The 56,926-nt window shown below is 70.1% G+C and carries 49 protein-coding genes and 2 pseudogenes (1 of these 51 only partly in view); 35 read left to right on the forward strand and 16 right to left on the reverse strand.

Annotation, left to right across the window (positions count from 1 at the left end):
- Positions 1–80: 80 nt before the first annotated feature.
- Positions 81–797, reverse strand: a complete 717-nt coding sequence (locus tag J7E87_RS06920; protein ID WP_215090982.1) for a Crp/Fnr family transcriptional regulator — start codon at positions 795–797, stop codon at positions 81–83.
- Positions 798–1,142: 345 nt separating this feature from the next.
- Between J7E87_RS06920 and J7E87_RS06925 the strand changes: the two are divergent.
- Positions 1,143–1,423: pseudogene (locus J7E87_RS06925) on the forward strand (GTPase RsgA); the annotation flags it as partial.
- A 2-nt stretch (positions 1,424–1,425) separates the two neighbouring features.
- Here the strand turns inward: J7E87_RS06925 and J7E87_RS34890 are convergent.
- From J7E87_RS34890 to J7E87_RS06935, 3 genes and pseudogenes are all read right to left on the reverse strand, one after another.
- Positions 1,426–1,615, reverse strand: a pseudogene (locus J7E87_RS34890) (IS5/IS1182 family transposase); the annotation flags it as partial.
- A 16-nt stretch (positions 1,616–1,631) separates the two neighbouring features.
- Entirely contained in the window at positions 1,632–2,054 is a 423-nt protein-coding gene (locus J7E87_RS06930; protein ID WP_215091293.1) for a hypothetical protein, read from the reverse strand.
- Positions 2,055–2,296: 242 nt separating this feature from the next.
- Positions 2,297–3,460 (reverse strand): NAD-dependent formate dehydrogenase, encoded by a 1,164-nt coding sequence (locus J7E87_RS06935; RefSeq protein ID WP_215090984.1) that lies wholly within the window; start codon positions 3,458–3,460, stop codon positions 2,297–2,299.
- A 277-nt stretch (positions 3,461–3,737) separates the two neighbouring features.
- On the opposite strand from J7E87_RS06935, the gene J7E87_RS06940 reads away from it, so the two are divergent.
- The 6 genes from J7E87_RS06940 to rsgA all read left to right on the forward strand — a co-directional run bounded on the left by J7E87_RS06940 (position 3,738) and on the right by rsgA (position 8,908).
- Positions 3,738–4,340 carry a CrcB family protein gene (locus J7E87_RS06940; RefSeq protein WP_251017026.1) on the forward strand — a complete coding sequence of 201 codons (603 nt, stop codon included), beginning with the start codon at positions 3,738–3,740 and terminating at the stop codon, positions 4,338–4,340.
- Positions 4,337–4,705, forward strand: a complete 369-nt coding sequence (gene crcB / locus J7E87_RS06945; RefSeq protein ID WP_215090985.1) for a fluoride efflux transporter CrcB — start codon at positions 4,337–4,339, stop codon at positions 4,703–4,705. Before J7E87_RS06940 ends, crcB begins: the two co-directional genes overlap by 4 nt.
- A 177-nt stretch (positions 4,706–4,882) precedes the next feature.
- Complete coding sequence (locus tag J7E87_RS36400; RefSeq protein WP_215090987.1) at positions 4,883–5,161, forward strand: FmdB family zinc ribbon protein; 279 nt, start codon at positions 4,883–4,885, stop codon at positions 5,159–5,161.
- A 188-nt stretch (positions 5,162–5,349) separates the two neighbouring features.
- Positions 5,350–5,991: an AmiS/UreI family transporter gene (locus J7E87_RS06955; protein ID WP_215090989.1), complete on the forward strand. Its 642-nt coding sequence runs from the start codon at positions 5,350–5,352 to the stop codon at positions 5,989–5,991.
- Positions 5,992–6,015: 24 nt separating this feature from the next.
- Positions 6,016–7,266, forward strand: coding sequence for a formamidase (fmdA, locus tag J7E87_RS06960; protein ID WP_215090991.1), 1,251 nt, complete (start codon positions 6,016–6,018; stop codon positions 7,264–7,266).
- A gap of 478 nt (positions 7,267–7,744) precedes the next feature.
- A complete protein-coding gene (gene rsgA, locus J7E87_RS06965) occupies positions 7,745–8,908 on the forward strand; it encodes a ribosome small subunit-dependent GTPase A (RefSeq protein ID WP_215090993.1) in 1,164 nt (387 codons plus the stop codon).
- A gap of 670 nt (positions 8,909–9,578) precedes the next feature.
- Here the strand turns inward: rsgA and J7E87_RS06970 are convergent.
- The 3 genes from J7E87_RS06970 to J7E87_RS06980 all read right to left on the reverse strand — a co-directional run bounded on the left by J7E87_RS06970 (position 9,579) and on the right by J7E87_RS06980 (position 11,902).
- Complete coding sequence (locus tag J7E87_RS06970; protein ID WP_215090994.1) at positions 9,579–9,947, reverse strand: PPOX class F420-dependent oxidoreductase; 369 nt, start codon at positions 9,945–9,947, stop codon at positions 9,579–9,581.
- Positions 9,948–10,403: 456 nt separating this feature from the next.
- Entirely contained in the window at positions 10,404–10,886 is a 483-nt protein-coding gene (locus tag J7E87_RS06975) for a DUF456 domain-containing protein (protein WP_215090996.1), read from the reverse strand.
- Positions 10,887–10,909: 23 nt separating this feature from the next.
- Positions 10,910–11,902 (reverse strand): LuxR family transcriptional regulator, encoded by a 993-nt coding sequence (locus J7E87_RS06980; RefSeq protein WP_215090998.1) that lies wholly within the window; start codon positions 11,900–11,902, stop codon positions 10,910–10,912.
- Positions 11,903–12,186: 284 nt separating this feature from the next.
- Between J7E87_RS06980 and J7E87_RS06985 the strand changes: the two genes are divergently transcribed.
- The 3 genes from J7E87_RS06985 (at position 12,187) to J7E87_RS06995 (ending at position 16,099) form a co-directional block, all read left to right on the forward strand.
- The gene (locus J7E87_RS06985) at positions 12,187–13,713 is read left to right on the forward strand and encodes a protein phosphatase 2C domain-containing protein (protein WP_215091000.1); all 1,527 of its coding nucleotides are present in this window, start codon (positions 12,187–12,189) and stop codon (positions 13,711–13,713) included.
- Between the two features lie 60 nt (positions 13,714–13,773).
- Positions 13,774–15,516: a pyruvate dehydrogenase gene (locus J7E87_RS06990; protein WP_215091002.1), complete on the forward strand. Its 1,743-nt coding sequence runs from the start codon at positions 13,774–13,776 to the stop codon at positions 15,514–15,516.
- A 124-nt stretch (positions 15,517–15,640) separates the two neighbouring features.
- The gene (locus J7E87_RS06995; RefSeq protein WP_215091004.1) at positions 15,641–16,099 is read left to right on the forward strand and encodes an ATP-binding protein; all 459 of its coding nucleotides are present in this window, start codon (positions 15,641–15,643) and stop codon (positions 16,097–16,099) included.
- Positions 16,100–16,160: 61 nt separating this feature from the next.
- Here J7E87_RS06995 and J7E87_RS07000 read toward each other — a convergent pair whose 3' ends face one another.
- A complete protein-coding gene (locus tag J7E87_RS07000; RefSeq protein WP_215091006.1) occupies positions 16,161–17,231 on the reverse strand; it encodes a DUF2637 domain-containing protein in 1,071 nt (356 codons plus the stop codon).
- Positions 17,232–17,441: 210 nt separating this feature from the next.
- Positions 17,442–18,287 carry a (2Fe-2S)-binding protein gene (locus J7E87_RS07005; protein WP_215091008.1) on the reverse strand — a complete coding sequence of 282 codons (846 nt, stop codon included), beginning with the start codon at positions 18,285–18,287 and terminating at the stop codon, positions 17,442–17,444.
- 150 nt (positions 18,288–18,437) lie between these two features.
- On the opposite strand from J7E87_RS07005, the gene J7E87_RS07010 reads away from it, so the two are divergent.
- Positions 18,438–19,253 carry a GntR family transcriptional regulator gene (locus tag J7E87_RS07010; RefSeq protein WP_215091010.1) on the forward strand — a complete coding sequence of 272 codons (816 nt, stop codon included), beginning with the start codon at positions 18,438–18,440 and terminating at the stop codon, positions 19,251–19,253.
- 324 nt (positions 19,254–19,577) lie between these two features.
- The gene (locus J7E87_RS07015) at positions 19,578–21,203 is read left to right on the forward strand and encodes an alpha/beta hydrolase (protein ID WP_215091012.1); all 1,626 of its coding nucleotides are present in this window, start codon (positions 19,578–19,580) and stop codon (positions 21,201–21,203) included.
- A gap of 32 nt (positions 21,204–21,235) precedes the next feature.
- Here J7E87_RS07015 and J7E87_RS07020 read toward each other — a convergent pair whose 3' ends face one another.
- Positions 21,236–21,487, reverse strand: a complete 252-nt coding sequence (locus J7E87_RS07020) for a DUF397 domain-containing protein (protein WP_215091013.1) — start codon at positions 21,485–21,487, stop codon at positions 21,236–21,238.
- Positions 21,484–22,305, reverse strand: coding sequence for a helix-turn-helix transcriptional regulator (locus J7E87_RS07025; RefSeq protein ID WP_215091015.1), 822 nt, complete (start codon positions 22,303–22,305; stop codon positions 21,484–21,486). The genes J7E87_RS07020 and J7E87_RS07025 overlap by 4 nt, the downstream gene beginning before the upstream one ends.
- A gap of 151 nt (positions 22,306–22,456) precedes the next feature.
- On the opposite strand from J7E87_RS07025, the gene J7E87_RS07030 reads away from it, so the two are divergent.
- The 3 genes from J7E87_RS07030 to J7E87_RS07040 all read left to right on the forward strand — a co-directional run bounded on the left by J7E87_RS07030 (position 22,457) and on the right by J7E87_RS07040 (position 23,799).
- Positions 22,457–22,897 (forward strand): ATP-binding protein, encoded by a 441-nt coding sequence (locus J7E87_RS07030; RefSeq protein ID WP_251017027.1) that lies wholly within the window; start codon positions 22,457–22,459, stop codon positions 22,895–22,897.
- Positions 22,898–22,942: 45 nt separating this feature from the next.
- Positions 22,943–23,302, forward strand: a complete 360-nt coding sequence (locus tag J7E87_RS07035) for a hypothetical protein (RefSeq protein ID WP_215091017.1) — start codon at positions 22,943–22,945, stop codon at positions 23,300–23,302.
- 68 nt (positions 23,303–23,370) lie between these two features.
- Complete coding sequence (locus J7E87_RS07040; protein ID WP_215091019.1) at positions 23,371–23,799, forward strand: pyridoxamine 5'-phosphate oxidase family protein; 429 nt, start codon at positions 23,371–23,373, stop codon at positions 23,797–23,799.
- A 15-nt stretch (positions 23,800–23,814) separates the two neighbouring features.
- Here the strand turns inward: J7E87_RS07040 and J7E87_RS07045 are convergent, their stop codons facing one another.
- Together J7E87_RS07045 and J7E87_RS07050 are read right to left on the reverse strand one after the other, a co-directional pair.
- Positions 23,815–24,609, reverse strand: a complete 795-nt coding sequence (locus J7E87_RS07045) for a hypothetical protein (protein ID WP_215091021.1) — start codon at positions 24,607–24,609, stop codon at positions 23,815–23,817.
- 382 nt (positions 24,610–24,991) lie between these two features.
- Positions 24,992–26,725, reverse strand: coding sequence for a PucR family transcriptional regulator ligand-binding domain-containing protein (locus J7E87_RS07050; RefSeq protein ID WP_215091023.1), 1,734 nt, complete (start codon positions 26,723–26,725; stop codon positions 24,992–24,994).
- Positions 26,726–27,004: 279 nt separating this feature from the next.
- On the opposite strand from J7E87_RS07050, the gene J7E87_RS07055 reads away from it, so the two are divergent.
- The 6 genes from J7E87_RS07055 to J7E87_RS07080 all read left to right on the forward strand — a co-directional run bounded on the left by J7E87_RS07055 (position 27,005) and on the right by J7E87_RS07080 (position 35,446).
- On the forward strand, positions 27,005–27,904 hold the full coding sequence (locus J7E87_RS07055; protein WP_215091025.1) for a xanthine dehydrogenase family protein subunit M: 900 nt from the start codon (positions 27,005–27,007) through the stop codon (positions 27,902–27,904).
- Positions 27,895–28,476, forward strand: a complete 582-nt coding sequence (locus tag J7E87_RS07060) for a (2Fe-2S)-binding protein (protein ID WP_215091027.1) — start codon at positions 27,895–27,897, stop codon at positions 28,474–28,476. Before J7E87_RS07055 ends, J7E87_RS07060 begins: the two co-directional genes overlap by 10 nt.
- A gap of 2 nt (positions 28,477–28,478) precedes the next feature.
- Positions 28,479–30,887 carry a xanthine dehydrogenase family protein molybdopterin-binding subunit gene (locus tag J7E87_RS07065; RefSeq protein WP_215091029.1) on the forward strand — a complete coding sequence of 803 codons (2,409 nt, stop codon included), beginning with the start codon at positions 28,479–28,481 and terminating at the stop codon, positions 30,885–30,887.
- Positions 30,888–31,135: 248 nt separating this feature from the next.
- Entirely contained in the window at positions 31,136–32,617 is a 1,482-nt protein-coding gene (locus J7E87_RS07070) for an NCS2 family permease (protein WP_215091031.1), read from the forward strand.
- A gap of 61 nt (positions 32,618–32,678) precedes the next feature.
- Positions 32,679–33,830, forward strand: a complete 1,152-nt coding sequence (locus J7E87_RS07075) for an XdhC/CoxI family protein (protein WP_215091033.1) — start codon at positions 32,679–32,681, stop codon at positions 33,828–33,830.
- Positions 33,831–34,237: 407 nt separating this feature from the next.
- Entirely contained in the window at positions 34,238–35,446 is a 1,209-nt protein-coding gene (locus J7E87_RS07080) for a glycoside hydrolase family 6 protein (RefSeq protein WP_251017028.1), read from the forward strand.
- 153 nt (positions 35,447–35,599) lie between these two features.
- On the opposite strand, the gene J7E87_RS07085 is transcribed toward J7E87_RS07080, so the two are convergent.
- A complete protein-coding gene (locus J7E87_RS07085; RefSeq protein WP_215091035.1) occupies positions 35,600–36,337 on the reverse strand; it encodes a class I SAM-dependent methyltransferase in 738 nt (245 codons plus the stop codon).
- A 77-nt stretch (positions 36,338–36,414) separates the two neighbouring features.
- Between J7E87_RS07085 and J7E87_RS07090 the strand changes: the two genes are divergently transcribed.
- The 11 genes from J7E87_RS07090 (at position 36,415) to J7E87_RS07140 (ending at position 48,664) form a co-directional block, all read left to right on the forward strand.
- Positions 36,415–37,761, forward strand: a complete 1,347-nt coding sequence (locus J7E87_RS07090; protein WP_215091037.1) for a histidinol-phosphate transaminase — start codon at positions 36,415–36,417, stop codon at positions 37,759–37,761.
- A gap of 165 nt (positions 37,762–37,926) precedes the next feature.
- Complete coding sequence (locus J7E87_RS07095; protein WP_215091039.1) at positions 37,927–38,385, forward strand: DUF6325 family protein; 459 nt, start codon at positions 37,927–37,929, stop codon at positions 38,383–38,385.
- Positions 38,386–38,451: 66 nt separating this feature from the next.
- Positions 38,452–38,730, forward strand: a complete 279-nt coding sequence (locus J7E87_RS07100) for an SHOCT domain-containing protein (RefSeq protein ID WP_215091041.1) — start codon at positions 38,452–38,454, stop codon at positions 38,728–38,730.
- A gap of 35 nt (positions 38,731–38,765) precedes the next feature.
- Positions 38,766–40,148, forward strand: a complete 1,383-nt coding sequence (locus J7E87_RS07105; protein ID WP_215091042.1) for a chloride channel protein — start codon at positions 38,766–38,768, stop codon at positions 40,146–40,148.
- A 129-nt stretch (positions 40,149–40,277) separates the two neighbouring features.
- The gene (locus tag J7E87_RS07110) at positions 40,278–40,712 is read left to right on the forward strand and encodes a hypothetical protein (protein ID WP_215091044.1); all 435 of its coding nucleotides are present in this window, start codon (positions 40,278–40,280) and stop codon (positions 40,710–40,712) included.
- Positions 40,682–42,316: a gluconokinase, GntK/IdnK-type gene (locus J7E87_RS07115; protein WP_308312870.1), complete on the forward strand. Its 1,635-nt coding sequence runs from the start codon at positions 40,682–40,684 to the stop codon at positions 42,314–42,316. Before J7E87_RS07110 ends, J7E87_RS07115 begins: the two co-directional genes overlap by 31 nt.
- A 78-nt stretch (positions 42,317–42,394) precedes the next feature.
- Entirely contained in the window at positions 42,395–43,309 is a 915-nt protein-coding gene (locus tag J7E87_RS07120) for a cyclase family protein (protein ID WP_215091303.1), read from the forward strand.
- A gap of 152 nt (positions 43,310–43,461) precedes the next feature.
- The gene (locus tag J7E87_RS07125) at positions 43,462–45,042 is read left to right on the forward strand and encodes a GMC oxidoreductase (RefSeq protein WP_215091046.1); all 1,581 of its coding nucleotides are present in this window, start codon (positions 43,462–43,464) and stop codon (positions 45,040–45,042) included.
- A 209-nt stretch (positions 45,043–45,251) separates the two neighbouring features.
- Positions 45,252–46,091 (forward strand): SDR family oxidoreductase, encoded by an 840-nt coding sequence (locus tag J7E87_RS07130; RefSeq protein ID WP_215091048.1) that lies wholly within the window; start codon positions 45,252–45,254, stop codon positions 46,089–46,091.
- 36 nt (positions 46,092–46,127) lie between these two features.
- Positions 46,128–47,612: a cytochrome ubiquinol oxidase subunit I gene (locus J7E87_RS07135; protein ID WP_215091051.1), complete on the forward strand. Its 1,485-nt coding sequence runs from the start codon at positions 46,128–46,130 to the stop codon at positions 47,610–47,612.
- Positions 47,609–48,664 carry a cytochrome d ubiquinol oxidase subunit II gene (locus J7E87_RS07140; RefSeq protein ID WP_215091053.1) on the forward strand — a complete coding sequence of 352 codons (1,056 nt, stop codon included), beginning with the start codon at positions 47,609–47,611 and terminating at the stop codon, positions 48,662–48,664. The genes J7E87_RS07135 and J7E87_RS07140 overlap by 4 nt, the downstream gene beginning before the upstream one ends.
- Before the next feature lie 58 nt (positions 48,665–48,722).
- Here J7E87_RS07140 and J7E87_RS07145 read toward each other — a convergent pair whose 3' ends face one another.
- Positions 48,723–50,141 carry a DUF2252 domain-containing protein gene (locus tag J7E87_RS07145; RefSeq protein ID WP_215091055.1) on the reverse strand — a complete coding sequence of 473 codons (1,419 nt, stop codon included), beginning with the start codon at positions 50,139–50,141 and terminating at the stop codon, positions 48,723–48,725.
- A 239-nt stretch (positions 50,142–50,380) separates the two neighbouring features.
- Here J7E87_RS07145 and J7E87_RS07150 point away from each other — a divergent pair, with 239 nt between their 5' ends.
- On the forward strand, positions 50,381–52,147 hold the full coding sequence (locus J7E87_RS07150; RefSeq protein WP_215091305.1) for a sodium:proton antiporter: 1,767 nt from the start codon (positions 50,381–50,383) through the stop codon (positions 52,145–52,147).
- 70 nt (positions 52,148–52,217) lie between these two features.
- Here J7E87_RS07150 and J7E87_RS07155 read toward each other — a convergent pair whose 3' ends face one another.
- Positions 52,218–54,065: a glycoside hydrolase family 15 protein gene (locus J7E87_RS07155; RefSeq protein ID WP_215091057.1), complete on the reverse strand. Its 1,848-nt coding sequence runs from the start codon at positions 54,063–54,065 to the stop codon at positions 52,218–52,220.
- Positions 54,066–54,342: 277 nt separating this feature from the next.
- Here J7E87_RS07155 and J7E87_RS07160 point away from each other — a divergent pair, with 277 nt between their 5' ends.
- On the forward strand, positions 54,343–55,635 hold the full coding sequence (locus J7E87_RS07160) for a DUF2254 domain-containing protein (protein ID WP_251017091.1): 1,293 nt from the start codon (positions 54,343–54,345) through the stop codon (positions 55,633–55,635).
- Positions 55,636–55,811: 176 nt separating this feature from the next.
- A protein-coding gene (locus tag J7E87_RS07165; protein ID WP_374195145.1) for a hypothetical protein crosses the window boundary here: on the forward strand, positions 55,812–56,926 show its 5' portion. 250 nt of this gene lie beyond the right edge of the window; only the first 1,115 of its 1,365 coding nucleotides appear in the window; it begins with the start codon at positions 55,812–55,814; the stop codon falls past the right edge of the window.

The raw sequence follows: 56,926 nt of genomic DNA on the forward strand, positions 1-56,926 counted from the left end.
CACCACGATCCGGGCCACCACGTCCAGGATTTCCCTCACGGCGGGCACTGAGCTGTGAACGGCTGCACGGCCCGCCGCCGTCAGGTGGGTCGCCGCGATGGTCGTGGCAGCGGCGGTATGGCTGGTGTTGGCTGGGGCAGCGCGATGAGCGGCGCAGTGCCCCAGTCCGTACCGGCGATCCGGCTGAGTCCGGGAACGTCCCGGACCAGGATCCGCCGGTACCCGGTCTCAATGACCTGCTGCTCGCGGAGCGACCGCAACACCCTGTGTACGCTCGGCTCGGAGGCCCCGACCAGCGCCGCCAGCTCCGGTTGGGTGAGCGACACCCCGATCGAGACCCCGATCTCGCAGGGCCGTCCGTACACCCGGGTCAGCTCCCCCAGCACCCGAGCCACCCGGGTCGCCACCGCGCAACTCCCGAACTCCTGTCGCCGCCGTGTCGCCCAGCGCAGCTTGCCCGCCACCGCGCGCATCACCGCCTGCGCGGCGTCGTCGTACAACGCGAGAGATGCGAGGAAGTCCTGGCGGCTTATCAGCTTCGCCATGCCGGCCCCGGCCGCCACGACCGTGGCAACACGAGGCTGCGCGTCAAAGCAGGCCAGCTCACCGACGATGTCACCACCGGCTCGGACCGCCATCAACGCCTCTCGGTCGTCCTCCGTTGTGGCCAGCACCTTGAACCAGCCGCTCAGCAGCAGGAAGACGTGGGAGCCGTGCTCGCCCTCGCGCAGTAATCGTTCACCGCCGTCGAAGCGCATCGGCCGCCCGAGTCCGATCATCTGGTCGCGCGTTTCCACTGAGAGCCCACCCAGAAGGCTGGCTGCCGGCCAGCGTGCATCCCCCGGCCGCGGAGCGGGTCCATTGCGTGCAGCGGTTGACGTCATGAATGGGCCCTTCGAATCGCCGTTCGTTTCGGCCAAGATGCCGCCTGTCGCCCATTATGTGAGCGCCTATTGGTCCCCCACCCAGAGGTTGGGCGATTTGGTGTGACTTTTCGGTCGGGGATGAACGCGGCGCACATGACGTGGTAAAGGCTGCCGGCTGCCATTGTTGTCTGGCGTGGCCGCTCGCTGTAGCGCCAGGTTTCTACTGGTCGGCGAGGTACGGCGGCGTGGACAACAGGGTGCCGGGGTCGTTTCAGGCTGCCTCGTACCCTCGCGCTGTACGGCTGGGACGAGGGCTGGGCCGCCGAGTCGCTCCCTACGCCGAGCAGGGGCTGCTGCCCGGCCGGGTCGTACGGGTCGACCGCGGCCAGTGCGATGTCGTCACCGAGGGCGCGGTCCGCGCCGACACCGCGTTCGTGACGCCGCACGATCCGCTGCGGGTCATCTGCACCGGCGACTGCGGCGCCGTCGACCGGGACGGCGATCCCCGTTTCGTACGGACGTATCTGCCGCCTCGTACCGCCTTCGTACGTTCCACCTGACCGCGCTCGGCGAACTGTGAGCCGTGCATGTCGCGTGGCCGTCCCTGCCGACCGCTGTTCACGGCGGGGACGGCATCGACCAGCGGCAGGAGTCGGGTGACGTCGTTCGGTTACAGCCAGTCCCGATCACCGCGGGTGGGGGCCATGACCGTCGGTGATCAGGCGGTGTTTCGATCCGGCTCGGCCACGGGAGCGCCGGGGCTCGTCAGAGCTTCCCACCGATTTCACACGCCCGGCACGGGGGTCGGCCGCAGGTGCACTGCATAATCGCGGCCAGGACTTCGCGATCGTGGTAGAGGCACTCGTCCTTGCAGGTGTGACGCGGGATGAATCCTGCCGGGATCTCACCGGGCCACGGCTCGTGGCCATCGCGGCAGCGGACAAACCGCTCGGGGTCGGCGGAGTGCAGTTCGTGCATGCTCGACCGCGCTTCGTCCTCCAGCTCCCGCACTCGCTCCACCAGAGCCCTGAGCTCAGTGGCGATGCCGGAGTATCGGTCGGCGCCAGTCCGCACGTGGGCAGCCCGCAGTGCCATCGCTGCGTTGCCCAAAAACCTGCCGGCATCCTGGAGGTCGGTCACGTGATGCAGCTGAATGCCGGTCACGCCCCGGACCCACACGGCGTCCATGCTCACTGATCCACCTTCCCGGTGTTCTTCACCTTTGTTTTCTCGCGAGAGATTGCGCGCGGCGCGAGTACCTCCGCATAACAAAAAATCAATCTAATTTCGGACACTAAGGCTCTCGGTCGCACCCGTCCAGTAAATTCTGAGTGAGGCGGCTCACAGAAGGCATGGCGATGCGTGCGGGGGCCATTGCCCGCTCACCTGGTGGATCTTCTGGTGATTTCCTATTCGCAGGCTGTTATGCGTTATCCGGCGACCGTGTAAGAGCGCGCTCCCGTCCCGGCCAGCCCGCCACCGTCGACGATCAGGTACTCCGGGCGGATGGGGCGTCCGTCGAGCCAGGACTCCAGGATCTCCCGGACGCCGGCCGCATAACGGGCCTGCGCGGAGAGGGTCGAGCCGGACACATGAGGCGTCATCGCCTCCCACGGCATGGTGCGCCAGGGGTGGTCGGGCGGTGGCGGCTGCGGATACCAGACGTCACCGGCGTAACCGGCCAGTTGGCCGCTGTTCAGGGCCCGCACCACGGCGTCCCGGTTCACGATGAGCGCGCGTGCGGTGTTGACGATGTACGAACCACGCTTCATGACCGCGATGAGTTCTTCATCGAAGAGGTTCTGCGTCTGCGGATGCAGGGGAGCGTGGATCGACAGCACATCGACCGAGGAGGCCAGAGAGCGGGCGTCGGGGTGATAGGTCACCCCCAGCTCCTCCTCGACCTCCGAAGTCAGTCGGTGCGGGTCGCTGTAGTGCAGGGTGACGTCGAACGGCTTGAGGCGGCGCAGCACGGCCTGGCCGATGCGGCCGGAGCCGAGGATGCCGACGTGCATGCCCTCCAGGTCATAGGCGCGCGAGACGCTGTCGGCGATGTTCCAGCCCTGCTTGGCGGTGACCCAGTCGTGGGCGGGCATGTAGTTGTGCACCAGGGTGAGGATTTGCATGACGGTGTGCTCCGACACGCTGATGCTGTTGCTGTAGGTCACCTCGGCCACCGTCAGGCCGTGGGCGATGGCGCTCGGGAGGTCGACGTGGTCCGATCCGATCCCCGCGGTGATCGCCAGCTTGAGCTGGGGAGCCCCGGCGATCCGCTCGGGAGTCAGATAGGCGGGCCAGAAGGGCTGCGAGATCACGACGTCGGCGTCGGGCAGCTCGCGGTCCAGGGTGGAGCCCGGTCCCTCCTTGTCGCTGGTGACGACATAGGTGTGGCCCCGGTCCTCCAGGAACCGGCGCAGGCCGAGCTCTCCTGAGACGCTTCCGAGCAGCTGGCCCGGGGTGAAGTCGACCGACTCGGGGGTCGGCGCGGTCTGTCCCCCCGGGTAGCCGGTGATGGCCGGAATCTCGTCGCGGGCGTAGGCGGGAGGGTAGCCGCCCACGGGATCGGGATAGAGCACCGAAAGAATCTTTGCCATGGCCGTCCTCCATCGATGGGGCAGCCGCTCCGGCAAACCGGGCGGGGCCTTCCGTCGAGACGCGAGCCACTGGGTTCGGGCTCGCGAGAGCCGGGCGCTGCCGGCAATCAAACTGACCTACCCACCGACGATCTTGAGTCTAAATTTTAGTCGAGCATGCGTCGGCGCTGCAATCCCCGAGCATAATGGGTGAGGTATGCCAAGCAGATAGAGATGCCGCTATTTAGTTGAGGCCTGCGGCAGCCATTCGGGCGATCAGTGTGTACGGAGACTTCTGATGCGGGCGGACGAATCCGGGCCCGAGAGGGATTCCCGAGGGCCCGCGTACATCCCCGGTGCCGAGCCCGAGCCCCTGCCGATCGACCCGGACGCGGACGAGGGGGTGCGAGCGGGTTCAGCCGTCCCCACGGCGGCTGGTGAGGGGTTCGGCTCGCGTCTGCGCAAGGGCGTCCTGGCGGCGGTCGCGCTCGGCGGCCTCCTGGGCGGGACGGCCCGTTACGCACTGGGGCTGGCCTTTCCCACACCTGAGGCCACGTTTCCGTTGACGACGTTCGCCATCAACGTCTCCGGGTCGTTCCTGCTGGCGCTGCTGCTGGTGTACGTGCTGGAGATTTGGCCGCCGACCCGGTACGTGCAGCCGTTCGCCGCCATCGGGTTTCTCGGCTCCTTCACCACCTTCTCGACCTGGATGGTCGACACCGATCGCCTTCTGGTCGACGGACACTACGCTGCCGCGGCATTCAACGTCTTCGGCAGTCTGTTCGCGGGTCTGGCCGCCACCGGTCTGGGCCTGGCCATCGGCCGGATCGCGCTGGCCAGGCGGGCACGGCTCGCCGCGCTGCGCGGCCACGCCCGCCGGTACGGCTGGTGGGTACGGTGATCACCGTGCTCGCCGTCGGCGTGGCGGCCGCGCTTGGGGCAGTGGCGCGCTACGTACTCAACCAATACGTGCAGTACCAAAGCCCAGGCACATTCCCGCGCGGGACATGGCTGATCAACATCACCGGCTCGTTCGTGCTGGGACTGATGGTGGGCCTCGGCGCACGGCACGGGCTGCCGGAGCAGGTCTTGACGGTCGTCGGCGTCGGTTTTTGCGGCGCCTACACGACGTTCTCCACATTCAGTTACGACGTGGTCCGCCTGTGCAAGGAAAGGCGGGTCGGGAAATCCGTGCTGTACGGCGCGTCAAGCCTTACGGCGGGTCTGCTCACAGCCGCGGCTGGGCTCGTCATCGGGTCGCTCTGAGAGCGGAGAAACCTCACGATGGGCTGCCGCGCGCAAACGGGAGGTCCAGTCGTCCAGGGCTTGACACATGGATTTACGAGACGTCTCCTTGAAGGGAGGAAATTTTGTGGCGTGCGTCATCGGGGGCCGCACAAGCTCGGGTTGGGCTGACGTCCACCGGCAATCCGGAGTCGACTGATGGCCACCTATGAATATCTATGCAGCCGCTGTGGGCCTTTCGACGTGAAGTTGGCAATGGGAACGGCTCCCGAAGTTTACGGCTGCCCTGTTTGCGCAGGCTCCGCGAGACGTGTGTACTCGTCGCCCGGTCTCTTGCCGACCTCGAACGTGGCCGCCGCACTCCATGACCAGGAGGAGCAGGCCCGTGAGGCCCCGGCAGTAGTCTCCGAAGTGCCGCCACGCAGTGGGGTGCGACAGCAACCGCACCCCGCTCTCTCGCGGTTGCCGCGTCCCTGAGGGCGGTGGTCGACAAGTCAGAACGTCTCATGCGGGTTTCGACGTCGAAACGCGGACGCCGTTCCCGTAGCGGTACGCGGAATGCGGAGTTACGCCACGCCGGCCGGAAGACGAGCCGTCTCCTCGGCAGCTCATCCCTGGCGCGACGCGATTCCGTCCCCCCACGCGGACTTAGGAGGTGTGTCCCCGTGGGAAACGTGGGACTGCTCTTTGTCGGTGCCGTGCTCTTCATCAACGGGATGTTGCTTCTCGGAAAGGTCGACGCCCGATCCGGGGCGGTGTTCAACCTGTTCATAGGCGCACTACAGGTACTGACACCGACTTACCTCATCTTCACCGCCGACGGCGACCCCCTGAAAATCCTGGCGGCATCCGGCATCTACCTGTTCGGCTTCACCTACCTCTATGTAGGTATCGGCCTGCTTGCCGGTCTCGACAGCACCGGCGTCGGCTATTACTCGCTGTTTGTGGCAATTGCGGCCCTGGGATACTCGTTCGCCAGTTTCCGGCTCCTCAAGGACTACCCCTTCGGGGTCATCTGGCTCTACTGGGCGTTCCTGTGGTTCCTGTTCTTCCTGCTGCTCGGTCTCAAGATGGACAGCCTCACCACCTATACGGGCTGGGTCACGGCGATCCAAGGCTGGGTCACCGGCGTGATTCCCGCGGCGCTGTTGATCTCCGGCTACTGGAAGCACCCCACCGAGATCGCCATCGCACTCGGGGTCTTCGGCGTGGTGGTGTTCGCGGCGCTGTGGCCGCTCACCCGGAAACCGCAGCAGGCCACCCGCGCCGCCCCGGAGGCCAGAAGTGCGGGCAGCGCACCATCCTGACCGGATCAGAAATGAGGAGCTGTCATGCCCGAAATTCTCTTCAATGTGGACCACAGTAAGTCGATGCGTGACCAGGCTGTTCCGGGACACAACCGGTGGCACCCGGACGTCCCCACCGTCGCCATGGTGCGGCCAGGCGCGGAGTTTCGCGTGGAGTGCCGCGACTGGACCGACTGCCAGGTCGGCAACAACGACACCGCCAACGACGTACGCGACATCGACCTGACCATCCCTCACATGCTCAGCGGCCCGATAGGCGTGGAGGGCGCCGAACCCGGCGACCTGCTCGTCGTCGACATCCTCGACCTCGGCCCCGTGCCGCAGCAGACCGGGGTCGCGGCGGGCCAGGGCTGGGGCTACACCGGCATCTTCGCCAAGGCCAACGGCGGCGGCTTCCTGACCGACTATTTCCCGGACGCCTACAAGGCGATCTGGGACTTCCACGGACAGCAGGCGGTCTCCCGGCACCTTCCCGGGATCAGCTTCACCGGAATCACCCACCCCGGGCTGTTCGGAACCGCGCCGTCCGCCGAGATGCTCGCCCGCTGGAACGCCCGCGAAAAGGCACTGATCGACACCGATCCGAACCGGGTTCCCCCTCTCGCCGTACCGCCGGACGGCACCAACGCGCTCGCCGGCACGGCCACCGGAGACCTCGCGCGGCGCATCGGGGAGGAAGGCGCACGCACGGTGCCGGCCCGCGAGAACGGAGGCAACCACGACATCAAGAACTTCACCCGGGGTTCGAGGGTCTTCTACCCCGTACACGTCAAGGACGCCAAGCTCTCCGGAGGCGACCTGCACTTCAGCCAGGGCGACGGAGAGATCACTTTCTGCGGCGCCATCGAGATGGGCGGCTTCATCGACTTCCACGTCGACCTGATCAAGGGCGGCATGGAGACGTACGGCATCTCCACCAATCCCGTGTTCATTCCGGGCAACGTCGAGCCAAGGTACACGGAGTTCATGACCTTCATCGGGATCTCCGTCGACCACGACACGGACACGAACTACTACCTCGACGCCACGCTGGCCTACCGCCGGGCCTGCCTCAACGCCGTCGAGTACTTCAAGAAGTTCGGCTACAGCGGAGAGCAGGCCTACCTGCTGCTCGGCTCCGCCCCCATAGAGGGACGCATCAGCGGCATCGTCGACATCCCCAACGCCTGCTGCTCGCTGTACGTACCCACCGCCATGTTCGACTTCGACGTCCGGCCCACCGCCGCAGGCCCGATGAAGGCCGACCGCGGTCGGTGCGCGGTGGCCACCGCCTGACCGGACGCCGGCTGCGGCCCCGCAGTCCCGGCTGCATCTCAGCCCGGCACATATCGCCAGTGCCATATCCGTGACGGCGGGCCGCGGCCAGGACTACTGCCTGCGCAATATCGCCGAGAGGAAGCCGCTTGGGCCGCCAGAACCTCGCGCGGGGCGTCGTACGGCTCGCGGCGTGAGGTCGATCCGCCGGCTGCGGGTGTCGTACGGATGAGCCCCGACAGTTAATCGCTGGCGTTGTGCCCCGGGGCGGGGCTACGGTTCTGCTCGTTCCCGGGGCACGGTCGTGTTCCGTTCCCGAGGGAACAGCGTTGGTTCGTTGAGGAAGCAGGAGGTGAGGACATTGATGACTGTCACGGTGACGGGCGCTGCCCGCATTCAGGAGTTCATCATCGTTGCCACCCCTGTGGTCTCCGGCTGACACCCACTTTTCCTCCGCGCGCCGAGCGCGACGCCGGGGCCACCCTTTGAAGGGTTCCCCTTGTTCAACGCTTCGCTCAACACGTCTTTCACTTCTGATGCTCAGCATGCCCTCGCCTCCTACGGCTGGGACGAAGGCTGGGCTGCCGAGTTCTCTCCGTATGCCGCGCAGGGCCTGGTGCCCGGCCGCGTCGTGCGGGTCGATCGTGGGCTCTGCGACGTCATCACCCCCGCTGGTCCTGTGCGAGCCGACACCGAGTTCGTTGTGCCGCGCGATCCGATGAAGGTCGTGTGCACCGGGGACTGGGTTGCTGTCGACCCGGCCGGTGATCCCCAGTACGTACGGACGCTGCTGCCCCGCCGCACCGCGTTCGTGCGGTCGACCTCGTCCAAGCGTTCCGAGGGTCAGGTGCTGGCCACCAACATCGATCACATCGTCATCTGTGTGTCGCTCGCGGCCGAACTGGACCTCGGGCGGATCGAGCGGTTTCTCGCCCTCGCGATGTCCAGCTCGAGCGGCGATGCCCTGCTGCATGAGTCGGCGCTCTCCTGGGAGAGCGGGGCGCAGCCGCTGGTCATCCTCACCAAGGCGGACCTCGTACCGGATGCGACCGGGCTTTCGTACCTGGTGCAGGACGTGGAGACGGCCGCGCCGGGAGTGCAGGTGCTGCCGGTCAGTTCGACGACCGGTGAGGGCGTCGATGTGCTCGCGGCAGTCGTGTCGGGCGGTACGAGCGTGCTGCTCGGGACGTCCGGTGCGGGAAAGTCGACGCTCGCCAACGCGTTGCTCGGCGAGGACGTGATGGATGTTCAGGCCACCCGCGACGTCGACGGCAAGGGCCGGCACACCACGACGACGCGCAACCTCCTCGCCCTGCCGGGCGGGGGCGTGCTCATCGATACCCCGGGGCTGCGGGGGGTCGGGCTGTGGGACGCGGAGGCCGGTGTGGGCCAGGTCTTCTCGGAGATCGAGGAGCTCGCCGCGGGGTGCCGCTTCCACGACTGCGCGCATGACGCGGAGCCGGGGTGCGCGGTGCTCGGCGCGATCGAGGACGGTTCGCTGCCGGAACGGCGGCTGGAGAGCTACCGCAAGCTGCTGCGGGAGAACCAGCGCATCGTCGCGAAGACGGACGCGCGGGTGCGGGCGGGGATTCGGCGCGACTGGAAGCAGAAGGGCGCGGAGGGCCGCGCGGCGCTGGAGGCGAAGCGAGGCCGCGCGCGCTGAACTCCGGGGCTCCGGCCCGGGCCCCGCGTCTCGAAGGTCGGTGGCGCTGGGGCTCCGGCCCGGGCCCGCGCCGCGCATGTCGGAGGGGCTGGTTTGCGGGGGTCTGCCTTGGGCCCGTGTCTCGAGGGTCTGTGGGGCCGGTTTGTGGGGCTCCGGCCCGGGCCCGCGCGTGGAACGTCGGTGGGGGTGGTTTGCGGGGTTCTGCCCCGGGCCTGCGCCTTGGACGTCGGTGGGGCTGGTTTGCGAGGCTCTGCCCTGGGCCCGCGCCTCAATCGCCGGAGGGGCTGGAAAGTCTCGCCGACGAGGCTGGATTGGGGCTCTGCCCGGGCCTTCCTCCTACGCCCTGCGGGCGTTGGGGGAGGACCCCACTCCTCAATCGCCGGACGGGCTGAAATTCAGCCCGTCCGGCGATTGAGGACACGCCCGCAGGGCGTGCTGGGACCCCACCGTGCTGGGGCCCCGCGCCCGCAAGGCGTTAGGTGGGGGTCCCCCCGCGCCCGCAAGGCGTAGGTGGGGGTCCCCCCGCGCCCGCAAGGCGTAGGTGGGGGTTCCCCCGCGCCCGCAGGGGCGTAGGGGGCGGGTCTGGGGGGCTTGCCCCCCAGTTACGGGATGGGGGTACCTCCCACGGCCGCCAGGCCGTGGGAGGAGGGCGGGTAGGGGAACAACCTCCCTACTCCTCCAGGCCCCAGCTGTGAATCTTCCTCGGGTGGATCCGGATCAGTTCCTCGCTGAAGTGCGGCCCCAGCTCGTGCGGGCCCGTCAGCAGTTCCGCCTCGCCCCGGATGTCCACCCCGCGTACCTTCCACGGGCTGAGGCTCACAATGTCGTCGACGACCAGCGCCACCTTCGGGTTCGCCTTAAGGTTGCGCCACTTCTTCGTCGTGCCGAGCGCGTAGCCACCGATCAGGATCGTCCCGTCGTCCTGCGGGAAGAAGCCGACCGGGTTCGCCTGCGGCTGGCCGTTCGGGTCGACGGTCGCCAGCCGGCCCAGTCGCTGGGACGAGAGATACGTGCGCTCGGCTTCGCTGAATTCGGTCATGAACGCAGCCTCACACGCGTACGTCGTATCACGCATCGGATGCGGGACCTAGGCGAGCCCTAGGACCTCAGCCCGGGTTCACGCGGTCAGGCTCAAGCCGGTCAGGTTCAGGCCGGGAGCCCCCATGCCGTGGCCGACGCGTTCGGCTTAACCGGGCGGATCCGGAGGTTTGGGCGGTCCCCCCCGCGCCGTGATCAGCGCCGATTCGCCCTTCCGTAGCCGGATGCGGATCGCGCCGTCGTCCGCCTTCTCCCATCGCAGCCGCCCGACCCTCCCGTCGCGGACCTCGATCTCGCCCGCGATGCCGGCCGTGTCGTACCACGCACGGCGCCCCCGCCTCGCTGGTGACCCGTACCCAGCGGGTCCTCCCCGCCTCCCGTACCGAGCTGAGCAGGAACGCCCGCCGCGTGCCTGGACGGCGTTCAGCACAGTGGCATACGGGAGGGGGCTCGGCCGTCAGCCCCAGATCACCGCGCCCAGCCACGCCCCCATGACCAGCAGGCAGGCGAACAGTTCCACCAGCATGCTCGTCCCCACCGCCCGCATCACCGCCCGGGTGGAAGCCACCGCCGGGCCGTGCCCGCCGAGCCGCCGCCGCTCCGAGGCGTAGATCCCCCCGATGAATCCCGGTATCGCGCCCACCACCGGCACCAGGACGAAACCGATGAGCGCCCCCGCGCCCGCCCACACCACCATGCGCCGGGTCACCCCCACCCCGCGCAACCGGCGCGGCGGCAGCTGCCACACCACGACCTGGTCGATCAGCAGCACCACCGTCGAGGCCACCAGCAGCACCCAGGCCAGACCGGACTGCACGTGCATCGACCACCAAAGCATCGCGGCCCACACCAGCCAGCGTCCCGGGACGCCGGGGACGAGTACCCCGAACAGGCCCAGCAGCATCACCAGGCCGACCATCAGGAGCTGCCACACGCCCATCTGCCAAGGGTGCGGGATCGGGATCACTGCCGCAGGTCGCGGGCCACCCAGCCTTTCTCGTACGCATGCCAGCCGAGTTGCATCCGGGTCGTCACCCCGGTCAGCTCCATCAGCCCCTTCACGCGGCGCTGTACGGTCCGCAGCCCCACGTCCAGCTGCTTGGCCACGCTCGCGTCCGTCATCCCGGCGAGCAGCAGCGAAAGGATCTCCAGATCCGTGCCGTCGGGCCCGGCCGCGGGCTCCTGCGAAACCCCACCGCCGGCGCCGAGTCGCAGCGGCAACGCCTCCCGCCACACCGTCTCGAACACGCCCATCAAAGACTCCAGGAGCCCGCTCGCCTGGATGACGAGCGCCGCGGGCTCGGCCCCGCGCGCCGTAAGCGGCACCATCGCCAGGGCGCGGTCGGCGACGACCAGCTTGGTCGGCACCCGGTCCACCACCCGAACCTGCTCCTCACGGCCCAGCGCGGCGGACAGTTCGGTGATGCCCGCGGGCGCCGAGAGCACCGCCCGATCGAGGACCACGCGGTACGTCACCCCGCGCTGCGCCGCCTTCTCCTCGGCCTTGTTGTCCGTGGCGGCCATGGCGATCGGATTGCCGGTCACCAGGGCGCACACCTCCTCGGTCGCGCCCAGTTGGAGCTGTACGAAACGGTGCGCGACGGCGCTCGCGCCCGTCACCACCTCGACCAGATCGTGCACGGCGGTCTCGGTGGCATCGGCGCGGTACTCCTTGGCGAGCAGCGCCGCCGCCAGCTCGGCCTGCTCCAACTCGTGCCGTTGCTGGGTCAGCAGCGCGCCCAGCGCGACGCCGGGCGGTGCCGCCACCCAGCGGCCGGTGCGGGCCGACGACTGCGCCGCAAGCCCCTGTTGCTCCAGCCGGCGCAGCGCGCGCTCGATGTCCGTCTCCGGCAGAGCGAGACGGTGGGCGAGATCGGAGACCTCCGCCGCCCCGAGCGCGACCAGCGCGCGGTATGCCGACTCCTGTCTCTCGTCGAGACCTATCGCTCCCAGCACCCAGACCCCTCCCCGGACGTGCGCTTCCCCGCCCGCCGTGGCGGATACTGGCCACGGCGTATTCCCGCCGCGTACATCATCCCTGCACCATGGGTCCCTCTGGCAATGGTGCGCCACCGCGCCACCAACAGCCCTCGGCAGTCGAACTGACGTGCGCTTACCACGAAACGGTCCGCCGGGCGTCCTCCCGTGGGGAGTTGGGCCGCCCGGCGGACCACTTGTCGTACTGTGCTTTTTTCCGGATGCCCCGTTTTCGTGCGCCCCGCGCGGTGGACAATAAGGGCATGAGTCAGCAGGGGGAGAGGCCGGCCACCGAGGACGACTGGTGGAACCGGCTGTACGACGAGTCAGCCCCGGACACCGGTCCCGCGGCGGCCGGGGGTGACACGCTGGACGACCGATTCGACTCCGCGGCGGATGCGGTGGCCGCGGACGCCGCGTCTGAGCTGCCCGACCCGCCCGACCCGCCCGACCCGCCCGAGCCCCCGGAGTCGGAGCGTCCGCGCGCCTGGTGGGAGACGGTTGCGGCAGCGCGGAACAGCCCGGACCGGCCGACCGCGCCCCCACGCCAACGCACACCGTGGGAACCACCGGCACCCGAACGGCCGCCCGCGTTCCCCCCTCCTCCGCCGCCCGGACCGCCCCGGCCCGACGCCGCTCCTGTCGTCCAGGCGCAGGCCGGGGGCGCGGAGGACGCCGAGCCGCCCCGCCCCGCCAGTCCGCCCGCGTACGTGCCGTCACCCGCGCAGGAACCGGCCGACCAGCCCCCCGCTCCCGACCAGCCCTCCGCGCCCGCCGGGGGCCCCGCCCCCGCCGTCCACCCGCCCGCGCGGCCGTACGTCGCGCACGTCGGAGACGGCCCGCCCACCTACGACGCCGAGCCCACCGCCCTGCCCGCCGCCCACCCCCAGGAGCTGGACGAACTCGTCGCCGACACAGTGCTCGACGGCGCGAGCTACGGCACGTACACCCTGCGCGCCGTCTCCATCCGCGGGGACTCCGCGCGCTACCGCGGCGAGCCGCGCCGCGACGCCCTGCTCACCGCGCGCTTCGGCACCGGCGACGCCGCGCTCGTCCTGGTCGCCGTCGCCAGCGGCGCCCGCACCGCAGGGGGCGCGCACCTCGCCGCCGCCGACGCCTGCCGCTGGATCGGCACAGCTGTCGGCCGCAGTCACGCCCGCCTGGCCGATGACATAAGGGGAGGCCGCCGCGGCGACCTCAAATCAGGGCTGCACCGGCTCACCGACCGCAGCTTCGGCAGGCTGCGCGCCAGCGCCGCCGAGCAGGGCCTGGAGCCGCAGGAGTACACCGCCAACCTGCGCTGCCTGCTGCTCTCCGCCGACCCCGAGTGCCGTACCCGCGTGTTCTTCGGCGTCGGCGGTGGGGGTCTGTTCCGCCTCCGCGGCGGCATCTGGCAGGACCTCGAGCCGGTGGTCCCCGAGTCCGCGGCCGTCACCGGCGCACCCGTTGTCGGATTCGGTTCGCCGCCCGCCGAGACCGCCGAAGGCGACCGGCTCACCATGGACCTGGGGATCGCGACGCCCCCGTCCCCGTACATCGAGGCACCGCCCCCGCCACCCGCCGAACCCTTCCGGTTCCGCGCCTCCGTGGCCCACCCGGGCGACACCCTGTTGCTGTGCAGCAGCGGCCTCGCCGAACCGCTGCGCGGCGAGCCCGCCCTCGCCGAGGAGCTGGCCGGCCGCTGGGCGCACGGCGAGCCGCCGGGCCTGGCCGCGTTCCTCGCCGACACCCAGCTGAGGGTGAAGGGATACGCCGACGACCGTACGGCTGTCGCAGTCTGGGAGGCGTAACCGCGCCGGCCGTGGGTTGATGGATGTTCATGCCCCCAGCCGAGAAAGGGTACGCATCCCATGGCCAAGCAGAATGTGGCGGAGCAGTTCGTCGACATCCTCGTCCGTGCCGGCGTCCAGCGGCTGTACGGAGTCGTCGGCGACAGCCTCAACCCGGTCGTCGACGCCATTCGTCGCAATTCCGCCATCGACTGGGTCCAGGTCCGGCACGAGGAGGTCGCCGCCTTCGCGGCCGGCGCCGAGGCCCAGATCACCGGGAAGCTCGCGGCCTGCGCCGGTTCCTGCGGCCCGGGCAATCTCCACCTCATCAACGGGCTGTACGACGCCCACCGCTCCATGGCCCCCGTGCTCGCCCTCGCCTCGCACATCCCCTCCAGCGAGATCGGTCTCGGCTACTTCCAGGAGACCCACCCCGACCAGCTGTTCCGCGAGTGCAGCCACTACAGCGAGCTGATCTCCAACCCGAAGCAGATGCCCCGCCTCCTGCAGACCGCGATCCAGAACGCGATCGGCCGCGGCGGCGTCAGCGTCGTCTCGCTCCCCGGCGACATCGCCTCGCAGGCCGCCCCGGAGAAGTCGATCGAGCACGCCCTGGTCACGTCTCGTCCCACCGTGCGGCCGGGGGACGGGGAGATCGACAAGCTGGTCAGGATGATCGACGACGCGGACCGGGTCACGCTCTTCTGCGGCAGCGGCACGGCGGGCGCGCACGCCGAGGTGATGGAGTTCGCCGAGCGCATCAAGTCGCCGGTCGGGCACGCGCTGCGCGGAAAGGAGTGGATTCAGTACGAGAACCCCTACGACGTCGGCATGAGCGGCCTGCTCGGCTATGGCGCGGCCTATGAAGCCACGCACGAGTGCGACCTGCTGATCCTCCTCGGCACGGACTTTCCCTACAACGCCTTCCTCCCCGACGACGTCAAGATCGCTCAGGTCGACGTCAGGCCCGAACACCTGGGCCGCCGCTCCAAGTTGGATCTGGCCGTCTGGGGCGACGTACGCGAGACACTGCGCTGTGTCACCCCGCGCGTGCGGGCGAAGTCGGACCGTGGGTTCCTCGACAGGATGCTGAAGAAGCACGCCGACGCGCTCGAGGGTGTGATCAAGGCGTACACCCGCAAGGTGGAGAAGCATGTCCCGATCCACCCCGAGTACGTCGCGTCCGTATTGGACGAACTCGCCGACGAAGACGCGGTGTTCACGGTCGACACGGGTATGTGCAATGTGTGGGCGGCCCGCTACCTCTCGCCCAACGGCCGCCGCCGGATCATCGGCTCGTTCAGCCACGGCTCGATGGCCAACGCCCTGCCGCAGGCCATCGGCGCCCAGTTCATCGACCGGAACCGGCAGGTCGTCTCCATGTCGGGCGACGGCGGCTTCACCATGCTGATGGGTGACTTCCTCACCCTCATTCAGTACGACCTGCCCGTGAAGATCGTCCTGTTCAACAACTCCTCGCTGGGAATGGTGGAGTTGGAGATGCTGGTCTCGGGACTCCCGTCGTACGGAACCGCCAACCGCAACCCGGATTTCGCGGCGGTCGCGCGGGCGGCCGGGGCGTACGGCGTACGGGTCGAGAAGCCCAAGCAGCTCGCGGGCGCGCTCAAGGACGCCTTCCGGCACAAGGGACCCGCCCTGGTGGATGTGGTCACCGACCCGAACGCGCTCTCCATCCCGCCGAAGATCAGCGCGGAGATGGTGACGGGCTTCGCGCTCTCCGCCAGCAAGATGGTGCTTGACGGGGGCGTGGGCCGGATGGTCCAGATGGCCCGCTCCAACCTGCGGAACGTACCGAGGCCCTGACGCCGTCGTCGTCGCTCGAGGACGCGATGAGTGGCGCTCTTCGCGTGGGGCATGCATTTCCGTGAACGCGTTCCACACAAGGGGTCGTTCCGGAGAGAGGCTGTCCGACGTGCGGGTGGGGATGATGACTGGGCGTCAGGGAGGGGCAGGGCCTGCCGCGAGCGGGCACGGCCGGGAACCCGGGGCAGGGGGAGACCCGGGCCGTCGGCTGCTCCGCCGATTGGGCTGCGCGGATCTCACCGCCGTTCCTGAAGTACGGCGTGCACTGCGGGAGTTGCTGCGCGACTGGGGAACGAAGGACACGGTGGAGGCGGCCGAGCTGCTCACCGGCGAGCTGGTGACCAATGCGCTGGTGCACACCGATCACGGCGCGGTGGTCACGGCCGGCGTCGACGCCTCCACACTCCGCGTGGAGGTACGGGACTTCATGGCCGGACTGCCGGTGCCGCCTGCGCGGGCAGCGCACCTCGACACCCACGGCAGGGGGCTCCTCCTGGTGCAGAGCCTCGCGGACGCCTGGGGCGTCCGCACCCACGGCGTGGGCAAGGTGGTCTGGTTCGAGCTGCACGAAAGGCCGGCCTGACCGTCGGCCGGACAGCCGCGGACCGGCCCTCGTGCGACTGTGCACCGGAGACTCCCGGCTCTCACCCGAATTGCCGCTCGAGATCCTTGAGTTTCTGCTCCAGGGAGTCGAGACGCGGCAGGGTCATGGTGTCGTCCTCGGCCGTGAGGTCGACCGTGCGCGGCTCAGCGACGCCGGCCGCCTTCACCGCCTGGAGGGAGGGCCGGGAAGGAAGCGGCAGTTGCCCCGGCTCGGCTATGGCAGGCTCCGCGGCGGACCCGACGCCGGTGACGGCCTGCGTGGATCCCGCCGTGGAGTTGAGGGCGGGAAGCTCCGCCCGGCGGTCGCCGTGACCGCGGCCCCAGGCCCGGTGCTGCCGGTTCAGCGCCCTTATCTGCGCCCGCTCCATCTTCTCCCTGTCCCGCCTGCGCAGCCGGTTCCGCTGCTTCTCCCGGCGGTCCTCGCGAACCTCGTCGACCGCCTCGTCCAGAGTGCGTACGCCTTCGAGCAGCATCAGCGACCAGGCGCCGAAGGTCTCCCGGGGCGCCCTCAGCCACCGTACGATCCGGATCTGCGGCAGCGGGCGGGGTACCAGGCCCTGCTCGCGCAGCGCGGCCCTGCGGGTCTGCTTCAGCGCGCGGTCGAACAGCACCGCGGCCGACAGCGACATGCCGGCGAAGAACTGCGGGGCGCCCGCGTGGCTCAACCCCCGTGGCGCATGGACCCAGTTGAACCAGGCGGCCGCGCCCGCGAAGGCCCACACCAGGAGCCGTGAGCCGAGTGCCGCGTCGCCATGGCTGGCCTCGCGCACCGCGAGCACCGAGCAGAACATGGCCGCGCCGTCGAGGCCGAAGGGGACCAGATACTCCCAGCCTCCGCCGAGGCTGAGATTCTCCCGGCCGAAGCCGACCAGGCCGTGGAAGGAGAGCGCGGCGGCGACCGCCGCGCAGCAGAACAGGAGCGCGTAGGAGGCCGTGCCGTAGATCGCCTCCTTGCGCCTTCGGCGTTCCTCGCTGCGCTCCCAGGAATCCTCGGCCGCGGCCTTGTCACCGGCGCGCTTGCCGCGCGCGACCACCGCCACCGCCACCAGGACTCCAACGAGCATCACGCCGCCGGGAAGCAACCAGTTCAGTGATATGTCGGTCAGTCTCATGGGCGGTGTCCCTTGTGTCGCGGTAGGGCGTTTCGGCCGCCATAGTGGCCGAACTCCCGGCGCCCCCAAGGGGGTTTCGTGGCAATAGAACGCCAACGGGGCCACATCGCATACGGATAGGTGCGTTTCGCTCGAACTGCCGTATGGATAAGAAGAGTTGGTTCGATTAAGTCACCCGGTCGGACGGCGTGCCGACGGGCCAGCGGGGGATCAGACGTTCGGCCGCAGCTTGCTCACGCGGTCTGCGTCGCACGTGCGCGGACAGGTGACACAGGTGTCGTCGGGCCGCAGCGTGTAGAAGAGGCAGCAGCTCGCCCGGTCGCGGGTCGGCAGCGGCTCGCCGGCCGGCCCGGCCAGCTCACGGAAGCCGGCGGTGCCGACGTACGGCTCGGTGGCGCCCGGCAGCAGCTGCTCGAGCTCCGCGGGCGCCCGCTGCTCCTCGCCGAGCAGATGCGCGACGTACCAGAGGCCTTCGACGATCTCGTCGGTCGCCATGCCCCACAGTGCGCGCCTGCCGCGGCGCATCCGCGGCCCGAAGCCGTCCAGGACGGGCCCGATGTGCTCGGCGACGGCGGAGCGGACCTCGGCGCGCAGCGCCTCCTCGTCCGGTACGACACGGGCGCCGGGCAGCTGGGCTGCGGGGTCGTCCGGCAGGCAGGCGAACTCCCTCACCCGGATCGCCATCCGCCCCAGCGCGCGGTGGAAGGCGACGTCCTCGACGGGCGCGCGCACCACCCGGCGGTGCAGAAACCAGGGGGCCGTGATCAGCAGACAGGCGGGCCATGCGTACCGGTGCAGTCCGAAGCTGGCGATCACGTCGGGCCGGGCCTGCTGTCCGTAGTCCCGCAGGACCTGAGCGTCGTCCCAGGCGAGAAAGGCGTCGAGGGCCGGTCCTCCGACCGCGAGCTCGGCCGCGCCCACCCAGCCCGGGCCGGACGGGAGCCGCTCGCCTGCTGTGAGTTCCGCTATCCGCAGCCCGGGGAAGACCTCGGCCAGGCGCGCGTACGCGTCGCTGACGGGCGAGGCAAGGGCGGGCAGCACTGCGGGAACGGTCATGCTGGGGGACCACCGAATCGCGATCGTTGGCAGGTTAGCCTTACCTTACCCGACGTATTCGATGTTTGAACTGCAGCCCCGTCCGCCTATGGTGCACAGGGGCCCTGCGCACGCGAGCCGGGCCCGGCACCAGGCCGGAGGAGGACCCGAGTGGAGCAGGCCCGAGCGCGCGATGCCGCGCTGCCGCAGCCGCATGCGTCCGCCCGCGTCCCCGAACAGGCCGGCCCGCCCGCCCGCCCGGGCTCCGCTCAGCCACGCATTCCGGCACAGGAACGCGTGGTGGAGGGTGCGAGGGGCGAGCACACCCACAGCGAGCCCCCGGCCCCGGGCACCGCGCCCCGCACGGTCCAGCGCCACTCGGTCCGCGGCCAGATCCTCGAAGCCCTGCGCGCAGCCCTGGTCGACGGAGAGCTGATCCCCGGCGAGGTCTACTCCGCGCCCGTCCTCGGTGAACGCTTCGGCGTCTCGGCGACCCCCGTACGCGAGGCGATGCAGCAACTGGCGACCGAGGGCGCGATCGAGGTCGTCCCCAACCGCGGCTTCCGCGTCACGGTACGCAGCGCCCGCGAACTGGCCGACCTCGCGGAAGTCCGCTCCCTGCTCGAGGTCCCGGTCATGCTCCGGCTGGCCCGCACGGTCCCGGCCGCCCGCTGGACGGCCCTGCATCCCCTGGCCGAGGCAACGGCAGCGGTTGCGGCCACCGGCGACCGCGCCGCCTACGCCGAAACGGACCGCGCCTTCCACCGCGCGGTGCTCGCGCTGTCCGGCAACCACCAACTGGTCATGGTCGCCGACGACCTCCACCGCCGCTCCCAATGGCCCCTGACGAGCGCCCCGGTCATGCGCCGGGCGGACCTGGTGGCGGACGCGGCGGAACACATGGCACTGTTGGAGGCGCTGGTCGCGCAGGATCTGAAAGTGGTGCAGTCGCTGGTGCGGGAGCACTTCACGGGCGCGGCGGCCTGACGGTCAAGGTCAGGTGCGCCCCGCACGACCGTGACGTCGCCTTGAGCTGACCGGCGTGCGTGCGGGCCTCACCCCCGAGCGCCTCGCGGCGATCCGGGCCTCACCCCCCGAGCGCCTCCGGCCGCGGCCACCCGAACCATGGGCACCGTCCACCCGATGCCGGTCTCGGCCGACGATGTACGCGCCCTCGAGAAGCTCGGCACATTCGGCCGCGGTTGGATTGCGCGCCGTGTCGGGCCGCGGTGCTGTTGATCCGGATGCGTGCCGACGTCCGGCGCCATTGGTGGCATCGGGCGCTCAGCCGTGAAGGAGGAAGGACGGAGCATGCACATACCCGGATCCATAGCGGGCCGCCGGCGTTATGCGGCGGCCCTCGCCCCGGCGGTGATCTGCTCGACGATATTCGCGGGGCCGGATCTCGCTCCGGCTGGTGGCGCGCCGTCACCTTCGGTGCCCGCCCCGCAGCTGGACTGGAAACCCTGCGTCAAGGGCAGTCCGTTCGACTGCGCGACCGCGAAGGTACCGCTGGACTACCGCAACCCCGGTGGTCGCACCATCGAGCTGGCAGTCGTCAAACGGAAGGCAACCGGCCCCGGACGGCGCATCGGCACCCTGTTCTTCAACCCCGGCGGCCCCGGCGGGCCCGGAACGGTGCAGATGCCACAGAATTACGAGGCCTTCCCACGAGAGGTACGGGAGCGGTTCGACATCGTCAGCTGGGACCCCCGCGGGGTCGGCAGCAGCACCGCGGTGAACTGCTTCGAGAATCGCGAAGAAGCCAACGCCTGGGTTGCGAGCAAACCGGCAGGCTTCCCGGTGGGCGAACAGGAGCGGACGGCCTACATCGCCGCGTACAAGGATCTGGCCAGGCGCTGTCAGCAGCGTGACCCCGAGCTCCTTCGCCATGTGTCGACCGCCGACACCGCGCGCGACCTCGACCAGCTCCGCCAGGCGGTGGGCGACGAACAACTCACCTACCTCGGGACCTCCTACGGCACGTTCCTGGGCGCCACCTACGCCAACCTCTTCCCCGGCAAGGTCCGAGCCATGGCCCTCGACAGCAACGTCGACCCGCAGGCCTGGACCCACGCCTCCGACGACGACCCCCGGCTCCCGACATTCCTGCGCATGGGCACGGACCGCGGCGCGGCAGCAGTCCTGGACAAGTTCCTCGCCCTGTGCGGGTCCACCACCACCGCCCGCTGCGCCTTCTCTGCCGGCAGCCCGAAAGCGACCCGGGACAAGTTCGACCAGCTGATGCGGCGCCTCCGGGAGCATCCCGTGGGCCCATGGACCTATGGCCGTACGGTCGGTGACCTCGTGAACAGCCTCTACTCAGTCCACCCCGGCTGGACGGATCTCGCCGGCAGGCTGCAGAACCTGTGGCAGGGCCGCGCCCCGGAGCCGTCCCCACTCCCACCCGCACCACCGGTCCCGAATCCGAATCCGTACCTGGGCGAAGAACAGGCCGCTGCGGTGTTCTGCAGCGACAGCCCCAATCCGCGTGATCCCGCTGCCTACCACGCCATGGAGGAGGCCAGCGCGACCCGTGCGGGCGACGCCGGACGCTTCTGGGCCTGGGCCTCCGAGGGGTGTGCCGACTGGCCGGCCACGGTGGCCAACAGCTATCGCGGCCCTTGGAACAAGCCGACGGCGCACCCCGTCCTGCTGGTCGGCACCACCTACGACCCCGCCACCCCCTACTCGGGCTCGCAGGCCATGGCCAAAGAACTGGCCAACGCCCGCCTGCTCACCCACAACGGGTACGGGCACACCGCACTGACCAACCCCAGCAGCTGCGTCAAGGAATACGAGAGCCGCTACTTCATCGACGGCAAACTCCCGCCGGCCGGAGCAACGTGCCAACAGGACACGCCCCCCTTCCCCGCACCGAAGCCACAGGGCGGCATCGACAGCGGCGGCGGCGCGATGGCCGACATCGCCTCCTGAGTCCGGCTGAGCTCACCGCCTGAGGTCAGGGCTCAGGCTCGGGCGGTGTGGGTGAGGAACGCGGTCCAGGCGGTGGGGGAGAGGGCGAGCTGAGGGCCGGCGGTGTCCTTGGAGTCGCGGACGTGGACCGTGCCGGGGCAGGCGGCGATCTCGACGCAACTGTCGCCCTCGGAGCCGCTGTGGCTGGACTTGCGCCAGGAAAGGGCGACTTCGACGCAGTCGTCGCCCTCGGAGCCGCTGTAGCTGCTCTTGAACCAGGACAGTTCGGCGGTGCTGTCGGTCATAGCGCTCCTCGCATTCGCTTCAGCAGACTGACGGAGTCCGCTGGGGTGAGAGCCTGCGAACGCAGTTTCGCATAGCGCTGCTGGAGCACGCTGACCTCTTTCGGGCCGGAGATCAACTGGCCGGTCTTCTGTCCCTCGGAGTAGCCGAGCCACTGGTGATCCGGCGTCTCCAGAAGCCGCAGTGGACCGTCCAGGCCCGCGTGGTCCGTCACCTGGAGCGGCATGATCTGGATCTCGAGGTTCCAGCGCGAGCCCTGCGCAATCAGCTGCTCGAGCAGCTCCTGGGTGACGTCGTCGCCTCCCGTACGGCGTTCCAGTACGGCCTGCTCGACGATGAAGCTGAGCGCGATCGGCGGCGTACGGGTGAGGAGTTGCTGGCGAGCCAAGCGGGCCGAGACGCGTTGCCCGACCTCCTCATCGGACGGCGGCGGGGGCACGCTCAGCGTCACCGCGCGGGCATACGCCTCCGGCTGCAACAGCCCCGGCACCACCCGGCATTCGTACGTGCACAGCGTCAGCGCCGTCTCCTCCAGCCTCGCCCACTGGCGGAACCAGGACGCCAGGCCCGGCTGCCGCGACACGTGCCGCGCAGCACCCCGTAACGCGCCGAACGCGTCCAGAGCCTCCTCCGCGCGGTCGACGAAATCCTTCGGCGGCAGCCTGCGCCCCTGCTCCACGGATGCGACGAAGGACGGGGAGTAGCGCACACGCGGTGCCAACTCGTCCTGAGTGAGGTCGGCCCGTTTGCGGAAGGCCTTGAGGACCTCGCCGAATGCCCTGAGACTGTCCGACGACTCCGGTTCGCTGTTGCCCGTCATGACTCGCCACCTCCGCTGTGCCCAACGCCGCCCAACTGGCCTATCGTCACGGTCCGTTACGCGTACTGTCCACACCCCGCACTCGTACGCCGACTCAGCGTACGAGTTCCACGCCTGGTCATCGCGTGCGTGAGGCCGCCACGGTGGGGTCATGCCAGTCGACACCCAGCCCCAAAGCCCCGTCACCGTACGTATGTTCGCGCAGCGATTCAGCTCCACTCGGCTCGGCGCACGCCTCGCCCGGCACCTCGCACTGCATCGGCTCGACGACTGGGGGATTCCGTACGACACCGACCCCTCCGACGCCGCCGCCGTCATCGTCGCCGAGCTCGCCGCGAACGCCGTGACCCACGGGCGCGTCCCCGGACGGGACTTCGAGCTGCGGCTCACGCTCTCGGCCGACACCCTGCGGATCGAGGTGTCCGACGCCCGTACCGAGAAACGTCCGAAGGAGGTGCTGCCCGACGGGGAGTCGGGGCGCGGGCTCCGCCTGGTCGCGGCGCTCGCCGAGCGGTGGAGCGTGCACGATCGCGTACCCGTCGGGAAGACCGTACGAGCGGAGCTCACGCTGCCGCGCCGAACTCGCCGCTAACCTTTGGCCAGAGCTGGATTGTGTCCATTGAGTGGGGGGTCATTCATGTCCGCGGAGTTGCCCGAGTCGTCCATACCCGACGAGGCGTGGGAGGAGTTCCAGCGCGAGAGCGAAGGCCCGGCCCGGCTCGCCGCTCCCAAGGAGCCGTCCGCGCGGGCGCGGATGGTGACCGAGCGGCTGCGGCGCGAGGACGAGGAGGCCGCGCGGCGGTATGGCAAGGTGCGGGGCTGGGGCAGGCGCAGGAGCCCGGTGCGGGCGGAACCCGACGCGTGGCGGGCGTGGCCGTCCCGGCGGCGGCAGGCGCGGCGGCGCAGGGGTTGGGGTGCCTTCTGGGTGCTCGTGGTCGTCGGGGTCGTACTGGTCCTGATGAATCCGGCCATGTCGCTCTCCTGGCTGGTCGGCTAGAAGGGCAAGCTGGGGAGGAGGCGGCTTCCGTCCGGGAGCGCCCCCCCATCCGTACGAAGGAGTCATCCGTGGCCTTGACCCGTGAAGAGCGTGAGCAGTTTCTGGGCGAGCCGCACATCGCCGCGCTGGCTGTGGACGCGGGCGAGGAGGGGCGGGCTCCGCTCACCGTGCCCATCTGGTACCAGTACGCGCCCGGCGGCGACGTCTGGGTCATGACGGGGCGTGACTCCCGCAAAGCCACGCTGATCGGCCGGGCCGGACGGTTCAGCCTGATGGTCGACCGCATCACGCCCACCGTCCGGTACGTCTCCGTCGAAGGGCCCGTCATCGAGACCGTCCCGGCCACCCGCGAACAGCTCGTGGAGCTCGCGGCCCGCTACCTCCCCGCCGAAAAGGTCGAGACCTACGTCGACTTCGCCTGGAAGGCTCAAGGCGAGAACGTGGTCATCCGCATGCGGCCCCAGCACTGGCTCAGCTCGGACCTCGGCGAGTTGTGAGCGGCCCGCCTCCGGTCATGCCGCGGGCTCGGGCTGCGGAGGCGAGGACCGGACCGGCGCCGTCGGGGGCAGTTGCTCCGCCAGCCACACCGGTACGCCGCCCAGCAGGCGGAACAGCCGGCCCGCCTCCGCCCGCAGCCTGCCCGCCTCCGGCTCCGGCTCGCAGTCGGCGAGCGCTGCCAGCGCCGGCGCCGTGCCGATCAGATAGCCGAGCTCCTCGCGGATCCGCAGCGACTCCGTGAAGCCGTGCCGCGCCTGCGTCAACTCCCCGTCCCGCAGGGCGAGTCCGGCCTGATGGTGCCAGGTGAAGGAGAGCAGCAGGGTGTCACCCTGCGCGGTGGCCCCCGCATGGGCGCGCTGGTACGCGGCGCGGGCGGCCTGGGGCGAGTCCGCGATGTGCTCGGCGACCAGGCCCCGGCGGAAGTCGAGCAGCGGGCGCCTGGGTGAGGTGGGGGCGAGCAGCGCCGCGGCCCGGCCGAGCGCTGAGCGGGCCTCGTCCGCACGGTCGCGTACGCCGAGGAGGGTCGCCGCGTACGCGAGCCGCCCGCGCTCGCACGCCGCGCCGCCGCGCTCCTCGTCGTCCCGGGCCACGGCCTCCGCCGTACGCAGCGCGTCCTCCGCCTCGGCCCAGCCGTCACCGGTGAACAGACAGCGCTCGACGAGCAGTCCGGCCCGCTCCAGCGCGGCCGCCGGGATCGCGATGTGGGGGATGAGCAGGGCTGCAGCGTCGGTCCAACAGCCGCGCGAGCGCAGCCGCCATACCGCGATCTGGAGCGGATCGTCACCTGCAGTGGTTCCGGAACCAGACATGGCGGTATGCGCCACGTTGCCCTCCCCTAGCACGCCATTGAGCTGTTGAGTCTGTCGCATCTCAGCATGGATGGGCATGCCTGGCCAAGGGGTCAGGTGAATGAATTCACAATCGCTCGGCGGCCGATGGGGTCGCCGGGGGCCTTCGCCGGTGGAGATCAGTGCGAGACGGACCTCGTCGTTCGGTCGCGAGGGCACTGTCAGTGTCGTGACGTGGGCCGCGGCATCGGCGTCAACCAAGTGGATCTCGCCATGACCGCCACGGGTGACCGCGACGAACGGTGCGCCGGGGGAGGCGACGATCGCCCGGCACTCCCGCGCCCGCGATCTCAGCCCCCTGCAAAAACTCTCGCGCCCGCGATCCCAGCCCCCTGAATAGCCCTCAGCTCATCCGCAGCGCAAGGAAGAAGTCGAGCTTGTCCTCCAGCCGCGAGAGGTCACGGCCCGTCAATTGCTCGATTCTGCCCACTCTGTACCGCAGCGTGTTCACATGCAGATGCAGCCGCGTCGCGCACCGCGTCCAGGACCCGTCGCAGTCGAGGAACGCCTCCAGCGTCGGGATCAGCTCCGCGCGGTGGCGGCGGTCGTAGTCGCGCAGGGGGTCCAGCAGGCGGGCCGTGAAGGCGCGGCGGACGTCGTCCGGGACGAAGGGGAGCAGCAGGACGTGCGAGGCCAGTTCGTGGTGGCCCGCCGCGCAGACCCGCCCCGGGCGGGCCGCCGCGACGCGGCGGGCGTGGCGGGCCTCCTCCAGTGCGCCGCGCAGCCCCTCCGCCGAGCTGACCGCGGCGCTGACGCCCAGCGTGAGCCTGCCGTCGTCGGCGAGGCCGGCCGAGAGCGGGTCGCGCACGGAGTTCAGCAGCGCGTCCGCGTGCAGGCCGGCCTCCGTGGACCCGGTGCCGGGCGCGTCCGGGTCGGCGGGGACGGCGGGCAACGGAACCAGCGCGATGGCCTCGTCGCCGGTGTGGGCGACCGCGATCCGGTCGGTGGGGTCCGCTCCGGGTGCCGCCGGGTCGACCAGGATCTCCTCGAGCAGCGACTGGGCGACAGGTCCGGGCTCGATCGCCGTGGCCGCCCCGCCGGCCGCCACCCCCGCGCCTGCGTCCCCGGCGCCGTCCTGAGCCCAGTCGACCCGGGCCACCACGACCTGCCAGTGGGGCGCGGTCCCGAGGCCGGGCAGCAGCACCGGCGCCGTCACCCGCAGACGGGCCGCGATCTCGGCGGGCGCGGCGCCCGCCTGGACCAGTTCCAGCACCTCCTGGGCGAGCCGGCGCCGTACCGTACGGGCCGCCTCGCGCCGGTCCCGTTCGACGGCGATCAGCTGGGTCACGCCCTGCAGCAGGTCAAGACGGGCGGCGGGCCAGTCGCCCGCGTCGGCCTCGACCGCCAGCAACCAGTCCGACAGGACACTCTCGCGCACGTCCCTGGAGGCGGGGGCGGCGGCCCCGCGCCCGGTGTTCCGGATAGGGAAGAGGGAGTACGTGGCTCCGCCGATCGTCGCCCGGTGCGGCGCGCGGCGGCCGATGCGGGTGGCGGCCAGGTGCTCGCCCGCCAGCGCGGCGCTCACCGCGGGCGGCAGCGCCTTGTCGGCCCCCGCGATCTGGCGTCCGGTGGGGGAGAGCACCCAGGCCCTCAGGTCCAGGTCCGAGCCGAGGAGGTCCAGTACGACCTCGGGTCCGCCGCCTGCCGGTCCGGACGTCATCAGCCGCCTGTGTCTGTCGACGACGGCCGCGAGATCATCGGCCCGCTCGCCCGAGACCTGACGTACGACGTACTCAGTGATCGTCGCAAATGCAACGGATTCATTGACTGCAAAGAGAGGTAGTCGATGGCGCGAACACGCCTCGACCAGATCGGCGGGAATGTCCCCGAGTTCCGCCTCGCCGGCCGCCAGACCGGCCACCCCGGCTGTCGCCAGGATCCGGACGAACGGCTCGGAGTCGGCGGCCGTATGCCACCAGGCGAGCCCGGTCAGCACCAGTTCGCCGCCCGAGAGATACCGGCTCGGATCCCGCAGGTCGGTCGTCATCACGCCACGCACGCCACGGTCGAGTTCGTCCTCGCCGCCGAGTAGCCGCAGCCCCAGCGCATCGTTTTCCAGAAGTGCGCGCAGCCGCATCTCGTCGCCGCCGATCTGTCTCGTTGTTGCCGGTGGCCCCTGGCCACGGTTTTCATGGGAAAACGGTGAGGTTACAGAGGCTCGCCTTTCGTTCGAATCTACAAGACGAGACAGGCGACCAGCCAACTCCTTCATGGTTTCGGTGACTGCACCGAGCGGGGCACGGCTTGTGTACTGGGGCCACACCGCGTTAACAGCACATGAATAACCAGTCGAGGGCCAACCGTCCCGGGCCCGCTTGCGACGAACGACCCCCGATGATGAAGAAGAGAGCCGCTCATGGACTTCCTTCGCCCCGCCTGCTGGGAGGAGGCGCTCGCCGCCAAGGCCGAGCACCCCACCGCTGTACCCATCGCGGGCGGCACCGATGTGATGGTCGAGATCAACTTCGACCACCGCCGGCCCGAGTACCTCCTGGACCTGAACCGCATCGGTGAGCTGTGCGAGTGGGAGGTCGGCGAGGAGAGCGTTCGCCTGGGCGCCTCCGTGCCGTACACCCAGATCATGGAGCACCTCCGGGCCGAGCTGCCCGGTCTGGCGCTGGCGTCGCACACCGTGGCCTCCCCGCAGATCCGCAACCGCGGCGGCGTCGGCGGCAACCTCGGCACCGCGTCCCCGGCCGGTGACGCCCACCCGGCGCTGCTCGCCGCCGGCGCCGAGGTCGAGGTCGCGTCGGTGCGCGGCAGCCGCCTCATCCCGATCGACGAGTTCTACACCGGCGTGAAGCGCAACGCGCTCGCCGCGGACGAGCTGATCCGCGCCGTGCACATCAAGAAGGCCGACGGGCCGCAGCAGTTCTCCAAGGTCGGCACCCGCAACGCGATGGTCATCGCGGTCTGCGCCTTCGGTCTCGCCCTGCACCCCGAGACCCGCACCGTCCGCACCGGCATCGGTTCCGCCGCCCCGACCCCGGTCCGGGCGAAGGCGGCCGAGGAGTTCTTGAACGCCGCGCTCGAAGAGGGCGGCTTCTGGGACAGCAAAGAGATCATCACCCCGTCGATCGCCAAGCAGTTCGCCGAGCTCGCTTCCGGCGGCTGCAGCCCGATCGACGACGTGCGCGGCACCGCGAGCTACCGCCGCCACGCGGTCGGCATCATGGCCCGCCGGACGCTCGGCTGGACCTGGGAGGCATACCGGGGCAATGCCCACGGCACAAAGGGAGGCGCACAGTGCGCGTGAACTTCACGGTCAACGGTCGTCAGCAGGAAGCCGACGACGTGTGGGAGGGCGAGAGCCTTCTCTACGTGCTGCGCGAGCGCATGGGCCTGCCGGGCTCCAAGAACGCCTGTGAGCAGGGCGAGTGCGGCTCCTGTACGGTCCGCCTGGACGGCGTGCCGGTCTGCTCGTGCCTCGTCGCCGCGGGTCAGGTCGAGGGCCGCGAGGTCGTCACCGTAGAGGGCCTGGCGGACTTCGCCAAGCAGCGCGCCGAGCATGGCTGCGCCACCCGTGCCTGCGGCACTTCGCTCCAGGACGCCCAGCAGTGGGAGGCCGGGCCGCAGCACTCGCAAACGGGCGAGGGCGCCGAACTCTCCCCGATCCAGCAGGCGTTCATCGACGCAGGCGCCGTCCAGTGCGGTTTCTGCACCCCCGGTCTGCTGGTCGCCGCCGACGAGCTGCTCGAGCGCAACGCCGAGCCGTCCGACGCGGACATCCGCGAGGCGCTCTCCGGCAACCTCTGCCGCTGCACCGGTTACGAGAAGATTCTCGACGCGGTACGCCTCGCGGCAGCCCGCCAGGAAGAGGCGGTCTGACGATGCCACAGAACACCCCGGTCGCCACCGCTCCGGCCGGCACCCCCACCAGCATCTCCCAGGGCTCCCGCACCAAGGGCGGCATCGGCGAGTCGACGCTGCGGCCCGACGGCACCCTCAAGGTCACCGGTGAGTTCGCGTACTCCTCGGACATGTGGCACGAGGACATGTTGTGGGGCCACACGCTCCGCTCCACCGTCGCGCACGCCGAGATCAAGTCGATCGACGTCTCCGAGGCACTCGCGACGCCCGGCGTCTATGCCGTGCTGACCTACGACGACCTCCCCACGGAGGTGAAGAACTACGGCCTGGAGATCCAGGACACCCCGGTGCTCGCCCACGGCAAGGTCCGCCACCACGGCGAGCCGGTGGCCCTGGTCGCCGCCGACCACCCGGAGACCGCGCGCCGCGCCGCCGCCAAGATCAAGATCGAGTACGTCGAACTGCCCCTCATCACCGACGAGGCCTCGGCCACCGCGCCCGACGCCGTCCTGGTCCACGAGGGCCGCGCCGACCACCACATCGGCCATGTCCCGCACCCGAACATCCTGCACCGTCAGCCGATCGTCCGCGGCAACGCCGACGAGGCGGCCGAGCGCGCCGACGTGATCGTCAAGGGCGATTACACCTTCGGCATGCAGGACCAGGCCTTCCTCGGCCCGGAGTCCGGACTCGCGGTCCCCTCCGAGGACGGCGGCGTCGAGCTCTACGTCGCCACCCAGTGGCTGCACTCCGACCTCCGCCAGATCGCTCCCGTCCTCGGCCTGCCCGAGGAGAAGGTGCGGATGACGCTCTCCGGTGTCGGCGGCGCGTTCGGCGGCCGCGAGGATCTGTCGATGCAGATCCACGCCTGCCTGCTCGCACTCCGTACCGGCAAGCCGGTCAAGATCGTCTACAACCGGTTCGAGTCCTTCTTCGGACATGTGCACCGTCACCCGGCGAAGCTCCACTACGAGCACGGCGCCACCAGGGACGGCAAGCTCACGCACATGAAGTGCAGGATCGTCCTGGACGGCGGCGCGTACGCGTCGGCCTCCCCGGCGGTCGTCGGCAACGCCGCGTCCCTCAGCGTCGGCCCCTATGTCCTTGACGACGTCGACATCGAGGCGCTCGCGCTCTACTCCAACAACCCGCCCTGCGGCGCCATGCGCGGCTTCGGCGCGGTCCAGGCGTGCTTCGCGTACGAGGCGCAGATGGACAAACTCGCGGCCGAGCTGGACATGGACCCGGTCGAGTTCCGTCAGCTCAACGCCATGGAGCAGGGCACGCTCATGCCGACCGGCCAGCCGGTCGACTCGCCGGCTCCCGTTGCCGAATTGCTGCGCCGGGTCAAGGCCAGGCCGCTGCCGCCGGAGCAGCAGTGGCTCGCGGCCGGCGAGGAGGCGGACGTACGCGCCCTGCCCGGCGGGCTGTCCAACACCACGCACGGCGAGGGCGTCGTCCGCGGCGTCGGCTACGCGGTGGGCATCAAGAACGTCGGCTTCTCCGAGGGCTTCGACGACTACTCCACCGCCCGGGTGCGCATGGAGGTCGTGGGCGGCGAGCCGGTCGTGACCGTGCACACCGCGATGGCCGAGGTCGGCCAGGGCGGTGTCACCGTCCACGCGCAGATCGCCCGTACCGAACTCGGCGTCGCGCAGGTGACGATCCGTCCGGCCGACACCCAGGTCGGCTCCGCCGGTTCGACGTCGGCCTCCCGCCAGACGTACGTCACGGGCGGCGCGGTCAAGCACACCTGCGAGAACGTCCGCGAGAAGGTCCTGGAGATCGGCCGCCGCAGGTTCGGCTCGTACCACCCGGCGTGGGCCACCGCCGAGCTGCGGCTCGAAGGCGGCAAGGTCGTCACTGACGGCGGTGAGGTACTCGCCGACCTGGTGGACGTCCTCGAGAGCGAGGCGGTCGACCTGGAGCTCGAGTGGCGCCACCGTCCCACCGAGGCCTTCGACCTGGTCACGGGTCAGGGCAACGGCCACGTCCAGTACTCCTTCGCCGCACACCGCGCGGTGGTGGAGGTGGACACCGAGCTCGGCCTGGTCAAGGTCATCGAGCTCGCGGTCGCCCAGGACGTCGGCAAGGCCCTCAACCCGCTGTCCGTCGTCGGCCAGATCCAGGGTGGCACCACCCAGGGACTGGGCGTCGCGGTCATGGAGGAGATCATCGTCGACCCGAAGACCGCGAAGGTGCGCAACCCGTCCTTCACGGACTACCTGATTCCCACCATCCTCGACACGCCGACCATCCCCGTCGACGTACTCGAACTTGCCGATGACCACGCGCCGTACGGACTGCGTGGCGTCGGCGAGGCCCCGACCCTCTCCTCGACTCCGGCCGTCCTCGCGGCGATCCGGAACGCGACGGGTCTGGAGCTGAACAGGACGCCGGTGCGCCCCGAGCACCTCACCGGCACCTGACCGCCATCCCCCACCGACTCTCCGGGGCGGTCCGCACCGCCCGGAGAGCTCAAGTACCGCACCGCTCGCGGTCCTTGAGCATCCCGGCAACACCAGCAGTACCCGGCAACACCAGCAGTACCCGGCAACACCATGCAGAACCAGTTCGTCTCGGGCCGTCCCCCGGGTCGTGCAGCCCACGCACCATCCCAAATCCCGCAGCTACAACGCTCACGCGGGTGCCCCTGTGAACCTTGGGAGTAGGCACCATGACCCAGCAGTCCCTTGAGACCAAGACCACGGCGGAGGACGCCGGCGCGGGTACGCGCCCGCCCGCCGGCCGGTCCTGGCTCGACCGGTACTTCCACATATCCCAGCGAGGGTCGACCATCGGTCGGGAGGTGCGTGGCGGAATCACCACCTTCATGGCGATGGCGTACATCATCCTTCTCAACCCCGTGATCCTGTCGGTGCCCGACGCGGCCGGCCACAAGCTCGACGGTGATCAGCTGACCACCGCGACCGTCTTCGCCGCCGCCACAACCACCATCGTGATGGGCCTCCTCGGCAATGTGCCGCTGGCCCTCGCGGCGGGACTCAGCGTCTCCGCCGTCATGGCTTTCCAGGTCGCTCCTGAGATGACCTGGGAAAACGCGATGGGCATGTGCGTCATCTACGGTCTTGTGATCGTCCTGCTCGTCGTCACCGGCCTGCGTGAACTGATCATGAACGCCATCCCGCTTGCGCTGAAGCACGCGATCACCATGGGGATCGGTCTCTTCGTCTGCCTCATCGGCCTGGTCCAGGCCGGCTTCGTCACCTCCATGCCCGGAGACGGCGGCATCGCGGGAGCCAAGCCGATCCAGCTCGGTACGAATGACATGCTCACCGGCTGGCCGGTGCTCTGCTTCGCCTTCACCGTTCTGCTGATCTTCCTGCTCCAGGTCCGCAAGGTGCCCGGCGCGATCCTCATCGGGATCGTCGGCGGCACAGTGTTCGCCGCGGTGGTCCACCAGTTCGCCGGGCTCGACAGGAAGGACTGGGGCGGGCTCAACGCCCCCGAGATCACCGGCTCCATCGTCAGCACGCCGGACTTCGGCCTCTTCGGCAGCGTGTCGTTCAACGGCATCGGCAGCGTCGGCGGCATCACCGTCGGCGTCATCGTCTTCACGCTCGTACTGGCCGGCTTCTTCGACGCCATGGGCACCATCATCGGCATCGGCCAGCAGGCGGGCCTCGCCGACGACAAGGGCAAGATGCCCGGACTCAACAAGGCCCTGGCCATCGACGGCGCGGGCGGCGCGATGGGCGGCCTCGCCGGCGCCTCCGGCCAGACGGTGTTCGTCGAGTCCACCGCGGGCGTCGGCGACGGTGCGCGCACCGGCTTCGCCAGCGTCATCACCGGCCTCGCCTTCACGCTGTGCCTGTTCTTCACCCCACTGGCCCAGGTCATCCCGACGCAGGTGGCCGCCGCCGCGCTCGTCGTCATCGGATCGATGATGCTGACGAATGCCAAGCACATCGACTGGAACGACCAGGCGACCGCGATCCCGGTCTTCCTGACCACGGTGTTGATGCCCTTCACGTACTCGATCACGGCCGGCATCGCGGCGGGCGTCCTCGCGCACGTCCTGATCAAGGCCGTGCAGGGCAGGGCGCGTGACGTCGGCTGGCTGATGTGGGTGCTCTCCGTAGTCTTCCTGGCCTACTTCGCCCTTCATCCGATCGAGGGCTGGCTGGGAGTCAAGTAGCCCCGGGAGCCGGGCGAACCGGGCAACTCCCACCGCCTGACACACCTTTGAGGAGACCGACATGCTGGACATCGCCGAAGAGCTGAACCGGTGGGTCGAGCACGGCCGTGAGTTCGCTGTCGCCACCGTGGTGGCCGTCGGCGGCAGCGCGCCCCGGCAGCCGGGCGCGGCCCTCGCCGTGGACAGCGAGGGCACGGCGATCGGGTCGGTCTCCGGAGGGTGTGTGGAAGGCGCGGTGTACGAGCTGTGCCGGCAGGCGCTCGAGGACGGCGGGACCGTCCTCGAGCGCTTCGGCTACAGCGACGAGGACGCGTTCGCCGTCGGCCTGACGTGCGGCGGCGTCATCGACATCCTCGTCACCCCGGTACGCGCGGACGCGCCCGCGCGGGGGGTGTTCGCGGCGGCGCTGTCCGCCGCCGTGGAAGGGGAGGCGGCGGCGGTCGCGCGGATCACGGACGGACCCGCGGAAGTGATGGGCCGCGCGCTGCTGGTCCGTCCCGACGGTTCGTACGAAGGCTCCCTCGGCGGCCACCGGGAACTGGACCGTACGGCGGCGGGGGAGGCCCGCGCCCTTCTGGACGCCGGCCGCACCGGCACGGTCGCCATCGGCGAGGACGGCAGCCGGTGCGGGCAGCCGCTGACCCTTCTCGTGGAGTCCTCGGTCCCCGCGCCCCGGATGATCGTCTTCGGCGCGATCGACTTCGCCTCCGCGCTGGTACGGGTCGGCAAGTTCCTCGGCTACCACGTGACCGTGTGCGACGCCCGCCCCGTCTTCGCGACGAGGACCCGTTTCCCGGAGGCGGACGAGATCGTCGTCGACTGGCCGCACCGCTACCTGGAGTCGACGGAGGTCGACACCCGTACGGTCCTGTGTGTGCTCACCCACGACGCCAAGTTCGACGTCCCCCTCCTCGAACTGGCCCTGAAGCTTCCCGTCGCCTACGTCGGCGCGATGGGCTCCCGACGCACCCACGAGGACCGCAACACCCGCCTGCGCGAGGTCGGCGTCACAGAGCTCGAACTGGCCCGTCTGCGCAGCCCGATCGGCCTGGACCTGGGAGCGCGCACGCCGGAGGAGACGGCGCTCTCGATCGGGGCGGAGATCGTGGCAAACCGCCGCGGCGGCAGCGGGGTCTCCCTGGCGGGAGCGCATACCCCCATCCACCACGACGCGGAACAGGAACTGACAGGGCGGATCGGGTCGGTTGCCTGAGGATCGCCTGAGGATCGCCTGACGGAGGCTGACGGCTTCCCGGGTGCAGGCCTTGGTTGAGCCTTGAGTTTCGTGAAGCCCCGATGCCTGCAACTGCGGTCGGACGGCCGGTCCCGGGACCGCGCCGTCCCGCCCAGCGCCCCGGCGCCGGTTCGTGATCATGCACACGCAAGAATGGCGATGTGCGTGGCCGGGGTGGGCTGTTCGAGGCCGAATTGTTCATCGCCGAGCGGCATGCAGGACACGTGGCCCGCATGCCGGTTTGCTGTAGCCGGTCACGGAGTCCATGGAGCGCGGGCTGACGCGCGGGTGACCCCGGCTCCGGCACACGCCCTCCCGCACACCCCGCACACCCAGCCCCCAGGCGTACGACAGCCGTTGTCCAGCCTCTGCCCAGGAGTGAACCCTTGCGACACATCATGTCCCCCCTCCGCCTCCTGCCCTTACCCCTCGCCCTCGCCGCCGCCCTGCTCTCCGGCCCCTCGGCCGGGTCCGCCGCCGCGCGCACCGCCCCCGAACCAGCCCGCACCACCCCCACCACCGAACTCACCCGGCTCTACACGCCCGCCGCCAACCCCGACGCCTCCCGCCACGTCCTCGACCTCCGCCGCGAGGGCCGGCGCGCCGACGCAGCCAAGATCCTCGCTATGGTGCGTACACCGCACGCCGTCTGGTACGGCGACCAGACTCCCGCCGACATCGAGCGTGACACCCGCGCTGTCGTCAGCGACGCCGAGGACGACCTCGCCGTGCCCGTCCTCGCGCTGTACAACATCCCCGGCCGCGACTGCTCCAACTACTCCGGCGGCGGCGCCTCCACCACCGCCGAGTACAAGGCGTGGATCGACGCCGTCGCCCGCGGCATCGGCGGGCGCGAAGCGCTCGTCGTCCTCGAGCCGGACGCGCTCGCCCTGCTGCCCGCCGACTGCGGGCAGGACGACGCCGCCGGCACCAGGACCGCCGCCCGCTACACCGAGGTCAACTACGCGGTCGACACGCTCGAACCCCTCGCCCGTACCAAGGTCTACCTCGACACCGGCCACCCCGCCTGGCACAGCGTCCACAGCATCGTGCCGCGCCTAGTCAAGGGAGGCGTCGCCCGCGCCACCGGCTTCTACACCAACGCCTCCAACTACCAGACCGATGACGCCAACGCCTGGTATGGCAAGCTCATCTCCGCCTGCCTCGCCCACGTCGCGGCCGGCGGCGATCCGGCCGGCTGCCCCGCCCAGTCCGCGCCCCGCGCCACCGCCCTGGCCTGGATACAGGACAACGTCCCCGACCCCTCCGGGATGAAGCACTTCGTCACCGACAGCAGCCGCAACGGCCGCGGCCCCTGGACCCCGCCCGCCGGCAAGTACACCGACGCGCAGGACTGGTGCAACCCGCCCGGCCGGGGCCTCGGCGCCCGTCCCACCCTGAGCACCGGCGACCCGCTGCACGACGCCCGGCTGTGGATCAAGACCCCGGGAGAGTCGGACGGCCTGTGCCTGCGTGGTACGGCCGGTCCCCAGGACCCCGAGCGCGGCACCGTAGACCCCAAGGCGGGCGAGTGGTTCCGCGAGCAGGCCCTGGAGCTCGTACACCTGGCCGTCCCACCGATTGACACGCCCTGAACTCGGTTGCCCGGCGCACCGAACCAGCCGCGCACCGAAGCGCGCGCCCAGTCATTCCGCAGTGGCCGGCACCGGCCACTGCAAGCGCCCCCCACGCCCGGCGGGCGTGGGGGGCGTGCATCGGCGCGCCGCCGGCCCTCCCCGGCCCCGCCCTCACCCCCGGCGCGCCACCACCAGTCGGCAGCGCGGGCTGCCGTCCGGCAGCCGGCCCAGTTCATTCAGCGGCCGCAGCTCCACCGAGAACCCCGCGCGCGTCAGATCGGCCAGCACATCCGGCAGCCGGAAGGTGCGGTAGTACATGACGAATCGCGGCCGCCACAGCAGATTCCGTACGCGCATCGCGGCGTCGAAACCCCACAGCTCCCAGTAGAGCCGTGAGCCGATCCGGGGCGGCGCGGGAACGGGAAAGACGAACCGGCCGCCCGGCCGCAGGGCCTTGTGCACCTGCGCGAACAGCAGCGGCCGCTCCCGGGGCAGGAAGTGGCCGAACGCCCCGAAGCTCACGGCCAGGTCGAAGGCCCGCTCGAAGGGGAGCGCGCGGGCGTCGGCCCGTACCCAGCCCACCGCCGGTCCGTCCGGGCCGCCCGGCCGGTTCAGCGCCGACCTCCTGGCCTCGGCGAGCATGCCCGCGCTGAAGTCGACACCGGTGACCCGGTCCTCGCACAGCTGCGACAGGACACCCACTCCGGCGCCGGTGCCGCAGCAGACGTCGAGTCCCGACGAGAAGGGGCCGAGCGGCAGGGCCGCGTGAACCACCGCGTCCAGCAGGCGCTGCGACGTCCTGTAGGGCGTCGCGTCGAATTTCGGCGCGAGCAGGTCGTAGCCGTGCTCGGTGGACGAGAGCGCCTGCACGGCGAGCTCGCGGAACGTGGGGCCCGAGGGAGTGAACATCACCCCATCCTCCTCCGTATACGTGGAGGGTCCCTGCGCATCCGTACGGGCCGTTCCATGCAGGGGAGGCAGGGTCAATGGCCGGCAGCAATGTCACCGCACTCTTCCGCGCGTCCACCGCGCACAGCCCGTCGTACTTCACGCTGAACCGGGCAGGTGGCGGCCCTGCCGGTGAGATCACCGACTTCTGCATCCCCTGCAATCCGTACTTCCCCACCCCCGCGATGTTCGACCAGCTCGGCCGCGGGCTGCGCGAGATCCTCACCTACTACCCGAGCGGCGCGGAGACCATCACCGCCGAGCTGTGCCAGGTGCTCGGGCTCAACCCGCAGACCGTCGCCATGGGCAACGGCTCCACCGAACTGATCACCTGGATCGACCACTTGCTGGTGCACGAGTCGCTGGCCGTGCCCGTCCCCACCTTCGGCCGGTGGACCGACCAGCCGATGGAGACCGGCAAGCGCGTCGACATGCTGCTGCTGCCCGAGGCGCATGGCTTCCGCCTCGATCCGACATCCTTCGTACAGTTCGTCAGGACTCGGGGCTCCCGCGTCGCGGTCATCTGCAACCCCAACAACCCCGACGGCGGCTTCCTGCCCAAGCAGCAGGTCATCGCTCTGTTCGACGCGCTCCAGGACCTGGACCTGATCATCGTCGACGAGTCCTTCCTCGAATTCTCGGACGCCGAACCGGATCCGAGCGTCGCCGCGGAGGCCGTCCTGCGGACGAATGTGATCGTGCTGCGCAGCCTGGGCAAGAACTTCGGGCTGCATGGAGTGCGCTTCGGCTATCTCGTGTCGAATCCCAGCCTGGCCGGCAAGGTGCGGGCCGCACTGCCGAAGTGGAACCTCAACTCGTTCGCCGAGACGGTGGTGTTCATGCTGAAGGAGCACCGTCAGGAGTATGCCGAGAGCCTTCAGCAGGCCTGCCGCGACAGGCAGGAGATGACCTGGCGGCTCGCCCAGCTGCCGGGCCTGACGATCTACCCCTCGCAGGGCAACTTCCTCTACGTACGCCTGCCGGAGGGCGTGGACGGGACGGTCCTGAGGGACCGGCTGCTCGCGGAGCACGGCGTGCTGGTGCGCGAGTGCAGCAACAAGATCGGCAGTTCGAGCCGGTTCCTGCGGCTGGTGGTCCGCCCGCAGCAGGACGTGCTGCGGCTGATGTCGGCGATGGAGGAGGTGCTGTACGGGCAGCGCACCCAGGTTCCCGAGCCGCTTCCGGAGCCGCTGGCGCCGATGCTGGCCCAGGCCCCCCAGCCGAGGCAGCAGCCGCTGCCGCAGGCGCAGGCGCAGGCACAGCTGCAGCAGCCGGGGCCGATGCCGATGCTCGCGCTGGCCCAGCAGCCGGTCGACGCGCGGGGCATCGGGCCGGTTCGTTCCACGGGCACGCCGGCGGTGGACCGCCTGATCGCCCAGGCATAGAGCAGCGCCTGCGGAAGTGCGCGGTCCCCCGAGCGGTGCTGCAATGACTGGGAGGGCTGTCCGCCGCCGTATGCCGTGGCGAGCGCCGCGGGACGTGGGCGGCGAGCGCCGTGGCACATGAGCCGCGGGCGAGGCCCGGACCCCTACCGCTCGTAAGGAGTGGCGATGAGCGACGACTTCGAAGCGATGGGACCCGTCGACTACCTGGTTGTCGAGTTCCCCGGTAATCGCATGACGGGCGAGGGCTTTCCTCTGCTCGTCGACCTGGTCGATCGCGGCATCATCCGCATCCTCGACCTCCTCTTCGTGCGCAAGGACGAAGACGGCTCGGTGGCCGCGCTGGAACTGACGGAACTCGGGGACGAGGTCGACCTGACCGTCTTCGAGGGCGCTTCCTCCGGGCTGCTGGGCCAGGACGACATCGACGAGGCCGGGGCCGCGCTGGAGCCGGGCAACTCCGCCGGAATCCTGGTGTACGAGAACCTCTGGGCGACACCTTTCGCCCAGGCCATGCGGCGCAGCGGTGCGCAGCTGGTGGCGGGCGGGCGAATTCCCGTCCAGGCCCTGCTGGCCTCGCTGGACGCGGTCGAGGCGACGGCTTCCGACAGGCCGGTCGCCGGCTGAGAGCATCGACCCGCGGACCGTCCTCGCGGCGGTCCGCTCCGCACGCACCGTGGGAGATGAGTGAAAATGCCCGGACTTCTTCGTGGCGTCGCCCGCACCGCCGTCGTTGCGGGAACGGCGACCGCGGTGTCCAATCGCGTGTCGCGGCGACAGGCGGGCCGATGGGCACAGCAGGACAGTGAGCAGCAGGCCGCGGCCCCCGCCCCCGAGGCCGCGCCGACGGCTTCCCCCGAGGACGACATCAGCAGCAAGATCGATCAGCTCAAGCAGCTGAGCGACCTGAAGGCCCAAGGTGCGCTGACCGAAGAGGAGTTCGCGGAACAGAAGCGCCAGATTCTCGGCTGACACCCGACGTTGGGGGACTGCGAAGGGACGACTCCATGACGGAGCCGACTCCGCCGCCGGCCGCGTCCGGCGGCGGAACGCAGCCGGAGGAGGCGGACCGGCTGCGCGCCATGCTGCGCACCCCGGGCTATCTGAAAGCACTCGTGTTCTGTGCCCTCATCGGTATTCCGGTGTCGCTTGCCGCGTTCTGGTTCCTCGTCGCGCTCCACGAGCTGGAGCATCTGATGTGGGCCGATCTGCCGCATGCCCTGAACTGGGACACCCCGCCGTGGTGGTGGCCGCTGCCCCTGCTGCTGGTCGCCGGCATCGCCGTGGGCCTGGTTGTCACACATCTGCCCGGCGCGGGCGGTCACATCCCCGCGTCGGGACTGCACGCGGGGGGTGCCACGACGAGGGCCCTGCCCGGAGTGATCCTCGCGGCCGTGGCCAGTCTCCCACTGGGCGCGACCCTCGGCCCCGAAGCCCCGCTGATCGCCCTCGGCGGTGGCCTGGCGCTCCTGTTCAGGGACTTCGCCCGCATGCCGGCCACCCCGCAGAGCACGGCGCTCCTGGGCGCGGCCGGGTCCGCGGCGGCCATCGCGGTGATCTTCGGCAACCCGCTGATCGCCGCGGTGCTGCTGATGGAGGTGGCGGGGGTCGGCGGGACGCAACTGTTCGCGGTCATGTTGCCGGCGCTGCTGTCCAGCGGCGTTGGTTCGCTCGTGTTCACGGGCTTCGGCAACTGGACCGGCCTGCCGACCGGCAGTCTGTCGCTGAAGCTGGGCGCGCCGCTTCCGCGCCTGGATGCCGGGGACGTGCTCTGGTCGGTGCTGATGGCCGTCGCGATCGGTGCCGCCGTGCATCTGGTGATGGCCGGGGGCCGGCGGGTCGCCTCGTACGTCCCCAGGCGTCCCGTCGTCCACACGGCTCTCTGTGCGCTGGCCGCCGGCGCCTGCGCCGCCGTGTACGCGCTCGTCACCGGCCGGTCGCCCGTGGACGTGGCCTCATCCGGTCAGGCCACGCTGACCGGGCTCGCCGCCGATCCACACGCCTGGGGGGTCGGCGCCCTGATCGCCGTACTGCTCTGCAAGGGCGCGGCCTATGCGCTCTGTCTGGGCAGCCTGCGAGGCGGACCCGTCTTTCCCTCGCTGTTCCTCGGCGCCGCCGCGGGCGTACTGCTCGCGCCCCTTCCGGGGCTGGGGGTCGTACCGGGACTGGCCGCGGGCATGGCGGCCGCGGCGGCCGCCGCCCTGCGGCTGCCGGTCAGCAGCGTGGTGCTCGTCGTCCTGCTGCTCGGCAGCGCCGCCATGATCCCGGTGGTGATTCTGGCGGCCGTCGTGGCCTTCGTGACCACCGAGCTGCTTCCTCGCGGACGTGCCTCCGCGCCGGTGGGCAAGCCCGCCGGATCTCCGGGCGCCGACTCGGCCGGCCCGGCCTGAGAGTGGCGACGCGCCCCCGCGAAACGCCCCGAGGTGCGAAGCGGCTCACATGGGCCGATGTTGGAGGTAACCCGATCGGCCGTACGGGACCGTCCTACAGGCCGGTCGTACGAGACGAAGGAGCGCACCATGACGAGTCACGTGAGCGGAACCCAAACGGGCACCGCGGCGCGCAGTTCGGCGAAGAGCGGCCTCGGCAGCGGATGGCTGGTCTTCGCCGGTGTCATGATGATTTTCGGCGGCTTCATGACGCTCTTCGCGGGCATCGCCGCCATCGCCAACGACGACGTGTTCGTCGCCGCCAACAACTACGTCTACCACTTCGACCTCACCGGGTGGGGCTGGATCCATCTGATCCTCGGCATCGTGATCGTTCTCACCGGATTCGCCCTGTTCCAGGGCACCACGTGGGCGAGGGTCGTCGGTGTGGCGGTGGTGGGCCTCGGCATGATCGCGAACTTCCTGTGGCTGCCCTACACGCCGTTCTGGGCGATCGTGCTGATCGCCATCGACGGCTTCGTCATCTGGGCGCTGTGCACCGCTCCGAGTCCTTCGGAGCGCTGACGCCCGGGGCTCCACCCGCTCCGGCGCACGACGCGGCAGCCGGGGTGCCCGCGGACTTGGTGCTCGTCATCGGCGCGTCGGGATCGGGCAAGTCCACGGTGGCCCGGCTGCTCGCCGCCCGGCTCGGCCGGGCCTACCGGGACGCGGACGAGTTCCACCCCCCGGCCAACCGCGCCAAGATGGCGGCCGGAGAACCGCTGACCGACGCGGACAGGCGGCCGTGGCTGAACGCCATCGCCGCCTGGATGGACCAGGAGATCGCGGCGCGGCGACCGGCCGTCGTCACCGGCTCCCTGCTCAAGCGCGCCTACCGGGACCAACTGCTCCGCGGGCGGCCCGGGGTGCGCCTGGTGTACCTGCACGGTTCCCGGGAGCTGATCCGCTCCCGACTGGCTGCCCGGCAGGGCCACTTCTTCCCGGCCGCACTGCTGGACAGCCAGTTCGCGGATCTCCAGGAGCCGGAGCCCGACGAACACCCCTGCGTGGTGGAGATCGACCAGCCGCCGCAGGCCGTCGTCTCGGCCATCGTCTCCCTGCTGCGCGCGGACACGTCCCCGGATCACCCACCCACCGGTGCGGCGGCCATCGGCACCGCACCGACCGAGGAGCCGCCCATGCCGCCGCGCGCGACAGGAGAGCAGTGGCAGCTGCGCCACGGCGGGCAGAGCGCCGTCGTGGTCCAGCTGGGCGGCGCTCTGCGCCACTACGAGTCGGACGGCCGGCAGCTGCTGGACGGGTTCACCGCCGACGCACGGATCACCGGCGGCCGAGGGCAACTTCTCGTTCCCTGGCCCAATCGGTTGGGCGGCGGGCGCTACCACTTCAACGGCCAGGATCTGCAACTCCCGCTGACCGAGCCGGAGAAGCTCAACGCGATTCACGGGCTGCTGCGCTGGACCCCGTGGCAGCTGCTCGCCCGCGGCGACGACGGAGTCCGGGTGGGCACGACGCTCTTCCCCCAGCCGGGCTATCCCTTCCAATTGGAGGTATTCGCCGAGTACCGGCTGGGGCCGCAGGGCCTCGATGTCGCCGTCACAGCGACCAACGTGGGGGACACCGCCGCGCCCTTCGGCGTGGGCCAGCACCCCTATCTGACCGTGGGCACCGGCCTGGTGGACCCGGCGCTGCTGACCGTGCCCGCCCGCTACCGGCTGCGCACCGACGAGCAGGGCCTGCCGACCGGTCAGGAACCCGTCGAGGGCGGGGCGTACGACTTCCGCACCGCCCGCCCCATCGGCGACCAGCAACTGGACACCGCCTTCGCCGGACTCGAGCGTGACGGCTCCGGCCGGGCCGTGGTCCGGCTGGCCCACTCCTCGGGCCTCCATGGCATCGACCTCTGGCTCGGCGAAGGCACCCGATACGTCCAGGTGTACACCGGAGACACACTGCCCGAGCCCGAGCGGCGCCGGCGCGGTGTCGCCGTCGAGGCCATGTCCTGCCCGGCGGACGCCTTCCGCAGCGGCAGGGATCTCATCACCCTCGAGCCGGGCCGCAGCCATGTGCTCCGGTGGGGGCTCGGCGCGTGGGAGACCAGCGGTGAGGCCGGCGCCGCTGTCGCGGCCCCGGACCGGCCGACCGACAATGAGGCCGATCGGCAATGAGACGGCCGTACGCACAGCTCGTCGGCGGGAGGCAGCATCGTCATGACCCCGCGCACGGAACCACCGGCCACGCAGCCCATGACCATGGACGCCTTCCGGGCGCTGTACGAGCAACTGCGCGACGGGACCCCGCGCAGTCCGGACGACCGGCGCGGGGCGCTCGGCCACCTGACGCCCGAGCGCGTGGTGGCAGCCGCGGCCGAGGTCAGGTCCGGCCGTACGGTGTCCCTCGCCGCGGAGATCGACACCCGGCCCGCCCCGGACAACCCCGAGCCCGCGGAACACCGGATGACCGGCCCCGCCGCCGCCGACATCGTCGCGGACGGGCTGCACTTCGCCCTCGACCGGTTCGCGATGAACGTGCACGGGGACGCCGACAGTCACCTCGACGCGCTCTGCCATGTGCTGTTCGACGGTGAGCTCTACAACGGGGTCCCCGCCGACAGCGTGACACCGGAGGGCGCCGGTTCACTCTCCCTCGACGTGGTTCGCGACGGCATCGTCGGCCGCGGGGTGCTCCTGGACATCCCACGGCTGCGCGGCCTGCCCTGGCTGGAGCCCGACGATCACGTCACGGCTGCCGACCTGGCCGCCGCCGAGGCCGCCCAGGGAGTCCGGACCGGCCCGGGGGACCTGCTGCTCGTCCGGGTGGGTCACCGCCGTCGGCGCCGCGAACTCGGGGCCTGGAACGCGGCTCGGACCCGGGCCGGCCTTCATCCGACGGCGATGCAGTTCCTGGCCGAGCGGCAGGTCGCGGTGCTCGGCTCGGACGGAAACAACGACACCGCCCCCAGCACGGTTGCGGACATCGCCTTTCCGGTCCATGTGCTGGCCATACACGCCATGGGACTGCACCTGATGGACTATCTGGAGTTCGCGGAGCTGGCTCTCGCGTGCGAATGCGAGGGCCGCTGGAGCTTCTTGTGCGCGGTCGCCCCGCTGCGGCTGCCCGGCGCCACCGGCTCTCCGGTGAATCCGATCGCCGTGCTGTGACCGCTGCGCGGCGGACGCGCCGGCGCCGGTCCGGTCGCCGTGATCCGAAAGGGCGGTTAAGTTCGAACGGGTTGGACGGCTGCTTTTCCGCAGCGCGCAGTGACAGGTCCCGGCAGGAGCGCGGGGCCACGAGCGCAAGGACGGTGGTCGCCGTGGGCGACGCCCCTCACTACGACGTCATCATCATCGGTACCGGCGCCGGCGGCGGTACGCTCGCCCACCGGCTGGCCCCCTCCGGGAAACGGGTGCTCATCCTCGAGCGCGGTGACTATCTCCCGCGTGAGCGGGACAACTGGGACTCCACCGCCGTGTTCGTCAAGGGCAAGTACCGGGCCCCGGAGTTCTGGTTCGACAAGCACGGAAACGAGTTCCCGCCCGAGGTCAACTACTACGTGGGCGGCAACACCAAGTTCTACGGCGCGGCCCTCTTCCGGCTGCGCCCCGAGGACTTCGGCAATCTGCGCCACCACGACGGCATCTCACCCGCCTGGCCGATCCGCTACGAGGACCTGGAGCCGTACTACACCCAGGCCGAGCACCTCTACCTCGTGCATGGACGGCATGGTGAGGACCCCTTCGAAGGCCCGGCGAGCGAGCCGTACGCATATCCGCCCGTCGAGCACGAGCCGCGCATCCAGCAGCTCAGCGACGACCTCGAGAAGCGCGGACTGCACCCGTTCCATCTGCCCATCGGCGTCAATCTGAGCCAGGATCCAGACGGCCGGGCGACCCACTCCAGCGTCTGTATCCGCTGCAACCGGGTGGACGGCTTCCCCTGTCTGGTGCGTGGCAAGTCCGACGCACAGGTGATCTGCGTCGAGCCCGCACTGCGGCACCCCAATGTCGAGATGATCACCAACGCCCGGGTGGTCAGGCTGGACACCGACGCGGCCGGGCGCAGCGTCAGCTCGGTCGTCACCCGGCTCGCGGACGACTCCGAGGCCCGGTTCGAGGCGGACATCGTGGTCGTCGCGTGCGGGGCGGTCAACTCCGCGGCCCTGCTGCTGGCATCGGCCAGCGACCAGCACCCCCGAGGGCTGGCCAACAGCTCCGACGTGGTCGGTCGGCACTACATGCGGCACAACAACCTGGCATTGATGGCCGTGTCGAAGGAACCCAACGACACCCAGTTCCAAAAGACCCTCGCCCTGCACGACTGGTACCTGGGAGCGGACGACTGGGACTACCCGCTGGGCGGCATCCAGATGCTCGGCAAGTCGGACGCCGAGCAGATCCACGGCGAGGCCCCGCGCTGGGCCGGAGCCGTGACCCCGGACATGCCGTTCGAGGTGCTGGCCCATCACGCCGTCGACTTCTGGCTGTGCGGTGAGGATCTCCCTCTCCGGGACAATCGCGTCACCCTGGACGCGGACGGCAGGATCCACCTGTCCCTCGACGAGAAGAACAACATGGCCGGGCTGAAGCGCCTGCAGCACAAACTGCAGTCGATGCTGGGCCACTTGGGCATGCACGAACACCATTTGCTTTCGCACAGTATCTATTTGCACAAGGGCATGCCCATCGGCGCCACCGCGCACCAGGCGGGCACTGTCCGGTTCGGCGACGACCCGAACAGTTCCGCTCTGGACGTCAACTGCAAGGCCCACGACCTCGACAACCTCTATGTGGTCGACACGAGCTTCTTCCCGAGCATCGGCGCGGTCAACCCGTCGCTGACGGCCATCGCCAACGCCTTGCGGGTCGGCGACCACATCCTGAACCGGCTGACCTGACCGGCTGACCTGATTGGCCGGCCCGCCGGGCTGACCCGCCCGCAGGGCCGACGGTTGGGCCGACCGGGCGGAGATCGTGGGCCCAACGGCCCAACGGGAGTCCGCAGAGCGTGCCGCCCCCTGCCCGCCGGTGATTCTGTGACGAGCCGGGCTCGACCGGCGCTGCGGCACGCGGGACCGGGGGCCACGCACCGAGGAGGCAGGCCATCGTGAATTCCACCGCCGGCGCAACGCAGAGCGTGATCCCGGCGCACCTTCTGAAGGGACAGAAGGCGCTGGTCACCGGAGCCAATTCCGGTATCGGCATGGCGACGGCCATCGGTCTGGGCCGGGCCGGCGCCGATGTGGTCGTGAACTATGTGGCCGACCACGACGCGGCCGAGCAAGTCGTCAAGGAGATCAAGGCATTCGGGGTGCGCGCGGCGGCGTACGAAGCCGACGTCTCCAAGGAGGACCAGGTCACCGGCATGGTCGACCGTATGGTCCAGGAGTTCGGGACGATCGACATCCTGGTGGCCAACGCGGGCCTGCAGCGGGACGCCCGGCTCACCGAGATGACACTCGCCCAGTGGCAGAAGGTGCTGGACGTCAACCTCACCGGACAGTTCCTGTGCGCCCGCGAGGTGACGAAGGAGTTTCTGCGCCGAGGTGTCGTCCCCGAGGTGTCACGGGCCGCCGGGAAGATCATCTGCATGAGCTCGGTGCACCAGCTCATCCCCTGGGCGGGGCACGTGAACTACGCCGCCTCCAAGGGCGGCGTGCAGATGATGATGCAGACGCTGGCCCAGGAACTCGCACCCCAGAAGATCCGGGTGAACGCGGTCGCCCCAGGAGCCATCAAGACGCCCATCAACCGCAGCGCCTGGGAGACGCCCGAAGCCAGGGCCGATCTGCTGAAGCTGATCCCCTACGACCGCATCGGAGACCCCGAGGACATCGCCTACGCGGTCGTAGGCCTCGCGTCGGACCTCATGGACTACGTGGTGGGGACCACCCTCTACGTGGACGGCGGGATGACCCTCTTCCCCGGATTCGCCACCGGCGGCTGACCCACTCCTGAACGTCGCGAGCAGCAAAGGGCATGTATGCACACCACGCTCCACCTGCTGGCGGACGCCCCGGCTCAACTGCTGCCGGCCAGACAGCTCATGGCGTTCACCCTGGCCTCCCACATCATCCTGGTGCCGCTGGGGGTGGCGCTGCCGCTCATCACCCTGCTGATGCACTATCGCGGCCTGCGCCGCAACGACCCCGTCGCCCTGCTCCTCGCCAGACGCTGGTCGGCCGTCATGGCGGTGCAGTTCGCGATCGGCGTCGTCACCGGCACCGTCCTGTCCTTCGAGTTCGGCCTTCTCTGGCCCGGCCTGATGGGCAAGTGGGGTGACGTCTTCGGCATCGGATTCGGTGTCGAGGCGTGGGCCTTCTTCCTCGAAGCGGTGCTCATCGCCATCTATCTCTACGGTTGGCGGAGACTGAAGCCGCGCACCCACTTCCTGCTCGCCGTGCCCCTTCCGGCGGCCGCGCTGCTCGGGGCGTTCGGAATCCTGGCGGCCAACTCGTGGATGAACACGCCCAGAGGATTCTCACTCGACTCCGCCGGCAACCCCGTCGACGTCGACATCTGGTCGGCGATCTTCACCCCGATGTTCGGGCCGCAGTACTGGCACTTCGTCGTGGCGATGCTGGTGACGGCGGGATACGTCGTCGCCGGCGTCTACGCGGTCGGTTGGCTGCGGGGCCGCCGGGACCGCTACCACCGGCTCGGCTTCACCATCCCCTTCACCGTTGCCGCGGTGCTCACCCCGGTGCAGTTCATGCTGGGCGACTCCATCGCCCGTTCGGTCTTCCACAAGCAGCCGGTGAAGTTCGCCGCGATGGAGATCGTCTGGGAGACCGACACCCATGTGCCGGAGTACATGTTCGGCCGCCTGCACCCGGACGGAAGCATCTCCGGCGGCATCAAGATCCCCCAACTCGACTCCATCCTGGCCGGGTTCAAACCCAGCACCAAGGTGACCGGACTGACATCCGTGCCGGCGAGCGAGAGGCCGACGGCCACCCAGGCCACCATCGCCCACTGGGCCTTCGACATCATGGTGGTGATCGGCTCGCTGCTGCTGCTCCTCGCCCTCTGCTACGGCCTGGTCTGGCTTCGGCACCGCAGGCTGCCCGCCTCCCCGTGGTTCTTCCGCGGCGCGGCGTGCGCGGGCGTCGCCTCCGTCGTCGCCGTCGAATGCGGCTGGATCACGACCGAAGTGGGACGCCAGCCGTGGATCGTCTACCAGAACATGCGGGTCGCCGAAGCGGTGACGTCGACCCGGTCCACCAGCCTGTGGATCATGCTGGGGCTGGTGATCGTGGTGTACGTGCTGATCTTCGGATCACTGCTCGCCGTACTGCTCAAGATGCGGACCCGCTGGAGACTCGCCGACGAGCGCCGGCAGGCTGGGGAACCGGGCGAGGGACCGGAGTTGGACACGCCCTACGGGCCCCGCTCCCGGCCGCCCGCCGACGACGTACTCGCCTCCCGCGGTGCCGGTTCCGAACCGACCGAGGACGGCCGGTCATGATGGCGGACCTCATCGGCGTGGTGCTGCTGCTCGCGGTGGCCGCCTACGCCTGCGCCGGCGGCACCGACTACGGAGCCGGATTCTGGGACCTGGCCGCCGGCGGTGCGGAACGCGGCAAGCGTCCCAGATGGCTGATCGACCACGCCATGGCACCCGTCTGGGAGGTCAACAACGTCTGGCTGATCTTCATCTTCGTCATCATGTGGACCGGATTCCCGACGCTGTTCCAGACCGTGTTCTCCGCGATGTGGCTGCCGCTGGCGCTCGCCGCCGTCGGCATGGTCCTGCGCGGCGCCGGGTTCGCGCTGCGTAAACCCGCCCGGCGTCTGGCCCGTCGGCGTATCTACGGGGCGGTGTTCGCGATTGCCTCGCTGCTCACGCCGTTCTTCCTCGGCGCGGCAGTCGGCGGCATCGCGTCGGGCCGGGTGTCGCCGGGGACCGAGGCCTCGGCGGACGCCTGGTCCAACCCCACCTCCATCCTGTTCGGGCTGCTCACCATCGCCTCGACGGCGTTCCTCGCGGCCGTGTTCCTGACCAGGGACGCCGCTCGCTTCGGTGCGCCCGACCTCGTCGGCTACTTCCGGCTGCGGGCGCTGGGCAGTCTCGTCGTCGTAGCCCTGCTCGGGGTGGCCGCGTTCGCCGTCACGCGCGACGACGCCCCCTATGTGTGGAACGGACTCACCGGCGGACTCGGGCTCGCCTTCGTCATCCTGGCCGCCGTGTGTGCCGTAGCCACCGGTTGGCTTCTGCTGCGGGCGTCCGGCGTCTGGTCCCGCGTCACCGCGGTCGGCGTGGTCGCGGCGGCCGTCATCGCCTGGGGGGTCGCCCAGCGTCCCTACCTCATCCCCACGTCCCTGACCGTGGCGGAAGGCGCCGGCGCCCCAACCACGCTGCGGTGGCTCGCCGTCGTCACTCTCGTCGCCGTGGTGCTAGTCGGCCCGGCCGTCGTCCTGCTCTACTGGCTGGACACCCACGGTGAGTTGGAACCCCTCACCGACGCCGACCTGCAGCGCAGTGGGAGCGCCCCCGGAAGCACGGGCGACGGCGACTGACCGTCCGCCGCACTCGGTACGCAGGGTGTCTCCCCGGCAGGCCGCGCGCCTGAAGGCGTCATGCGGCCGCGGTGGCCACCCGGCCGGCCTGTACCGCGTCGATGAGGGATTGGTGGTCGCGCTCGTTCTGGTCCGCGTAACTCTCCGCGAACTCCGTCAGCGCACGGTCGAAACTGTCGCCGCCGCCCAGGTACGAGGCGATGGCGATCCGGTCCCCGGAGCGGGCGTGAGCCCGGGCCAGAGTGGCACCGCACAACTCGCCGAACACCCGCATGCCGTTCGGCACCATGATCTGGGGCTCCATGATGCCCTTCCAGTCGTGCAACTGGCGGACGTAGAAGTCCCGTCGGCGGCCGTCGATTCCCACGACCCGGTCCCAGCCCAGGAAGATGTCGCCGGCGGCCTGCATGAGGCGCTGCCCCGCGACCACGCGCTGCCCCTGGTTGTCGTACCTGCTCTCGCCGACGTGTGCGGCGAGCACCGACCGGTCGGCCTCCTTGGCCTGCAGGATCAACGGGTCCTCGTCGTCCTTGCCCAGCAGCAGAAGGATCCAGCAGCGGGTCCCGACACTGCCCACGCCGACCACCTTGCGTGCGATGTCGACCACCCGGTACTGCCCGAGCAGGTGCCTGCGGTCCGTGGGCAGGCTCCGGGCGTACCGGTCGACGAGCTTGCGGAGCTCCTTTCCGACCCAGTCGCGCTCGGTGCCGGGCACCATGTCCTCGATCGGTACGAGCAACGGCGGATCGGCGGCGAACCGGCGCTCACCGCCGTCGATCCGGCTGAGCTTCTCGTACGCTTGGAGGTTGTCCCGGGTCCGCGCCTTCGTAGTGACCTGTGACAGACGCTTACGGCCCTTCCTGGTGAGCTCCGGGTCCACCAGGGCCCTGAGCTCCTCCACATCGGCGTGGGCGTACCACACATCGAGGTTGCCCATGTCGGCGAAGAGGCGCATCTGCTCGCGGTAGGACCGCACGGCGGCCCGGACGATCGTCGCCCGCTCCTCGTCGGTGTAGCCGTTCTCCCGTCCCGCGATCACCAGGCTCGCGGCCAGCCGCTTGACGTCCCATTCCCAGGGGCCGGGCAGCGTCTCGTCGAAGTCGTTGATGTCGAACATCAGCCGCCGCTCGGCGGAGGCGAGCAGCCGGAAGTTCATCATGTGGGCGTCACCGCAGAGTTGGGCCGTGATCCCGGAGCGGGGGGTGGAGGCCAGATCGCCGGCCATGATCGCGGCCGCACCCCGGTAGAAGCGGAACGGTGACTCCGTCATACGCCCGTATCGGATGGGAACGAGTTCGGGCACCCGGGCGGCCGACTGCTCCTCGATCACGTCCACCGGGTCCCGCCGCCCCGCGGCGGGCGAGAAGCCGGCATGCCTCGACCTCGGCACCTGCTTGCGGGCCACCCGGCCCCTGTCCGCCCGCTCCTGGGGCGACAGGTGCGCCACGCCGTCGGCTGTCCGGCTGCCTTTGCTCATCGCATGCACTTCCTGTCCGGCGGGGTCACTCCAATTGTGCGTGTCCACCTACGGCTCGCATCTCGGGGAATGCCGGAACGGGATGCCGGAACGGGATGCCAAAAGGGGATGCCGGAACGGGTGAAGGCGGGTGAGCCGACCGGGTGGCCGGACCTGTGTCCGCCCGACGGAGTGGCTCGCTGTCCGCGCGATGCCGGTTCAATCCCCAAGGCGCCCGGAATCCGAGGAGAGAACCCGCTCTGACTGACGACGAGATCCTTCTTGGCATCGGCCTGACCGTGGTACTCGCGGTCGGCTCCCAGGTTCTGGCGAGTCGTTTGCGCGTCCCCGCGCTGATCGTGCTGCTGCCGGCCGGCTTCACTGCCGGAGCCCTGACCGACGTCATCCATCCGGACCGGCTGCTGGGGCCGGACTTCTCGGCCCTGGTGTCGCTGTCCGTGGCGGTGATTCTCTACGACGCCGGTCTCGGACTGGATTTCCGCCACCTCACCGGCCGTGTCCGCCGGGTGGTGGGCAGGCTGCTGCTGTTCGGTGTGGTGCTCACCTGGGCGGCGACCGCGGGGCTCGCCCCGGTGCTCCTCGACGTTCCGCTCGCGGTGGCCGTGATGCTGGGCGTGATCCTCGTCGTGTCGGGGCCGACGGTCGTCGGTCCGCTGCTCGACTACGTACGCCCGACGGACAAGGTGCGGCGCATCCTGATCTGGGAGGGGTCACTGATCGACCCGGTCGGCGCCCTCCTCGGGGCCCTCGTCTTCCGCTCCCTCCTCGCGAGCAGCTTCCAGGTCGGCAAGGGATTCCTCTTCGGCGAGTTCTTCCTCAGCACAGCCGTCGGTCTCGCGGGTGGCGCGGTGGGAACCGGCTTGCTGTGGCTGGCGCTGCGCACCCTCCGGCTCGGCGAGTCGCTCGGCACGCTGGCGCAGCTCGCCACGGTGATCGCCGTGTCGGCGGGATGCGACATCGTGGTCGACGACACGGGGCTCATCGCCGCGATCGTCACCGGGCTGGCCGTCGCGAACATCCCCGGTTTCGACATGCCCGCACGCCGGCCCTTCTTCGAGACGCTGGTCCAGCTGATCATCGGGCTGCTGTTCATCTCCATCTCGGCATCCGTCACCCCGGCGTCCGTCACCCCGGTGCTCCTTCCGGCCCTCGGCCTCATCGCCGTCCTCGTCCTGCTGGTGAGGCCCCTCGTCGCCTACGCCTCCACCCGGGGCATGGGCCTGACCGGCGGCGAACGGGCCTTCATCGGGTGGATGGCCCCCCGCGGCATCGTCGCGGCCTCCACCGCGTCGGCCTTCTCCGCCACCCTGGTCGACAAGGGGCTGGAGGGCGCCTCCAAGATCCTGCCGGTCACCTTCCTGGTCATCGTGGGGACGGTCCTGTTGTACGCGCTGACCGCGGCGCCCGTTGCCGAGCGGCTGGGTGTCGTCAGACCTGCGCGAACCAGGCCCCTGCTGGTCGGAGGCGATCCGTGGGTGATCGACCTGGGGCGGTCCCTCAAGTCCGCGGGACTCGACGTGTTGATGTGGGCGGGACTCGAGCGGCAACGGGAGCAGATCGAAGAGGCCGGGCTCGAGCTGGCTCCGGGCGAGTTGCTGGCGACAGCCACCGACCCCGAGGCGCGGCTCGAAGGCGTCACCGCGGTGTTCCTGCTCACCGACGACGACGATTTCAACGCGCTCGCGTCGGTCGTGGTGCAGGACAGCGTCGAGGGCCCGGTCTACCGCGTCGGCCCCCCGCACGGGAGTCATGGCGTCATCGCCCCGTACACCGGTGGCGACATCCTGTTCGGCCGGGCCCTGGTCCGGCACACGCTGGCAGACCGGTACGGGCAAGGGGCCCGCTTCGTGGTGCTGGCCGCCGCGGATGTCCTCCCCTCCGGCCACGACACGCTGTTCGTGGTACGGGCCGACGGCCGGCTGGACCCGGTCACAGAGGACCACGCGGTCACGCCGCGCGCGGGTGACACCGTCGTGCTCCTCGGCCCCCGGACGCCGGGCCCGTGAGCCCGGTGCGGCCGCGCCGTGACGCCGGTCGCACTCGTCCTGGACGGCTGATCCGTCGTACCCGGCGCGCCTATGCCCCGTCGCTGCCTGCCCGGTTCAGCGTCGCGTCCAGCGTGATGGCCGCGTCGATGAGAGCGAGATGGGTGAACGCCTGTGGGAAGTTGCCCAGTTGCCGCCCGGTCAGGTCGATCTCCTCGGAGTACAGGCCGAGGTGATTGGCGTACGTCAGCATCTTCTCGAGGACGAGCCTGGCCTGGTCGGCCCGCCCGGCCCGCGCGAGCGCGTCGACGTACATGAACGTGCACAGGGAGAAGGTTCCTTCGGAGCCGCGCAGGCCGTCGGGCGATGCCTCGGGGTTGTACCGGTACACCAGGCTGTCGGACACCAGCTCCCGGTCCATCGCGTCGAGGGTGGAAATCCACATGGGATCGTCCGGGGTGATGAAGCCGACCGTGGGCAACCGCAGCAGCGACGAGTCGAGCACATCACTTCCGAAGTGCTGGACGAAGGCCTTGCGCCCGTCGTCCCAGCCCTTCGTCAAGACCTGCTCGTAGATCTTGTCCCGCTCCTTGCTCCAGCGCGCGACGTGGGCCGGCCGGCCGCTGGCGGCCGCCAGCCGCAGCGCGCGGTCGAAGGCGACCCAGGACATCACCCGGCCGTAGGTGAAGTTCTTGCGACCGCCACGGGTCTCCCACAGGCCCTCTCCGGGCTGGTCCCAGTGCTCGCTGAGCCATTCGAGGAGGGTGAGCAGCGAGGTCCAGCCCTTGTGGTCAAGCGCGATTCCGCGCTGGTGGGCGAAGTAGATGCTGTCCAGCGCCTCGCCGTAGATGTCCATTTGCAGTTGTTCCGCGGCGCCGTTGCCGATGCGCACCGGGGCAGAGCCCTGGTACCCCTCCCAGTGCTCCAGGATCTCTTCGGTGAGGTCGGACGAGCCGTCGACGCGGTACATGATGTTCATCGGCCCTGTGTCACCGGCGCTGCCCGCCCTCTCCTTCACACGGTCGCGCAGCCAGCCGATGAAGGAGGTCGCCTCCTCCTTGAACCCGAGTCCCAGCAGGGCGTACACGGAGAACGAGGCGTCGCGGATCCAGGTGAACCGGTAGTCCCAGTTGCGCTCGCCGCCCAGTTGTTCCGGCAGGCCCGCGGTCGGGGCCGCGACCAGGGCGCCGCTGGGTGCGTACGTCATCAGCTTCAGCGTCACGGCGGAGCGCTCCACCGCCTCCCGCCACCGGCCCGAGTAGTGGGACTGGCTCAGCCAGGACCGCCAGTACCGGACCGTGTCGTCGAAAAGCTGCTGGAATTCGCTGAGGCGGATCTCGCGCGGCGCTCCGTCGGCGGACGACTCCAGGACCAGACCCCGTTCCTGACCGGCCTGCAGGGTCAGCGAGAAGTGCAGGTCCTGTTCGCCTGTCAGGGAGTTCACCAGCCGCTCGTCCTCCGGCTCCCGGACCGCGTGCACGGTCAGCTCCAGTCCCTCCGCGGCGAACACCGCGCCGTGGTCGGTGACGTGCAGCTTGTGCGGCTTACGGCCGTAGTCGAACCGAGGGGCGATGCCGATCTCGAAGGTCATGCTGCCGCGCACGCACCGCAGCATGCGGACCAGACGGTGGCGGGGCGTGGCCGTCCGCCCGGTCACCGGCATGAAGTCGACCACCTCGCCGGCACCCGCCTCGGTCATGAACCGGGTCACCAGAACCGCGGTGTCGGGAAAGTACAACTGTTTGGTCGCGTAAGTCTTCTGGGCCGGGGCGACCGTGAAATGCCCGCCCTTTTCACGGTCCAGCAGAGCGCCGAACACGCTTGGCGAATCGAAGCGCGGACAGCAGAACCAGTCGATCGTCCCATCGGTGGTCACCAGTGCCGCGGTCTGCAAATCACCGATCAGGCCGTGATTCTCGATCAGCGGGTAGTTGTCCATCGTGAGCCCCTTCCGGATGCCACCCGGACAGCTTAAGCAAGGAATTCCCTCCGGGCCCGCCGAGCCGACCACACAGGCTCATTGAGCGGCGGAAACAGGCGCGGGACCGGTTGAGTGCGCAATACAGGGAGCCGGACGGATTCCTGGCTCTGCGCCCGTCGAGGAGCGGCATTACCGTGAATGCGAAGGCCCGATTTCAGAACTGAACCCGGAGGGTGTCCGTGCTGTCGAGTCCTGCGCCTGTGCCCAGGAGAGGAAGGGTCCGCGGGTGCGGACAATGATGTCCTGGGCGACGGCGTTCCGGCTGCGGCAATACGCCAAGGCCAGCCTGTGGATCGTCCCGCTGTTCGGACTCGTACTCGGCGTGCTGCTCGCGGAGTGTGCCGTGGCCGCGAACGTGTCGGATTGGCTGCCGGCAACCTGGCGGTATTCCGCGACAACGGCGAGCGGTGTGCTGAGTGCCATCGTCGGGGCCATGGTCGCCCTGCTCGGATTCGTCGTGACCATCGGCGTTCTCGTCGTCCAGCAGGCCACGGGAACGCTGTCCCCGCGCTACATGCGCCTGTGGTACCGGGACCGTCTGCAGAAGGCCGTTCTGGCCACCTTCGCCGGGACGTTCGCGTTCGCCTTCTCCCTGCTGCGCTCCATCGAGTCGGACTCCGTCCCCGACCTGGGAGTCACCCTGGCCGGGTTGCTCGTCTCCGTCAGCCTGCTGCTTCTGCTGGTCTACCTCAGCCGCTTCACCCACAACCTCCGGCCGGTCGCCATCGCCGACATGGTCGGACGGATGGGGGAGAAGATCCTCACCCGGCCGGCCCGGGCCGGCCGCTCCGCGCTCCTCGACGGTGAACTCGCGCTGCCGGCCGGCCCGGTGACGCGCATCCTGTCCGAGCGCGGCGGAGCCATCCAGGCGTTCGACGTGGCCGGGCTGACCCGCGCCGCGGTCCGCCACGACTGCACCTTCGTGGTCACCCACCCCGTCGGGGACTTCGTACCGCCCGGCGCCACCCTCATCGAGGTCCATGGCGGGACCTCGGTGCCCGATCCGCGGCGGGTGACCGGACTTGTCGCCCTCGGCCCCGAGCGGACCATCGAGCAGGACCCCGGCTTCGCCCTGCGCATTCTCGTCGACATCGCCATCCGCGCCCTCTCCCCGGCCGTGAACGACCCCACGACCGCCGTCCAAGTGCTGAATCACATCGAGGTGTTCCTGCACACCGTCGGCAGGACCGAACTCCGCCACCGCTATGTGCTCGGCGACGACCGTGGCCGGCCGCGACTGGTGGTGCCGGGCCGGGGCTGGGAGGACTACCTTCAGCTCGCCGTCACCGAAATCCGTGAGTACGGGGCGAGGTCCCCCCAGATCTGCCGGCGGCTGCGTGCGCTGCTGGAGTGGCTGCTCGACACCCTGCCGGCCGATCATCTGCCGGTCGTCCGCACGGAGCTGGAGCTCCTGGAGGAAGCGGTCGAGCGGGAGTTCAACGACCCTGTTCGCCGCGCCACGGCGCGGACGGGTGACCGTCAGGGCATCGGCGGCGGGCACAGGCCGCAGGCCGCGCCGCCCGGATGAGCGGGTCGCCGCATCGGTGGATCCGGGCCTGGTCTGCCGTGAGGTGCCCAGGTGTCCGTCTGCCCGACCGGGTGTGCCGCGTGGCGCGGCATCACCCGGGTGGCCCTGACCAGCTCGCGAGTGCCCGGTGCACGGGGTCTGCTGGTATCCACCCATCCGTACGGGGAGGACCCGCGATGCCCGACAATGGAGCGACCGGCCCGAACGCGGGCGCGGAGCACGCCGGGGCGCCGGGCGCGAACGACGCGCGCGGCGAAATGGAGCAGCTGCGCACACGCGTCGCAGTGCTGGAGGCCGACCAGGCGTCCCGGGCTCCCCACCACCGGTGGAGGGCCTTCTTCGCGGCGCTGCTCATCGTCATCGGCTGCGTTCTCGCCCCGCTCGGCGCCGTTGCCTCGTGGGCGGCGGACGAGGTCGGCGACACGGACCGGTACGTCGATACGGTGGCGCCTCTCGCATCCGACCCGGACATCCAGTCGGCCGTGGCGACCCGGGTCACCAACGCGGTGATGGAACACATCAACCTGGCGACTCTGCTGGAGGGTGCGGCCCCTGAGGACCGGCCGCGCCTGGAGAAGGCACTCGGCAGGCTGGGCGGCTCCCTGGAGAACGCCGTCCGCAGCTTCGTCCACGACAAGGCGCAGCAAATCGTCGCCTCCGAGACCTTCGAGAAGATCTGGACCGACGCCAACCGCCGGATCCATGCAGCCGTGGACAAAGCCCTGACGGGCAGCGCCGACAGCGCGGTGAAGATCAACAACGACTCGGTGACCATCGACCTCGCCCCGGTCATCGACCAGGTCAAACAGCGCCTCGTGGCCGACGGAATGACGGTGGCCGCAAAGATCCCCGAAGTGCACACCAACTTCACGGTCCTGCGATCCGACAACATCGGGAAGGTCAAGACCGCCTTTCAGCTCTTGGAGCTCGCCGGGATCTGGCTGCCGGTGATCGCGGTGGTGCTGATCGCCGTCGGCGTCCTGCTCGCCGTCCACCGTCGGCGAACGCTCGTGATTTCCGCACTCGCCTTCGCTTTCGCCATGTTGGTCCTCGGGGCCGGCCTGTCCGTGTTCCGCGTGGTGTATCTGAACGCACTGCCGGCGGACGTATCGCAGTCCGCCGCCGGGTCCGTCTACGACACGCTGACGCGCTATCTGCGCACCACGGTCCGGATGGCCGTGATGCTCGGCGTGGTGATCGCGCTGGCCGCCTGGCTGACCGGCCGCGGCCGATCGGCAACGCTCGTACGGCAGTTGTGGAAGTCGGGCATCGGCGCGGTCCGCTCCACCGC

Source organism: Streptomyces sp. ISL-1, assembly GCF_018614585.1.
In the GTDB taxonomy this organism is placed as follows: Bacteria; Actinomycetota; Actinomycetes; order Streptomycetales; family Streptomycetaceae; genus Streptomyces; species Streptomyces maoxianensis.

Bases quoted from the DNA above. Each gene is read 5' to 3' on its own strand.
- J7E87_RS06930 (WP_215091293.1), bottom strand. From the start codon at position 2,054: ATGGACGCCGTGTGGGTCCGGGGCGTGACCGGCATTCAGCTGCATCAC.
- J7E87_RS07005 (WP_215091008.1), bottom strand. From the start codon at position 18,287: ATGACCGTTCCCGCAGTGCTGCCCGCCCTTGCCTCGCCCGTCAGCGAC.
- J7E87_RS06990 (WP_215091002.1), top strand. From the start codon at position 13,774: ATGGCCAAGCAGAATGTGGCGGAGCAGTTCGTCGACATCCTCGTCCGT.
- J7E87_RS07075 (WP_215091033.1), top strand. From the start codon at position 32,679: ATGCTGGACATCGCCGAAGAGCTGAACCGGTGGGTCGAGCACGGCCGT.
- J7E87_RS07030 (WP_251017027.1), top strand. From the start codon at position 22,457: ATGCCAGTCGACACCCAGCCCCAAAGCCCCGTCACCGTACGTATGTTC.
- J7E87_RS07055 (WP_215091025.1), top strand. From the start codon at position 27,005: ATGGACTTCCTTCGCCCCGCCTGCTGGGAGGAGGCGCTCGCCGCCAAG.
- J7E87_RS07105 (WP_215091042.1), top strand. From the start codon at position 38,766: ATGACGGAGCCGACTCCGCCGCCGGCCGCGTCCGGCGGCGGAACGCAG.
- J7E87_RS07110 (WP_215091044.1), top strand. From the start codon at position 40,278: ATGACGAGTCACGTGAGCGGAACCCAAACGGGCACCGCGGCGCGCAGT.
- J7E87_RS07085 (WP_215091035.1), bottom strand. From the start codon at position 36,337: ATGTTCACTCCCTCGGGCCCCACGTTCCGCGAGCTCGCCGTGCAGGCG.
- J7E87_RS07095 (WP_215091039.1), top strand. From the start codon at position 37,927: ATGAGCGACGACTTCGAAGCGATGGGACCCGTCGACTACCTGGTTGTC.
- J7E87_RS07120 (WP_215091303.1), top strand. From the start codon at position 42,395: ATGACCATGGACGCCTTCCGGGCGCTGTACGAGCAACTGCGCGACGGG.
- J7E87_RS07140 (WP_215091053.1), top strand. From the start codon at position 47,609: ATGATGGCGGACCTCATCGGCGTGGTGCTGCTGCTCGCGGTGGCCGCC.
- J7E87_RS06985 (WP_215091000.1), top strand. From the start codon at position 12,187: ATGAGTCAGCAGGGGGAGAGGCCGGCCACCGAGGACGACTGGTGGAAC.
- J7E87_RS06975 (WP_215090996.1), bottom strand. From the start codon at position 10,886: ATGGGCGTGTGGCAGCTCCTGATGGTCGGCCTGGTGATGCTGCTGGGC.
- J7E87_RS07070 (WP_215091031.1), top strand. From the start codon at position 31,136: ATGACCCAGCAGTCCCTTGAGACCAAGACCACGGCGGAGGACGCCGGC.
- J7E87_RS07045 (WP_215091021.1), bottom strand. From the start codon at position 24,609: ATGTCTGGTTCCGGAACCACTGCAGGTGACGATCCGCTCCAGATCGCG.
- J7E87_RS07050 (WP_215091023.1), bottom strand. From the start codon at position 26,725: ATGCGGCTGCGCGCACTTCTGGAAAACGATGCGCTGGGGCTGCGGCTA.
- J7E87_RS07000 (WP_215091006.1), bottom strand. From the start codon at position 17,231: ATGAGACTGACCGACATATCACTGAACTGGTTGCTTCCCGGCGGCGTG.
- J7E87_RS07090 (WP_215091037.1), top strand. From the start codon at position 36,415: ATGGCCGGCAGCAATGTCACCGCACTCTTCCGCGCGTCCACCGCGCAC.
- J7E87_RS06935 (WP_215090984.1), bottom strand. From the start codon at position 3,460: ATGGCAAAGATTCTTTCGGTGCTCTATCCCGATCCCGTGGGCGGCTAC.
- J7E87_RS06970 (WP_215090994.1), bottom strand. From the start codon at position 9,947: ATGACCGAATTCAGCGAAGCCGAGCGCACGTATCTCTCGTCCCAGCGA.
- J7E87_RS07160 (WP_251017091.1), top strand. From the start codon at position 54,343: ATGATGTCCTGGGCGACGGCGTTCCGGCTGCGGCAATACGCCAAGGCC.
- J7E87_RS07065 (WP_215091029.1), top strand. From the start codon at position 28,479: ATGCCACAGAACACCCCGGTCGCCACCGCTCCGGCCGGCACCCCCACC.
- fmdA (WP_215090991.1), top strand. From the start codon at position 6,016: ATGCCCGAAATTCTCTTCAATGTGGACCACAGTAAGTCGATGCGTGAC.
- J7E87_RS06995 (WP_215091004.1), top strand. From the start codon at position 15,641: ATGACTGGGCGTCAGGGAGGGGCAGGGCCTGCCGCGAGCGGGCACGGC.
- J7E87_RS36400 (WP_215090987.1), top strand. From the start codon at position 4,883: ATGGCCACCTATGAATATCTATGCAGCCGCTGTGGGCCTTTCGACGTG.
- J7E87_RS07100 (WP_215091041.1), top strand. From the start codon at position 38,452: ATGCCCGGACTTCTTCGTGGCGTCGCCCGCACCGCCGTCGTTGCGGGA.
- J7E87_RS07020 (WP_215091013.1), bottom strand. From the start codon at position 21,487: ATGACCGACAGCACCGCCGAACTGTCCTGGTTCAAGAGCAGCTACAGC.
- J7E87_RS07145 (WP_215091055.1), bottom strand. From the start codon at position 50,141: ATGAGCAAAGGCAGCCGGACAGCCGACGGCGTGGCGCACCTGTCGCCC.
- J7E87_RS07135 (WP_215091051.1), top strand. From the start codon at position 46,128: ATGCACACCACGCTCCACCTGCTGGCGGACGCCCCGGCTCAACTGCTG.
- J7E87_RS07155 (WP_215091057.1), bottom strand. From the start codon at position 54,065: ATGGACAACTACCCGCTGATCGAGAATCACGGCCTGATCGGTGATTTG.
- J7E87_RS06940 (WP_251017026.1), top strand. From the start codon at position 3,738: ATGCGGGCGGACGAATCCGGGCCCGAGAGGGATTCCCGAGGGCCCGCG.
- J7E87_RS07025 (WP_215091015.1), bottom strand. From the start codon at position 22,305: ATGACGGGCAACAGCGAACCGGAGTCGTCGGACAGTCTCAGGGCATTC.
- J7E87_RS07035 (WP_215091017.1), top strand. From the start codon at position 22,943: ATGTCCGCGGAGTTGCCCGAGTCGTCCATACCCGACGAGGCGTGGGAG.
- J7E87_RS07015 (WP_215091012.1), top strand. From the start codon at position 19,578: ATGCACATACCCGGATCCATAGCGGGCCGCCGGCGTTATGCGGCGGCC.